The sequence below is a fragment of the Citrobacter sp. CtB7.12 genome (genome assembly GCF_001297795.1).
GTDB classification, from domain to species: Bacteria; Pseudomonadota; Gammaproteobacteria; order Enterobacterales; family Enterobacteriaceae; genus Citrobacter_A; species Citrobacter_A amalonaticus.
This window is the reverse complement of the sequence record NZ_LIFT01000007.1, coordinates 1-55,975: the sequence shown is the minus strand read 5'-3', so window position 1 is coordinate 55,975 and position 55,975 is coordinate 1. Positions and strand designations below refer to the sequence as shown.

The 55,975-nt window shown below is 53.7% G+C and carries 61 protein-coding genes (1 of these 61 cut by a window edge); 24 read left to right on the top strand and 37 right to left on the bottom strand.

The genetic code is table 11. From position 1 onward, the window contains the following. The 6 genes from fabG to yceD form a co-directional block, all read right to left on the bottom strand. Positions 1–693, bottom strand: the 5' portion of a protein-coding gene (gene fabG, locus AOY24_RS10575; RefSeq protein ID WP_042319622.1) for a 3-oxoacyl-ACP reductase FabG. 42 nt of this gene lie to the left of the window's left edge; 693 of the gene's 735 nt are visible here — the first part of the coding sequence; it begins with the start codon at positions 691–693; the stop codon falls past the left edge of the window. Positions 694–705: 12 nt separating this feature from the next. Continuing rightward, positions 706–1,635: an ACP S-malonyltransferase gene (fabD, locus tag AOY24_RS10570; protein WP_043000984.1), complete on the bottom strand. Its 930-nt coding sequence runs from the start codon at positions 1,633–1,635 to the stop codon at positions 706–708. Positions 1,636–1,650: 15 nt separating this feature from the next. Beyond that, entirely contained in the window at positions 1,651–2,604 is a 954-nt protein-coding gene (gene fabH / locus AOY24_RS10565) for a beta-ketoacyl-ACP synthase III (RefSeq protein WP_043000985.1), read from the bottom strand. 77 nt (positions 2,605–2,681) lie between these two features. Next, positions 2,682–3,758, bottom strand: coding sequence for a phosphate acyltransferase PlsX (gene plsX, locus AOY24_RS10560; protein ID WP_046402096.1), 1,077 nt, complete (start codon positions 3,756–3,758; stop codon positions 2,682–2,684). 146 nt (positions 3,759–3,904) lie between these two features. Next, positions 3,905–4,078: a 50S ribosomal protein L32 gene (gene rpmF / locus AOY24_RS10555; protein WP_000290727.1), complete on the bottom strand. Its 174-nt coding sequence runs from the start codon at positions 4,076–4,078 to the stop codon at positions 3,905–3,907. 16 nt (positions 4,079–4,094) lie between these two features. Continuing rightward, a complete protein-coding gene (gene yceD / locus AOY24_RS10550) occupies positions 4,095–4,616 on the bottom strand; it encodes a 23S rRNA accumulation protein YceD (RefSeq protein WP_043000987.1) in 522 nt (173 codons plus the stop codon). Between the two features lie 197 nt (positions 4,617–4,813). Between yceD and AOY24_RS10545 the strand changes: the two genes are divergently transcribed. Beyond that, entirely contained in the window at positions 4,814–5,398 is a 585-nt protein-coding gene (locus tag AOY24_RS10545) for a nucleoside triphosphate pyrophosphatase (RefSeq protein ID WP_054176599.1), read from the top strand. A gap of 91 nt (positions 5,399–5,489) precedes the next feature. Here the strand turns inward: AOY24_RS10545 and rluC are convergent, their stop codons facing one another. After that, complete coding sequence (gene rluC / locus AOY24_RS10540; RefSeq protein ID WP_054176598.1) at positions 5,490–6,443, bottom strand: 23S rRNA pseudouridine(955/2504/2580) synthase RluC; 954 nt, start codon at positions 6,441–6,443, stop codon at positions 5,490–5,492. Between the two features lie 573 nt (positions 6,444–7,016). On the opposite strand from rluC, the gene rne reads away from it, so the two are divergent. Continuing rightward, entirely contained in the window at positions 7,017–10,307 is a 3,291-nt protein-coding gene (rne, locus tag AOY24_RS10535) for a ribonuclease E (protein ID WP_054176597.1), read from the top strand. 39 nt (positions 10,308–10,346) lie between these two features. Here the strand turns inward: rne and AOY24_RS10530 are convergent, their stop codons facing one another. Continuing rightward, positions 10,347–11,282 (bottom strand): LysR family transcriptional regulator, encoded by a 936-nt coding sequence (locus tag AOY24_RS10530; RefSeq protein ID WP_054176596.1) that lies wholly within the window; start codon positions 11,280–11,282, stop codon positions 10,347–10,349. 110 nt (positions 11,283–11,392) lie between these two features. Here AOY24_RS10530 and AOY24_RS10525 point away from each other — a divergent pair, with 110 nt between their 5' ends. After that, positions 11,393–12,586 carry an MFS transporter gene (locus AOY24_RS10525; RefSeq protein ID WP_054176595.1) on the top strand — a complete coding sequence of 398 codons (1,194 nt, stop codon included), beginning with the start codon at positions 11,393–11,395 and terminating at the stop codon, positions 12,584–12,586. Positions 12,587–12,669: 83 nt separating this feature from the next. Here AOY24_RS10525 and flgL read toward each other — a convergent pair whose 3' ends face one another. The 11 genes from flgL to flgB all read right to left on the bottom strand — a co-directional run bounded on the left by flgL (position 12,670) and on the right by flgB (position 22,567). Next, positions 12,670–13,623 (bottom strand): flagellar hook-associated protein FlgL, encoded by a 954-nt coding sequence (flgL, locus tag AOY24_RS10520; protein ID WP_043000994.1) that lies wholly within the window; start codon positions 13,621–13,623, stop codon positions 12,670–12,672. Positions 13,624–13,637: 14 nt separating this feature from the next. Continuing rightward, complete coding sequence (gene flgK / locus AOY24_RS10515) at positions 13,638–15,272, bottom strand: flagellar hook-associated protein FlgK (RefSeq protein ID WP_044258013.1); 1,635 nt, start codon at positions 15,270–15,272, stop codon at positions 13,638–13,640. A gap of 65 nt (positions 15,273–15,337) precedes the next feature. Further along, positions 15,338–16,288, bottom strand: coding sequence for a flagellar assembly peptidoglycan hydrolase FlgJ (gene flgJ, locus AOY24_RS10510; protein WP_044258015.1), 951 nt, complete (start codon positions 16,286–16,288; stop codon positions 15,338–15,340). Beyond that, positions 16,288–17,385, bottom strand: coding sequence for a flagellar basal body P-ring protein FlgI (locus AOY24_RS10505; protein ID WP_043000997.1), 1,098 nt, complete (start codon positions 17,383–17,385; stop codon positions 16,288–16,290). The genes flgJ and AOY24_RS10505 overlap by 1 nt, the downstream gene beginning before the upstream one ends. A 12-nt stretch (positions 17,386–17,397) precedes the next feature. After that, positions 17,398–18,096 carry a flagellar basal body L-ring protein FlgH gene (gene flgH, locus AOY24_RS10500; RefSeq protein ID WP_042319652.1) on the bottom strand — a complete coding sequence of 233 codons (699 nt, stop codon included), beginning with the start codon at positions 18,094–18,096 and terminating at the stop codon, positions 17,398–17,400. A gap of 57 nt (positions 18,097–18,153) precedes the next feature. After that, a complete protein-coding gene (gene flgG / locus AOY24_RS10495) occupies positions 18,154–18,936 on the bottom strand; it encodes a flagellar basal-body rod protein FlgG (RefSeq protein WP_042319653.1) in 783 nt (260 codons plus the stop codon). Positions 18,937–18,949: 13 nt separating this feature from the next. After that, a complete protein-coding gene (flgF, locus tag AOY24_RS10490) occupies positions 18,950–19,705 on the bottom strand; it encodes a flagellar basal-body rod protein FlgF (protein WP_044258017.1) in 756 nt (251 codons plus the stop codon). 20 nt (positions 19,706–19,725) lie between these two features. Further along, entirely contained in the window at positions 19,726–21,006 is a 1,281-nt protein-coding gene (gene flgE / locus AOY24_RS10485; RefSeq protein ID WP_044258019.1) for a flagellar hook protein FlgE, read from the bottom strand. Between the two features lie 25 nt (positions 21,007–21,031). Continuing rightward, positions 21,032–21,730, bottom strand: a complete 699-nt coding sequence (gene flgD, locus AOY24_RS10480; RefSeq protein WP_043001000.1) for a flagellar hook assembly protein FlgD — start codon at positions 21,728–21,730, stop codon at positions 21,032–21,034. Positions 21,731–21,742: 12 nt separating this feature from the next. Continuing rightward, positions 21,743–22,147 carry a flagellar basal body rod protein FlgC gene (gene flgC, locus AOY24_RS10475; protein ID WP_043001001.1) on the bottom strand — a complete coding sequence of 135 codons (405 nt, stop codon included), beginning with the start codon at positions 22,145–22,147 and terminating at the stop codon, positions 21,743–21,745. Between the two features lie 3 nt (positions 22,148–22,150). Continuing rightward, entirely contained in the window at positions 22,151–22,567 is a 417-nt protein-coding gene (flgB, locus tag AOY24_RS10470; protein WP_042319669.1) for a flagellar basal body rod protein FlgB, read from the bottom strand. A 156-nt stretch (positions 22,568–22,723) separates the two neighbouring features. Here flgB and flgA point away from each other — a divergent pair, with 156 nt between their 5' ends. The 3 genes from flgA (at position 22,724) to flgN (ending at position 24,198) form a co-directional block, all read left to right on the top strand. Further along, positions 22,724–23,380: a flagellar basal body P-ring formation chaperone FlgA gene (flgA, locus tag AOY24_RS10465; protein WP_043001002.1), complete on the top strand. Its 657-nt coding sequence runs from the start codon at positions 22,724–22,726 to the stop codon at positions 23,378–23,380. A 93-nt stretch (positions 23,381–23,473) separates the two neighbouring features. Next, positions 23,474–23,767 carry a flagellar biosynthesis anti-sigma factor FlgM gene (gene flgM / locus AOY24_RS10460; RefSeq protein WP_043001003.1) on the top strand — a complete coding sequence of 98 codons (294 nt, stop codon included), beginning with the start codon at positions 23,474–23,476 and terminating at the stop codon, positions 23,765–23,767. 8 nt (positions 23,768–23,775) lie between these two features. Next, entirely contained in the window at positions 23,776–24,198 is a 423-nt protein-coding gene (flgN, locus tag AOY24_RS10455) for a flagella biosynthesis chaperone FlgN (RefSeq protein ID WP_043001004.1), read from the top strand. 84 nt (positions 24,199–24,282) lie between these two features. Here the strand turns inward: flgN and murJ are convergent, their stop codons facing one another. The 4 genes from murJ to rimJ all read right to left on the bottom strand — a co-directional run bounded on the left by murJ (position 24,283) and on the right by rimJ (position 28,095). Continuing rightward, positions 24,283–25,818: a murein biosynthesis integral membrane protein MurJ gene (gene murJ, locus AOY24_RS10450; RefSeq protein WP_109740170.1), complete on the bottom strand. Its 1,536-nt coding sequence runs from the start codon at positions 25,816–25,818 to the stop codon at positions 24,283–24,285. A gap of 110 nt (positions 25,819–25,928) precedes the next feature. Continuing rightward, positions 25,929–26,852 (bottom strand): Gfo/Idh/MocA family protein, encoded by a 924-nt coding sequence (locus tag AOY24_RS10445; protein WP_043001006.1) that lies wholly within the window; start codon positions 26,850–26,852, stop codon positions 25,929–25,931. Position 26,853: 1 nt separating this feature from the next. Beyond that, complete coding sequence (locus tag AOY24_RS10440; protein ID WP_044266033.1) at positions 26,854–27,501, bottom strand: YceH family protein; 648 nt, start codon at positions 27,499–27,501, stop codon at positions 26,854–26,856. 9 nt (positions 27,502–27,510) lie between these two features. Then, positions 27,511–28,095: a ribosomal protein S5-alanine N-acetyltransferase gene (rimJ, locus tag AOY24_RS10435; RefSeq protein WP_043001008.1), complete on the bottom strand. Its 585-nt coding sequence runs from the start codon at positions 28,093–28,095 to the stop codon at positions 27,511–27,513. 292 nt (positions 28,096–28,387) lie between these two features. Here rimJ and mdtH point away from each other — a divergent pair, with 292 nt between their 5' ends. The 10 genes from mdtH (at position 28,388) to AOY24_RS10390 (ending at position 35,861) form a co-directional block, all read left to right on the top strand. Then, complete coding sequence (gene mdtH / locus AOY24_RS10430) at positions 28,388–29,596, top strand: multidrug efflux MFS transporter MdtH (RefSeq protein WP_044258032.1); 1,209 nt, start codon at positions 28,388–28,390, stop codon at positions 29,594–29,596. A 62-nt stretch (positions 29,597–29,658) separates the two neighbouring features. Beyond that, on the top strand, positions 29,659–30,306 hold the full coding sequence (gene grxB / locus AOY24_RS10425; protein ID WP_043001010.1) for a glutaredoxin 2: 648 nt from the start codon (positions 29,659–29,661) through the stop codon (positions 30,304–30,306). A gap of 130 nt (positions 30,307–30,436) precedes the next feature. Continuing rightward, positions 30,437–30,997, top strand: a complete 561-nt coding sequence (locus AOY24_RS10420; RefSeq protein WP_043001011.1) for a lipoprotein — start codon at positions 30,437–30,439, stop codon at positions 30,995–30,997. Positions 30,998–31,099: 102 nt separating this feature from the next. Then, positions 31,100–32,146 (top strand): dihydroorotase, encoded by a 1,047-nt coding sequence (gene pyrC, locus AOY24_RS10415; RefSeq protein ID WP_043001012.1) that lies wholly within the window; start codon positions 31,100–31,102, stop codon positions 32,144–32,146. 76 nt (positions 32,147–32,222) lie between these two features. Beyond that, positions 32,223–32,468: a DNA damage-inducible protein I gene (gene dinI, locus AOY24_RS10410; protein WP_054176593.1), complete on the top strand. Its 246-nt coding sequence runs from the start codon at positions 32,223–32,225 to the stop codon at positions 32,466–32,468. A 333-nt stretch (positions 32,469–32,801) separates the two neighbouring features. Beyond that, positions 32,802–33,056 carry a biofilm formation regulator BssS gene (bssS, locus tag AOY24_RS10405; protein WP_043001951.1) on the top strand — a complete coding sequence of 85 codons (255 nt, stop codon included), beginning with the start codon at positions 32,802–32,804 and terminating at the stop codon, positions 33,054–33,056. Positions 33,057–33,171: 115 nt separating this feature from the next. Beyond that, positions 33,172–34,293, top strand: a complete 1,122-nt coding sequence (solA, locus tag AOY24_RS10400; RefSeq protein WP_054176592.1) for an N-methyl-L-tryptophan oxidase — start codon at positions 33,172–33,174, stop codon at positions 34,291–34,293. A 46-nt stretch (positions 34,294–34,339) separates the two neighbouring features. Beyond that, positions 34,340–34,453, top strand: coding sequence for a YceO family protein (locus AOY24_RS23780; RefSeq protein WP_044258036.1), 114 nt, complete (start codon positions 34,340–34,342; stop codon positions 34,451–34,453). Positions 34,454–34,716: 263 nt separating this feature from the next. Then, on the top strand, positions 34,717–35,289 hold the full coding sequence (locus AOY24_RS10395; protein WP_044258037.1) for a cytochrome b: 573 nt from the start codon (positions 34,717–34,719) through the stop codon (positions 35,287–35,289). Beyond that, on the top strand, positions 35,286–35,861 hold the full coding sequence (locus AOY24_RS10390) for a YceI family protein (RefSeq protein ID WP_043001016.1): 576 nt from the start codon (positions 35,286–35,288) through the stop codon (positions 35,859–35,861). Before AOY24_RS10395 ends, AOY24_RS10390 begins: the two co-directional genes overlap by 4 nt. A 51-nt stretch (positions 35,862–35,912) precedes the next feature. On the opposite strand, the gene AOY24_RS10385 is transcribed toward AOY24_RS10390, so the two are convergent. Then, positions 35,913–36,965, bottom strand: a complete 1,053-nt coding sequence (locus AOY24_RS10385; RefSeq protein WP_044258040.1) for a rhodanese-related sulfurtransferase — start codon at positions 36,963–36,965, stop codon at positions 35,913–35,915. A 223-nt stretch (positions 36,966–37,188) separates the two neighbouring features. On the opposite strand from AOY24_RS10385, the gene AOY24_RS10380 reads away from it, so the two are divergent. The 3 genes from AOY24_RS10380 (at position 37,189) to AOY24_RS10370 (ending at position 39,945) form a co-directional block, all read left to right on the top strand. Then, entirely contained in the window at positions 37,189–38,109 is a 921-nt protein-coding gene (locus AOY24_RS10380; protein ID WP_043001018.1) for a Kdo(2)-lipid IV(A) acyltransferase, read from the top strand. A 159-nt stretch (positions 38,110–38,268) separates the two neighbouring features. Beyond that, positions 38,269–39,489, top strand: coding sequence for a multidrug efflux MFS transporter MdtG (gene mdtG, locus AOY24_RS10375; protein ID WP_043001019.1), 1,221 nt, complete (start codon positions 38,269–38,271; stop codon positions 39,487–39,489). Between the two features lie 81 nt (positions 39,490–39,570). After that, on the top strand, positions 39,571–39,945 hold the full coding sequence (locus tag AOY24_RS10370) for a MysB family protein (RefSeq protein WP_043001020.1): 375 nt from the start codon (positions 39,571–39,573) through the stop codon (positions 39,943–39,945). Here AOY24_RS10370 and AOY24_RS10365 read toward each other — a convergent pair whose 3' ends face one another. The 3 genes from AOY24_RS10365 to mdoG form a co-directional block, all read right to left on the bottom strand. Next, entirely contained in the window at positions 39,946–40,185 is a 240-nt protein-coding gene (locus tag AOY24_RS10365; RefSeq protein ID WP_192927005.1) for a YceK/YidQ family lipoprotein, read from the bottom strand. A 72-nt stretch (positions 40,186–40,257) separates the two neighbouring features. Continuing rightward, on the bottom strand, positions 40,258–42,786 hold the full coding sequence (gene mdoH, locus AOY24_RS10360; RefSeq protein WP_043001021.1) for a glucans biosynthesis glucosyltransferase MdoH: 2,529 nt from the start codon (positions 42,784–42,786) through the stop codon (positions 40,258–40,260). Beyond that, positions 42,779–44,314 (bottom strand): glucans biosynthesis protein MdoG, encoded by a 1,536-nt coding sequence (gene mdoG / locus AOY24_RS10355; protein WP_080343312.1) that lies wholly within the window; start codon positions 44,312–44,314, stop codon positions 42,779–42,781. The genes mdoH and mdoG overlap by 8 nt, the downstream gene beginning before the upstream one ends. Positions 44,315–44,594: 280 nt before the next feature. On the opposite strand from mdoG, the gene mdoC reads away from it, so the two are divergent. Continuing rightward, positions 44,595–45,755, top strand: a complete 1,161-nt coding sequence (gene mdoC, locus AOY24_RS10350; RefSeq protein WP_054176591.1) for a glucans biosynthesis protein MdoC — start codon at positions 44,595–44,597, stop codon at positions 45,753–45,755. 14 nt (positions 45,756–45,769) lie between these two features. Here the strand turns inward: mdoC and AOY24_RS10345 are convergent, their stop codons facing one another. From AOY24_RS10345 to csgB, 6 genes are all read right to left on the bottom strand, one after another. Beyond that, entirely contained in the window at positions 45,770–47,251 is a 1,482-nt protein-coding gene (locus AOY24_RS10345; RefSeq protein WP_044266054.1) for a phospholipase D family protein, read from the bottom strand. Then, complete coding sequence (ymdB, locus tag AOY24_RS10340; RefSeq protein WP_044258045.1) at positions 47,193–47,726, bottom strand: O-acetyl-ADP-ribose deacetylase; 534 nt, start codon at positions 47,724–47,726, stop codon at positions 47,193–47,195. The genes AOY24_RS10345 and ymdB overlap by 59 nt, the downstream gene beginning before the upstream one ends. An 89-nt stretch (positions 47,727–47,815) precedes the next feature. After that, a complete protein-coding gene (locus tag AOY24_RS10335) occupies positions 47,816–48,139 on the bottom strand; it encodes a type 1 fimbrial protein (protein ID WP_054176590.1) in 324 nt (107 codons plus the stop codon). 145 nt (positions 48,140–48,284) lie between these two features. Continuing rightward, complete coding sequence (gene csgC / locus AOY24_RS10330; protein ID WP_043001026.1) at positions 48,285–48,617, bottom strand: curli assembly chaperone CsgC; 333 nt, start codon at positions 48,615–48,617, stop codon at positions 48,285–48,287. A gap of 60 nt (positions 48,618–48,677) precedes the next feature. Further along, the gene (csgA, locus tag AOY24_RS10325; RefSeq protein WP_044258048.1) at positions 48,678–49,130 is read right to left on the bottom strand and encodes a curli major subunit CsgA; all 453 of its coding nucleotides are present in this window, start codon (positions 49,128–49,130) and stop codon (positions 48,678–48,680) included. A 40-nt stretch (positions 49,131–49,170) separates the two neighbouring features. Continuing rightward, positions 49,171–49,626, bottom strand: a complete 456-nt coding sequence (gene csgB, locus AOY24_RS10320; protein ID WP_043001954.1) for a curli minor subunit CsgB — start codon at positions 49,624–49,626, stop codon at positions 49,171–49,173. A 762-nt stretch (positions 49,627–50,388) separates the two neighbouring features. Here csgB and csgD point away from each other — a divergent pair. The 4 genes from csgD to csgG are packed head-to-tail and all read left to right on the top strand — an operon-like array spanning position 50,389 to position 52,735. Beyond that, positions 50,389–51,039, top strand: coding sequence for a biofilm master transcriptional regulator CsgD (csgD, locus tag AOY24_RS10315; RefSeq protein WP_043001028.1), 651 nt, complete (start codon positions 50,389–50,391; stop codon positions 51,037–51,039). Positions 51,040–51,043: 4 nt separating this feature from the next. Beyond that, positions 51,044–51,433, top strand: a complete 390-nt coding sequence (gene csgE / locus AOY24_RS10310; protein ID WP_043001029.1) for a curli production assembly/transport protein CsgE — start codon at positions 51,044–51,046, stop codon at positions 51,431–51,433. A 26-nt stretch (positions 51,434–51,459) separates the two neighbouring features. After that, positions 51,460–51,876, top strand: a complete 417-nt coding sequence (gene csgF, locus AOY24_RS10305) for a curli production assembly/transport protein CsgF (protein WP_043001030.1) — start codon at positions 51,460–51,462, stop codon at positions 51,874–51,876. Between the two features lie 25 nt (positions 51,877–51,901). Next, positions 51,902–52,735: a curli production assembly/transport protein CsgG gene (gene csgG, locus AOY24_RS10300; protein WP_044258051.1), complete on the top strand. Its 834-nt coding sequence runs from the start codon at positions 51,902–51,904 to the stop codon at positions 52,733–52,735. A 32-nt stretch (positions 52,736–52,767) separates the two neighbouring features. Here the strand turns inward: csgG and AOY24_RS10295 are convergent, their stop codons facing one another. From AOY24_RS10295 to ghrA, 4 genes are all read right to left on the bottom strand, one after another. Beyond that, positions 52,768–53,259 (bottom strand): DUF1097 domain-containing protein, encoded by a 492-nt coding sequence (locus AOY24_RS10295; RefSeq protein WP_043001032.1) that lies wholly within the window; start codon positions 53,257–53,259, stop codon positions 52,768–52,770. A 100-nt stretch (positions 53,260–53,359) separates the two neighbouring features. Continuing rightward, positions 53,360–53,914, bottom strand: a complete 555-nt coding sequence (locus AOY24_RS10290) for a molecular chaperone (RefSeq protein WP_043001033.1) — start codon at positions 53,912–53,914, stop codon at positions 53,360–53,362. A 23-nt stretch (positions 53,915–53,937) separates the two neighbouring features. Beyond that, the gene (locus AOY24_RS10285) at positions 53,938–54,675 is read right to left on the bottom strand and encodes a phosphatase (RefSeq protein ID WP_043001034.1); all 738 of its coding nucleotides are present in this window, start codon (positions 54,673–54,675) and stop codon (positions 53,938–53,940) included. A gap of 86 nt (positions 54,676–54,761) precedes the next feature. After that, positions 54,762–55,700 carry a glyoxylate/hydroxypyruvate reductase GhrA gene (gene ghrA, locus AOY24_RS10280; protein WP_044268767.1) on the bottom strand — a complete coding sequence of 313 codons (939 nt, stop codon included), beginning with the start codon at positions 55,698–55,700 and terminating at the stop codon, positions 54,762–54,764. Positions 55,701–55,975 lie beyond the last annotated feature (275 nt).

Here is a 55,975-nt window from a genome sequence, read left to right as displayed (position 1 = left end):
CGTGATGTAACCTGCTTCGTCAGAGGCTAAAAATGCAACCGCACTGGCGATCTCTTTCGGATCGCCAAGACGACCTGCAGGAACTGCCGCCAACGTACCCGCACGCTGCTCATCAGTCAGCGCACGCGTCATGTCCGTTTCAATAAAGCCCGGAGCAACAACGTTCACTGTAATACCGCGGGACGCAACTTCGCGTGCCAGCGATTTACTGAAGCCGATCAGACCCGCTTTCGCCGCAGCGTAGTTTGTCTGACCCGCATTTCCCATGGTACCAACCACAGAACCGACAGTGATAATACGTCCATGACGCTTTTTCATCATAGCGCGCATTACCGCTTTTGACAGGCGGAAAACAGATGAAAGATTGGTTTCGAGAATATCGTTCCACTCATCATCTTTCATTCGCATCAGCAGGTTATCACGTGTGATACCGGCATTATTGACCAGGATATCCACTTCACCAAATTCTGCGCGAATTTTTTCCAGAACAGATTCGATAGATGCTGGATCAGTCACATTCAACATCAGACCTTTACCTTTAGCACCTAAGTAATCGCTGATGGCCTGAGCGCCACTTTCGCTGGTCGCGGTACCGATAACGGTCGCGCCACGGGCAACAAGCGTCTCTGCAATTGCGCGGCCAATGCCACGACTTGCACCGGTAACCAGCGCGATTTTTCCTTCAAAACTCATGGTGTTCCTCTTTTATTGCGCAAGTGCCGCCGACATTGCCGCCGGTTCGTTCAGAGCCGAGGCAGTCAGGGTATCAACAATACGTTTCGTCAGGCCCGTAAGCACTTTACCTGGTCCCACTTCATACAGGTGCTCGACCCCCTGAGACGCCATTAATTCAACGCTCTTCGTCCACTGTACCGGACTGTACAACTGGCGCACCAACGCATCGCGAATGGCGTCTGCGTCAGTTTCACATTTCACGTCCACGTTGTTGATAACCGGTACAGATGGCGCGTTAAAGGTAATTTTCGCTAATTCTGCTGCCAGTTTTTCCGCTGCTGGCTTCATCAGCGCACAGTGAGACGGTACGCTCACCGGTAACGGCAGCGCACGTTTTGCACCGGCGGCTTTACAGGCGGCACCAGCACGCTCAACGGCTTCTTTATGCCCGGCGATAACGACCTGTCCCGGTGAGTTATAGTTCACCGGCGAGACCACCTGGCCTTCTGCGGCTTCTTCGCACGCTTTTGCAATGGACGCATCATCGAGACCGATGATAGCAGACATACCGCCTGTGCCTTCCGGAACGGCTTCCTGCATGAATTTACCACGCAGCTCAACCAGACGCACTGCGTCAGCAAAATTAATGACACCGGCGCAAACCAGCGCAGAGTATTCACCAAGGCTATGACCCGCCATCAGCACAGGCGCTTTACCGCCCTGCTGTTGCCAGACGCGATACAGCGCAACGGACGCGGCTAACAGCGCAGGCTGCGTCTGCCAGGTCTTGTTCAGTTCTTCAGCCGGCCCCTGTTGAGTCAGCGCCCACAGGTCATAGCCCAGCGCCGCAGAAGCGTCGGCAAACGTCTCTTCGACGATGGGATAGCTTGCCGCCATATCGGCTAACATCCCAACGGTCTGGGAACCCTGTCCAGGGAACACAAATGCGAATTGCGTCATGTTTAAATCCTTATACTAGAAACGAACCAGCGCGGAGCCCCAGGTGAATCCACCGCCAAAGGCTTCAAGCAACACAAGCTGACCTTCTTTGATACGTCCGTCACGCACGGCTTCATCCAGCGCGCAAGGAACGGAGGCCGCAGACGTGTTGCCGTGTCTGTCCAGAGTCACCACCACATTGTCCATCGACATGCCCAGTTTTTTGGCCGTCGCGCTGATGATACGTAGGTTAGCCTGATGCGGAACCAGCCAGTCAAGTTCTGAACGATCCAGGTTATTGGCCGCCAGTGTCTCGTCGACAATGTGTGCAAGTTCGGTAACAGCCACTTTGAACACTTCGTTGCCAGCCATCGTCAAATGAATCGAATTTTCCGGATTCACGCGATCGGCATTCGGCAGCGTCAGCAGTTCGCCATAGCGGCCATCAGCATGCAGATGGGTAGAGATGATGCCCGGCTTGTCAGAGGCGCTCAGTACCACGGCACCGGCACCATCGCCAAAAATAATGATTGTGCCACGATCGGTTGGATCGCAGGTGCGGGCCAGAACATCGGAACCAACCACCAGCGCGTATTTGACCGCACCCGTTTTAACGTACATGTCGGCGACGCTTAATGCGTAAGTAAAGCCGGCACAGGCTGCGGCGACGTCAAACGCCGGGCAGCCTTTGATGCCCAGCATGTTCTGAATCTGGCATGCTGCGCTGGGGAATGCATGTGTCGCTGAGGTGGTCGCTACCACAATCAAGCCAATCTGTTCTTTATCAATGCCCGCCATTTCCAGCGCGCGTTGAGCCGCCGTAAAACCCATCGTTGAGACGGTTTCATTCGGCGCAGCAATATGGCGTTCACGAATACCTGTACGGGTGACAATCCACTCGTCAGACGTATCGACCATTTTTTCCAGATCGGCGTTAGTCCGCACCTGTTCAGGCAGATAGCTGCCAGTACCAATAATCTTTGTATACATGTACGCTCAGTCACTTTTTGGTTATATACCGCGCATCACAACGGCTAAGATGCTGGGGCTCTCACGCCACACCGTAATCAGTGTGGCTGCGATGTGTCGCCATTACCAGCATCCAGCATTGTAAATCCAGCTGGGTATACAGATTCCAGGCGAGCGGCAATTCGCTGAGGAACTTGTCGCTGCACCGCCTGCACTGCCTGTTCAATCGCGACGGTAAACGCTCGCTGATTGGCCGCACCATGACTTTTTATCACCGTGCCGCGCAATCCTAACAGACAGGCGCCATTATACTGGTCGGGGTTGAGGTGACTGAATCGCCTCGCCAGGCTTTTTTGTAACCAACGTTTTAATATCAGCAGCCACCACGACCGTTTTTTACCCTCACCCTGAGATTTCAGCAGTGAAAGGAACATTCTGACAACACCTTCCATCGTCTTTAATGTGACATTGCCTGTAAAACCGTCACATACCAGCACATCCGTTTTCCCCGTCAATAACTCATTGGCTTCAAGATAGCCGATGTAATTGATGGAAGGGATCGTTTTTAGCACCACAGAGGCATCCCGAATGCTGTCGAGCCCCTTGGTTTCTTCTTCACCAATGTTGAGCAAGGCCACACGAGGGTTGTTAATACCGACCACTTCTTCCGCAAGCACCGAGCCCATAATGGCAAATTGCACCAGCATCTTGCTGTCGCAATCGACGTTCGCCCCCAGATCGAGGACCACCGTCTTCCCTTTCTGCTGATGCGGCAAAACCGTCACCAGCGCAGGACGCTCAATACCGTCGAGCGGTTTGAGCAATAATTTTGCAAGTCCCATCAGCGCACCGGTATTTCCAGCGCTGATGCAGGCTTGTGCTCGCCCTTCCTTCACGAGTTCCAGCGCCACACGCATTGAGCTCCCGCGACTGGCGCGGATTGCCTGCGAAGGCCGGGCATCACTGGCGATAACTGACTGTGCAGGGATAATCTGCAGACGCGAACGTTGTTCAAAGTCAGCTTTAGCAAGTAATGGCGTGATAGTATCGGGATCCCCGACTAAAAGAAGTGTGAGTTGTGAATTAGAATTCAGTGCCTGCAATGCTGCAGGCACTGTCACGGAAGGGCCAAAATCACCCCCCATGACATCTAACGCCAGGGTTAGACGTGTCAAAGTCGTTTCGCCGCCTGGTTTGGTATTTCCCCGCAGCAACGGGGAATGTCCTCACTAAGCTTCATCACACGGTTTCTCTTCGTTTCTTACGCGAAAGAGGCATTAACAGCCTGCCTGCTACGTAAAATTCGTTGAGTAACGCGTGATTACTTAGCGATTACCTTGCGGCCACGGTAGTAACCGTCGGCGGTGATGTGGTGACGCAGGTGTTTTTCACCAGAAGTTTTGTCTACAGACAGGCTGGTGACTGCGGTCAGAGCGTCATGAGAACGACGCATGCCACGTTTGGAACGGGTTGGTTTATTCTGTTGTACGGCCATGGACCTTACTCCTCAATTACTTACGCTTTAAGCTGGCTAATACGGCAAATGGGTTTGGTTTTTGCGCTTCATCAGGCAGTTCACCAAAGACCATGTCCGCCTCGGACACTTCACAGTGTTCAGAATCATGCACCGGAACTACCGGCAAGGAGAGGATAATTTCATCTTCCACCATTGCAAGCAGATCGATTTCACCGAATTCGTTAACCTCAATCGGCTCATACGCTTCCGGGAGTGCTTCAGCCTGTTCGTCGGAACGAACCGGACTGAAACAATACGTTGTGTGAACATGATGAGGAAACGGCTTCCCGCAACGCTGACATGCGAGCGTTACCGAAACCTTCGCATCACCGGTAATCACGGCAAGACGTTGGTTATCGATAGCAAACGACATGGCGCATTCCACATCACTGTCCACACTGACTACAGAATCGGCGACGCGCTCTACCAGATCAGAAGTATAGATACCTTCATAATCGAGGCGTTTTTGAGCCGTACGAACCGGATCAAGAGTCAGGGGTAATTTTACCTTTTGCATAGGGCGCGCATATTAACTTTGTAACGTCATATAGTCAAAGAAAAAGGCAGCCTGCGGTTGCCTTTTGCCAATAATTCGCACACATTGCGGTTTACAGACTTATTTTCGCTCAGGAGACGCCACAACGGCACGCCTGAAGGACGAAGAGCATAGTTTAAAATGGCTCTCATCAATACGCTATATCTGGTGGAAAAAATATGCCTAATCTCATTCTTGCCTCCACATCTTCCTGGCGCCGCGCCCTGCTGGAAAAACTGGCGATGCCCTTTGAATGCGCGGCCCCTGAGGTTGACGAAACGCCGATGCCCGGAGAGAGTCCTCGCCACTTAGTCAACCGACTGGCGCAAGAGAAAGCGCAATCGCTGGCTCACCGCTTTCCGTCTCATCTTATTATTGGTTCCGATCAGGTATGCGTACTGGATGGCGAAATCGCCGGTAAGCCCTTAACAGAAGAGAAAGCCTGCCAACAGTTAGCCAAAGCCAGCGGCAATATCATTACGTTCTATACCGGTCTGGCGCTGTATAACTCCGCGACGGGACATTTACAGACCGAGGTGGAACCCTTTGACGTTCACTTCCGCCATCTCAGTGAAGCGGAAATTGAAGACTACGTGCGTAAAGAACGCCCGCTGCACTGCGCAGGGAGTTTTAAAAGCGAAGGTCTGGGGATTGCGCTCTTTGAGCGCTTAGAGGGGCGAGACCCAAACACGCTGATTGGTTTACCGCTGATCGCACTGTGCCAGATGTTACGTCGGGAAGAGATGAACCCGCTGAAAACCTGATTAATAGCACTATCCAGTAGGCGGGAGAATGAGACCTGCCGGATGGCGACGTAGACGTCTTATCCGGCAGGTTTAGCGCGATAAATGCGCATCAGGCCGGCTTACGTAACACCTGTAAACAGCGTTTCAGTTGGTCGTCCATCGGCGCTTCAATGCGCAGCACCTCACCCGTACCCGGGTGGGTAAATTTCAATGCTGCTGCATGCAGGAACAGACGCGACAATCCGGTCCCTGCCAGTTGCTTATCGAACTCGCGGTCACCGTAGCGATCGTCAAAAGCAATCGGATGACCCGCGTACTGAGTGTGCACGCGAATCTGGTGTGTGCGGCCCGTCACCGGGCTACAGCGAACCAGCGTGGCGAACGCGTAACGTTCTTCCACCTTAAAACGCGTTTCCGACGGTTTGCCTTCCTGATTCACCCGCACAATACGCTCGCCGCTTTGCAGAATGTTCTTCAATAACGGTGCCTGTACCGTTTTGACATGCGACTGCCATTGCCCGCGCACCAGGGCGAGATAATCTTTTTGCATCCCCTTCTCGCGCAGTTGCTCATGTAGCGAACGCAGTGCTGAACGTTTCTTCGCGACCAACAGCACGCCCGACGTATCGCGGTCAAGACGGTGTACCAGCTCAAGAAAACGCGCCTCAGGACGCAGCGCACGTAACCCTTCAATCACGCCAAAGCTTAACCCGCTGCCGCCATGCACCGCGGTTCCCGACGGCTTGTTCAGCACCAGAATATGGTCGTCTTCATAAAGGATAACGTCCGCCAGCGCCGCCACTTTTTGCAGATGCGGCGAAACGGCCTCTTCTTCACGCTCCGCCACGCGAACCGGCGGAATGCGCACTTCATCACCCGCTTCCAGTTTGTATTCGGGTTTGATGCGTTTTTTATTCACCCGCACTTCGCCTTTACGCAAAATGCGATAAATCATACTTTTCGGCACACCTTTGAGCTGTGTGCGCAAAAAATTATCAATGCGTTGCCCCGCTTCGTCAGCAGTAATAGCAACAATTCTTACGGATGGAGTCTCTGTTTTCATGGGGGCCGATTCTAAATAGCCACAAGGATTAGCGCCACTCATTTTTCTATGCTTATATTTATCTTTATCCTTCGTCACTCACGTGTTTCATGACTGATTTGGTGGTTATTAAACCAATCACCGCGCATAAGTGAAAAAACTGTGAGTAAGCGGGTGATAAATGGTAAAAGTCATCTTGCTATAACAAGGTTAGCAGTGGAATAATGTCACCGCTTCCGTGCTGAATCTTGTTAAAACAAGGAATTTTACGGAAAGACCCAATTTTGTCCGGACGATCATCCACGCAGCAATGGCGTAAGACGTATTGATCTTTCAGACAGTTAGCGGGCTGCGGGTTGCAGTCCTTACCGGTAGATCGGATCTTCTCTGGAGAGTAATACCCAGGCGGTTCCCCTGATAATTGCGCTGCGTTTCCGTATGAAATGCAGGCAACCGACACTCTGCGCCTCTTTGAGCTGACGATAACCGTGAGGTTGGCGACGCGAATAGACACGAGGCCATCGGTTCACACCCGGAAAGGCAATACTCTGCCCGCAGCTTAGTCGTCAATGTAAGAATAATGAGTAAGTTACGATGAAAAGAATGTTAATCAACGCAACTCAGCAGGAAGAGTTGCGTGTTGCCCTTGTAGATGGGCAGCGTCTGTACGACCTGGATATTGAAAGTCCTGGACATGAACAGAAAAAAGCGAACATCTATAAAGGCAAAATTACCCGTATTGAACCGAGTCTGGAAGCGGCTTTTGTTGATTACGGCGCTGAACGTCACGGTTTCCTCCCGTTAAAAGAAATTGCCCGCGAATATTTCCCCGCTAATTACAACGCTCATGGTCGTCCAAACATCAAAGATGTGCTGCGCGAAGGCCAGGAAGTTATTGTTCAGATTGATAAAGAAGAACGTGGCAACAAAGGCGCTGCCCTGACCACTTTTATCAGCCTGGCGGGCAGCTATCTGGTTCTGATGCCAAACAACCCGCGTGCGGGGGGTATCTCTCGTCGCATCGAAGGCGACGACCGTACCGAGCTGAAAGAAGCGCTGGCAAGCCTTGAACTGCCTGATGGCATGGGTCTTATTGTACGTACTGCGGGCGTAGGCAAATCTGCCGAAGCGCTGCAGTGGGACTTAAGCTTCCGTCTGAAACACTGGGAAGCCATTCAGAAAGCCGCGGAAAGCCGCCCTGCTCCGTTCCTGATCCATCAGGAGAGCAACGTGATTGTTCGCGCCTTCCGCGACTATCTGCGTCAGGATATCGGTGAAATCCTTATCGATAACCCGAAAGTGCTCGAACTGGCGCGCCAGCATATTGCGGCGTTAGGTCGTCCGGATTTCAGCAGCAAAATCAAACTTTACACCGGTGAAATCCCGCTGTTCAGCCACTATCAGATCGAGTCGCAGATTGAATCCGCGTTCCAGCGTGAAGTGCGTCTGCCTTCCGGCGGCTCTATCGTTATCGACAGCACCGAAGCGTTAACCGCCATCGACATTAACTCCGCTCGCGCAACCCGCGGCGGCGATATTGAAGAAACGGCGTTCAACACTAACCTGGAAGCGGCCGATGAGATCGCCCGTCAGTTGCGCCTGCGTGACCTCGGCGGCCTGATCGTTATCGACTTCATTGATATGACCCCGGTACGCCATCAGCGTGCGGTGGAAAACCGTCTGCGTGAAGCGGTCCGCCAGGATCGTGCGCGTATCCAGATCAGCCATATTTCACGCTTCGGCCTGCTGGAAATGTCCCGTCAGCGCCTGAGCCCGTCGCTGGGCGAGTCCAGCCATCACGTCTGCCCACGCTGTAGCGGTACCGGCACCGTGCGTGATAACGAGTCGCTGTCCCTGTCTATTCTGCGTCTGATTGAAGAAGAAGCGCTGAAAGAGAATACTCAGGAAGTCCACGCGATTGTCCCAGTGCCAATTGCCTCCTATCTGCTCAACGAAAAACGTACTGCCGTTAATGCGATTGAAACCCGACAGGATGGCGTGCGTTGCGTGATCGTACCTAACGATCAAATGGAGACACCGCACTACTCCGTACTGCGCGTGCGTAAAGGTGAAGAGACGCCGACTCTGAGCTACATGCTGCCGAAGCTACATGAAGAAGCGATGGCGTTACCGTCTGAAGAAGAGTTCGCCGAGCGTAAACGTCCTGAGCAGCCCGCTCTTGCCACCTTCGCCATGCCAGAAGTTCCGCCTGCGCCAACGCCTGCCGAACCGCCAGTGAAAGCCGCTGCGCCGAAGGCCGCCGTTGCGCCAGCCGCTCCGGCAGAGCCGGGGCTGCTGAGCCGTTTCTTTGGCGCACTGAAATCGCTGTTCAGCGGTAGTGAAGAAGTGAAACCTGCCGAGCAGCCTGCGCCGAAAGCCGCGGAGAAGCCAGAGCGTCAGCAGGATCGCCGTAAACGCCAGAACAACCGTCGTGACCGTAACGATCGCAACGAACGTCGTGACAACCGCGATAACCGTGGCGAACGTTCAGAAAATGGCGAGAACCGCGACGAGAATCGCCGTAACCGCCGTAATGCGCAGCAGAATGCCGAAAACCGTGATAACCGTCAGCAAGCGACCGACGTAGCGGATAAAGCAAAGTCTGGTGATGAGCAGCAGCAGCCACGTCGCGAACGTAACCGCCGTCGCAGTGATGATAAACGTCAGGCTCAGCAGGAAGTAAAAGCGCTGAATCTTGATGAGCAGCAGACTCCAGAGACCGAACAGGAAGAGCGCGTTCGTCAGGCTCAGCCGCGCCGTAAACAGCGTCAGCTGAACCAGAAAGTTCGTTACCACGACCAGGCCTCAGAAGTGGCAGAGGTAGAAACCGCCACCACGGAAGAGAACGTTGTCGCACCAGTTGCAGCACAGGCTGCGCCAGCGCAAAGCACTGAACTGGTGAAAGTGCCGCTGCCTGTCGTGACAGAAGCAACCCCAGAGCAGGATGACAATGGTGAAGCACGTGATAACGCCGGTATGCCGCGTCGTTCGCGTCGTTCCCCACGTCATCTGCGTGTGAGCGGCCAGCGTCGTCGTCGTTATCGTGACGAACGTTACCCACTGCAGTCGCCGATGCCGCTGACTGTCGCCTGCGCCTCGCCAGAAATGGCGTCCGGCAAAGTGTGGATCCGCTACCCGGTAGCCCGTCCTCAGGATGCGCAGCCAGAAGCACAGGAAATCGAACAGGTACAGGCCCAGCCTGTTGTGACCGAACCGCAAGCCGTGGCAGCCGCCGTTGAAGCTGTTGCCGCAGTTGAACCCGCCGTTGAAACTGTCGTTGAAACGGTAGCAGAAGCGCCGGTTCAGGCTGAGGCCGTGGTTGAAACGACGCATCCGGAAGTTATTGCCGCCCCGGTGGTTGAACAGCCGCAGGTGATTGCCGACGCCGATGTGCCGGTCGCCGAAGAGGTTGCCGCTCAGGCAGAACCTGTCGCTGAAACGCAGGAAACTGCTCCGGTCGTTGAAGAGACACCAGACGTGGTTACGGTCGAGCCTGAAACAGTGACTGCCGTGCCTGACGTGGTTGCGGCTGAACCTGTCGCCGTTGAGCCTGAAGTGGTTGCGGAGCCTGAAGTCATTGCAGAACCGGTTGCAGCGCCAGTGATCGTTGAAGCACCCACAGCGCCTGCGCCAGTATCCGAACCCGTTGTCGTTGCACCGATCGCAGAAGTCGCAGCGCCAGTCGTGGCAGAATCAGTTGCTGAGCACAGCCACGCAACCGCACCGATGACCCGTGCGCCAGCGCCGGAATATGTGCCTGAAGCGCCACGCCACAGTGACTGGCAGCGCCCTGCTTTCGCCTTTGATGGCAAAGGCGCCGCAGGTGGTCACACTGCCTCGCACAGTGCCTCTGCTGGACCGACTCGTCCTCAGCCTGTCGAGTAAAATCGATAGCGTAAAAAGCCGACCTCAGGGTCGGCTTTTTTATTCCCCTTCAGGTCGGCGCATTCCCGCCAGTTCCGGCAACACCTTTTTCATCAATTCCAGAAACTTACGCAGGCGAGTGGGATAATAACGCGCCCAGGGATAGACCAGGTGTACTGGCAAAGGTGCGGCCTGCCAGTCAGGAACCAGCTCGACGAGTCGTCCTTGCGCGATATCCTCGGTCACCGTCCAGCTTGACACCACCACCACGCCTAACCCCGCCAGCGCTGCATTGCGCGCTACGTAGATACTGTCGGTACTCAGTCGCGGCGTGATCGGAAAGGTCACCGGTTCCCGACTGTGCTGATGGCTAAGTGAGACGTTGTGTTGATAGAAGGTGTTGACGGCAATCCAGGGCAGCGACGATAGCTGTTCTGGCACCGCGATCGTTGCAAATTGCGCCAGCAGCGCCGGTGAAGCGACCACGCTACGCGGCACTTCCGCTAGCAGCACCGAAACCGTTGCCGGATCGACCTCCGCGCCCACGCGGATCGCGCAGTCGATATTGTCGCTGAGAAAATCGACCGTTTTATCGTTGAGCATCCACTCCACCGACAGATTGGGGTAGCGCGCTAAAAAGTGCAGTAACGGCGTGAGGAGCTGCTGCTGACCAAAAGCATGCGGAGCCCGCACCCGCAATGTCCCGACGGGCTCATCTTCCGTGACGTTGAGTCCGTCCTCCAGTGCCAGCCAGGCGTCAATGATATGTTTGGCGTGCTGGTATCCGCGCTCGCCGTCGTCCGTTAGCTTCATGGCGTGCGTGGTACGTAAGACCAGTTTTACCCCCAGCATCGCCTCCAGCGACTGCAACCGCCGACTGATTGTCGCCTGGGTCGTGTTCAACTGACGAGCGGCAGCTGACAACGATCCGGCCTCCACGATGCGCACAAACGTTCGCATCAGTTCCACCCTGTCTATACGCTCATTCTTTTTCATTCATTCGATGCTCATACGCTTTACGTATAATCGTTTTACCACATCGCTGACTACCAGACCACCGCCATTCAGAGAAAAATAGCCTCACACCTGTGATTGAGGATTTTGAAATGCACACACCGTCTCGTTGGCTGATCTTTGTTCTGGCGCTGGGCGCAGGCTTCAGCGTTGCCGCCATCTACTATGCACAACCGTTGTTACCGCTAATGGGGGCCGATTTGGCGCTCAGCATCACCGGCATGGGACTGGTGCCCACGTTAACGCAGGCCGGTTATGCGTTGGGGATCCTGTTCTTATTGCCGCTCGGCGACCGTTACGATCGGCGCTGGCTCATTCTGATGAAAAGCGCCGCGCTCGCCCTGTTGCTGCTGGCCTGTAGCGTCACAGGCCAGGTGCATTCTCTACTGACCGTAAGTCTGTTGCTGGGGATGGCGGCGACGATGGCGCAGGATATCGTCCCGGCGGCGGCGATTCTCGCCCCAGAGGGCAAACAGGGAAAAACGGTCGGGACAGTGATGACCGGCCTGCTGCTGGGCATTTTATTGTCACGCACCGTGAGTGGTCTGGTCGGAGAAGCCTTTGGCTGGCGGGAAATGTATCAACTCGCCGCGCTCAGTATTGCCCTTGTCGGCGTATTGTTGTGGAAAGTCCTGCCCGCATTTACAGCCCATTCCACGCTGAGTTATCCCGCACTGATGGTGAGCCTGGCGCAGTTATGGTGTCGCTACCCGGCACTACGTTGTGCCGCCCTGGCGCAAGGTTTTCTGTCCGTCGCGTTCAGTGCGTTCTGGTCAACGCTGGCCGTGATGCTGGCAGAAAACTATCAGATGGGCAGCGCCGCCGCGGGGGCATTTGGTATCGCCGGGGCTGCCGGAGCGCTGGCTGCACCGTTGGCCGGTCATCTGGCAGATAAGATAGGCGCAGAAAAAGTGACGCAACTGGGGGCATTGCTGGTGACCGTTTCTTTTGCGCTGATGTTCCTGTTACCCGCGTTGCCCGTGCACGCGCAGTGGTTGCTGATTGCGCTCTCCGCCGTCGGCTTTGACCTGGGACTGCAATCGAGCCTGGTGGCGCACCAGAATCTGGTCTATAGCCTCGAACCGCAGGCCAGGGGGCGTCTGAATGCACTACTGTTCAGCGTCATATTCATTGGCATGGCGCTGGGCTCGGTGCTCGGCAGTCAGGTGTATGCGCTGGCAAACTGGCAAGGCGTCGTCACGCTGGCCACCCTCAGTGGCACCCTTGCGCTGATCATCAGACTGGCGGGAAAGCGTTCCTCTGCCCCTCTGAGGGTTAGCGTGTAACCGACAAAAAAATGCCCGCTCCGGGGTGAGAGGGAGCGGGCAGATAAAACATACCCAGTTTCATGATATGTTTCAAATCGGTATTAGCGGTTGAGCTGGAATAGCGACATCCCCTGCATATCGGTAAAGGCTTTATAAGAGGCCTGGAGCGCCGCCTGCTGCATGACGTACGATGAAATGGCCGCGTTCCAGTCCACATCCACCAGATTACTCATCTGCTGCGTTTGTCCTAGTGCGCGATCGGTGCCCAGCGAGTCCAGACTCTCCAGTTCCTTCAGTTGCGTCCCCAGTTCCGCACGCACACTCAGTACATTATTAAGCGAGTTTTTCAGACCACGGTTGGTTTTATCAATCACCGCTTTTGCCTGTTCTTTCAACGTCGCATCGTCACCCACAGGGGAATTCAATGAGGCAATCGCCGAATCCAGCATTTTGAACAGGTTGGTTTCGGACGTCCCGTTGTTCGGTTCCGGAACCGCATTACTGGTGATCTTGTCGAAAATTTTGTTGCCGGTGTGGCCGATGGTCATCGAACGGGAGGCATCCACCTGCTGAGTGATGTTCTCCGTACCGCCGTTGTAAGTACCGTCAGCCTGAGCAAACGGAGCCGTTTCCGTTTTATAACCGGCAAAAATATAGCGACCGTTACCGTCGGTACTGTTTGCCAGGTTCATCAACTGATCGCGGATACCCTGTAAGTCCGTCGCCAGCGAGGCGCGGTCATCATCACTCAGCGTTCCGTTACCGGCGCTGACGATTTTTTCTTGTGCGCTTTGTATCGCCGTCGTCACCTGGTTTAACACGTTCTCTTCCAGCGAAACCTTCTGCGTGGCGAAAGTCCTCGCCAGGGCGAACTGGCTGTTCTCCGACTGCGCCTGTGACAACACCACGGCCTGGGATGCGGCGATAGGATCGTCAGACGGATTGATTACCCGCTTCCCTGTCGACATCTGCTCACCGTATTTCATCCACTCCGCCTGGGAATTGGTGATACCGCGCATGTTCTGCTGGTACATCATTTGGGTACTGATACGCATCGTTTCCTGCTCCCTTAGCGAATACTCAGCAGTGCATCAAACAGAGAGTTGGCGGTTTGCAACACCTGGGCATTGGCCAGGTAATACTGCTGGAAGCGTTGCAGGTTGCCGTACTCTTCGTCAAGGTTAACGCCGGAAATGGACTGTTGCTGATTGCTCAACTGCGTCACCACGTTGCCCTGGGTGGTGCTGCTGGTTTTCAGCGTTGCGGTTTTGCTGCCCACGTTGCTGACCAGCGTAGCGTAGGCGTCGTTAAACGATTTTGAACCACCTACCGTTGTGCTGTCCTTTTGCAAATCCAGCAATGCCTGACCATTACGGTTGTCGCTTTCACCGGCCGTTGCGTCCTTCGCCATCGCAATTTGCGATTCGTTGGTCACCAGAACGCCCATATTGATGATGGCGTCGCTGACCGGCTTGACGATGAAGCTGTCATTTTTAGCAGGGCCAACATCGATGTTAATCTCCAGGCCATCAAAGGTCAGTTTGCCCGCGTTTTCGGTCGCTTCAAAAGAGGTGTTATCCGCAAGACGCGTCACCTGCCATTTCGCTCCGTCATAAACCACTTTATAGTCAGTCGCCTGAACCTCTGAGGCGGTTTTAACGGTCGCGCTGATGCTGCCGGTATTCTTGCTATTTCCATACACAGCCGGGTCGCCGATGCTAAAGAAATCGACATTATTTTTGCCGTTCGCATCATACCCTTCGCGGTGCTGCTGGTTAAACGCATCGGCGAACGCCAGCGCCAGTTGTCCCAGCGTGTTGCGCGTCTGATCCAGATCCTGGGAACGGAAGGTCAGCAGACCACCGAGCGAACCGGTCGTGATCAGTTTTTCCGGAATTTCGATGTTTCCCGCGATGGAATCGACATAGGCAACGGTGATTCGTGAAGGGTCGGACTGCGACTGTACCGCCGCTAGCTGACGGGCATTACTTCCCTGCACCAGTGAATAGCCGTTCGCCATCGTGATGTTATAGGTGCCGCCGTCCTGAACGCTGACTTCCACGCCGACAATTTTGTTCAGCTCACTGACCAACTGGTCGCGCTGATCAAGCAGGTTATTCGGCGATGCCCCGGCACCTACACCGGTCAGACGCGAGATCTGGTCGTTCAGGCTGGCAATCTGCTTACTGTAGTTGTTGATCTGATCGACGCTGGAACCAATCGCGATATTGACCTGCTTGTCCTGATCGCGCAGATACTGGTCGGTCGTTTTGAACTGGTTAACCAGCCCATTGGCTTTGCCTATCAGCGTCTGGCGCGCCGCCGGGTCTTCGGCGTTACTCACCAGCGTTTGCAGGCTGGTGAAAAAATCCTGCATGGACGAGGAGACAGAGCTGGTTTTGCTGGCCAGCAGGTTGTCGATTTTGGACATCTGCTCATAACGGGTCGTCAACCCGCTACTCTGGTTCTGCGCCGCGCGCAGTTGATTGGTGATGAACGAATCATATTCGCGCTGTACACCGGAAACATAAACACCATTGCCCACCCAACCGCCGGCACCCAGCGTGCTATTGGCTTGCGCCATAATGGTCGTCTGACGGGTATAGCCCGCAACGTTATAGCTGGAAATGTTGTTACTGGCAGTATTCAGCGCCGCCTGAGCCGCGCTCAGCCCGCTCATGGCGTTATTAATCAAGCTGGACATGGAAGTTCCTTTTAATCCTTCAGTTACAGATTATTATCGGCAGCAGGTCACAGGACTTGAGCCATTTAGAAGAGATTGTCGAGATTCGTGTTGTAGGCGTTGCTCACCTTCTCGCTCATCGACTTCAGCTGTTGGATCATACTGGTCAATTTACGCGCATAGTTCGGGTCGGTGGCATAACCGGCGCTTTGCAGTGCCTGCGCGCCCTGTTCCGCGGTAACCGCCGTGGTCACCGCCGCATAGCGTGGATTGCGGGTCAGCAGACCGACGTAATCTGACAACGCTTCAAGGTACGAGCTGTACACGCGGAATTTGGCCTTCACCTTTTTCGCTTCGCCGTTTTCATATTCGGTCGTGGTGATTTCCGTCACCGGCCCCTTCCAGTTACCCGAGGCCTTCACGCCAAACAGGTTGAAACTCGGCTCGCCGTTTTCCCGGCGAATCTGCCGCTGCCCCCAGCCGGACTCCAGCGCCGCCTGCGCCAGAATCAGGTGATGCGGCACGCCGCTCTGCTCACTGGCCAGACGGGCCGGCAGCGACAGTTGCGCCAGGAAGTCTTTGCTGTCGCCGGAGAGCGGTTCGTCATTGCTCTGCGGTGTTTTCGGCATCGCTTTACGCACCAGTTGCGTCAGCGCCTGGTTCTGGTAACTGGTCACCGTTTCCAGCGGGAACTTCATCGGCACCTGCGGCGTTTCTTCCGTAGGCTGCGCCTGCCCCTGCGTCATCTGTTTGACCATCATTTCCGCCAGCCCCAGACCTTTTCCGGCGGTCATCTGCTGCGCAATCTGCTGGTCATACATGCTGGTATACAGACGCGTTTGATCGCTGCTGAAGACGCCATCTTTTGGCAGCGCTTCACGCATGCTTTTCAGCATCATCTGGACGAACATGCCTTCCACCTGGCGGGCCACCGGGCGGATATTCGCCGCCGGATCCTGACCGGCTTTCGCCTTCAATTCATTCAGCGATTGCGCATCCCAGGCGGCGCTGGCCATCAGTTTGCTGTCGCTAATCATCAGATGATTTCCAGTTTCGCGCGTAAGCAACCGGCGCTCTGCATCGACTGCAGAATTGACATCAGATCCATCGGCGTCGCCCCCAGCGCATTCAGCGCACGGACCACGTTGTTCAGATTGGCGCTGGAACGAACGCTTTGCAGCGAACCGCCGCTCTGACGCAGATCGATTTGCGTTTGCGGTGTTACTACCGTCTGCCCCCCGCCAAACGGCGTATCCGGTTGACTGACATTAGCCTGACGGTTAACGGTCACGGAGAGATTCCCCTGCGCTACAGCACAGCTATCCAGCGTCACTTCGCGGTTCATCACCACCGAACCGGTACGTGAGTTGATCACCACTTTTGCATCCTGTGGCGTCACGTTCACTTCCATGTTCTGAATATCCGCCAGGAAGCGCACCTGAGAGCTGTTGCCGCTCGGTACGCGGACCTGAATCGTGCGCGCATCCAGTGCGGTGGCGCTGCCAAAGCCGCGTGACCGGTTGATGGTGTCAGCAATCTGCTGCGCCATGGTGAAGTCTTCATTATTCAGTTGCAGGTTTAGCGTATTACCCGCGCCGAACTGGCTGGGCAACTCGCGCTCGATTGTCGCCCCGTTGGTGATCCGTCCGCCGTTAAGCTGGTTCACCTGCACGCTGCTGCCGCCCGCAGACGCCCCGGCGCCGCCAACTAAAATGTTGCCCTGCGCCAGCGCATACACCTGGCTGTCGACCCCTTTCAACGGCGTCATCAGCAGCGTCCCCCCGCGCAGACTTTTCGCGTTCCCCAGCGAAGACACCACTACGTCAATGGTTTGTCCCTGACGACCAAAGGCCGGGAAGGAGGCGGTTACCATGACCGCCGCGACGTTTTTCAACTGCATGTTCGTCCCGGTCGGTACGGTAATACCCAACTGCGAGAGCATGTTGTTCAGGGTCTGGGTGGTAAATGGCGTCTGGGTGGTCTGGTCACCGGTCCCGTCCAGCCCCACCACCAGGCCGTAGCCAATGAGCGAGTTTTCGCGCACGCCCTGCACGCTGGTCAGATCGCGGATACGATCGGCATGCGCCAGCGTGGCGACGAGGACCAGAACCAGTCCAACTACAGATTTCAACATGGGAGACCTCGCTTACATCGGCGACAGGTTAAGGAAGAAACGCTGGAGCCAGCCCATATTTTGCGCTTCGTTGATGTAGCCGTTTCCGACATATTCAATACGTGCATCCGCCACCTGAGTTGACGGAACGGAGTTGCTGCCGCTGATGGTGCGCGGATTCACAACCCCGGAGAAGCGGATGAACTCAGTGCCCTGGTTGATGGCGATCTGTTTCTCACCCACAACATGTAAATTGCCGTTAACCAGCACCTGATCGACGGTCACGGTCAGCGTGCCGCTAAAGGTATTGCTGGCGTTGGCCCCGCCCTTACCGTTAAAGGTATTACCGCCGGACGCCTCGACGTCCGCTCGCGCATTGCCGAATAATCCTTGCAGATAGCGCGGTACGGTATCAAAGCCAAAGTTGGTTTTGCCGTCACGGCTGGCGTTGGCAGAAGAGCTTTTACTGGCGCTGACGTTTTCCTGCAGCACAATGGTCAGCGTATCGCCGATGTTGCGCGGACGACGGTCTTCAAACAGTGGCTGATAGCCATAGTTGATTGGCTGCGCGGACTGAAAAATCGAACCATTTGCCACCGGCGTCGGGCCAGGAACAGGCTGTGCCGTGGTCGCGCCCTGGACGAGCGGAGTGGAAGGAATCCAGGCACATCCTGACAGTGAAACCACCAGCAGGGCCATGATCGGGTAAGCGTGCGCAGCGTTTTTTTGCATTGCCTTTATCTTCTGAATCAGGGTGCCGGTGAGACAAATGCCTCACCGGACAACACCTTAGAGTTGCGTCAGTTTTTGCAGCATCTGATCGGTCGTTGAGACCGCTTTGCTGTTGATTTCGTAAGCGCGTTGAACCTGAATCATATTGACCAGCTCTTCCGCGACGTTGACGTTTGAGGTCTCGACATAGCCCTGGTACAACAGGCCCGCCCCGTTCAGACCCGGCGTGCTTTCATTCGGCGCACCGGAAGACTGGGTCTCGGTGTACAGGTTTTCACCAATGCTCTCCAGACCGGTATCGTTCATGAACGTGGTCAGATTAAGCTGCCCCACCTGCACGGGGGCCGCCTGTCCCTGTTGGGTCACGCTCACCACGCCGTCACGCCCGATGGTGATGCTCAGGGCGTTAGCCGGAATGGTAATCGCTGGCTGAACCTGGAAGCCGCCAGCCGTCACCAGTTGACCATTTTGATCGACCTGGAATGATCCATCGCGGGTATACGCAGAAGTACCATCCGGCAGCAGAACCTGGAAGAACCCCTGACCTTTAATGGCGACATCTTTACTGTTGTTGGTTTGCGACAGGTTGCCCTGGCTGTGCAGACGCTCGGTCGCCACCGGACGCACACCGGTACCGATTTGCAGACCGGACGGCAGCGTGGTCTGCTCAGAAGACTGAGCGCCAGGCTGACGAATGGTCTGATAAAGCAGATCTTCAAACACCGCGCGCTGACGCTTAAAACCATTGGTGCTGACGTTTGCCAGGTTGTTGGCAATCACATCCATGTTGGTTTGCTGCGCGTCCAGGCCGGTTTTGGCGATCCATAATGAACTGATCATAAAGTGTCCTGTATTAAGTCATCGACAGCAGTTGGTTAGCGCGACCAGCGTTGTCATCCACGCTGCTGATAACCTTCATCTGCATTTCAAAACGGCGGGCGCTGGCAATCATGTCGCTCATCGCTGACACCGCATTGACGTTGCTCCCCTCCAGTACTCCCGACATCACGCGAATGGTCGGATCGGCCTGCAGCACCGGGCCACGGGTTGCCTGTGCGGCGGCGGTCAGACGGAACATCCCGTCGTCACCACGCTGTACTTCATTCCCTTCAGCCTTCACCAGTTTCAGACGTCCCACCGGCGCGATGGTGTTCGCCGGATCGCCGGGATTCAGCGCTGAGATGGTGCCGTCCGCCGCGATGGTGATTTCCGACCCTTCCGGCACCGCAATCGGCCCGGCTTCACCAATCACCGGGTGACCCTGAATGGTCAACTGTCCGGTCGGATCCACCTGAATGCTGCCGTTACGGGTATAGCCTTCGCTGCCGTTCGCGGTCTGTACCGCCAGCCAGCCATCCTGCTGTAACGCCACGTCCAGCGGACGCGAGGTGTAATCCATCTGGCCAGGCGTCATATCAGCCCCCGGCGTGGACGCCGTGACCAGCGTACGCGTCGGCAATGACAGCCCTTCGACGGGGACGGCGCGCAGCGCATTGAGCTGTGCACGGAATCCCGGCGTCGAGGCGTTGGCCAGGTTGCTGGCCGTCACCGCCTGTTGGTTCAGCGTCTGACTGGCCGCCCCCATCGCGGTATAGATTGCGTGATCCATTACGTTATCCCGTCAGGCGCTTAGCGCAGGTTAACCAGCGTGTTGAGGATCTGGTCCTGGGTCTTGATGGTCTGCGCGTTCGACTGATAGTTACGCTGGGCGACGATCATGTTCACCAGTTCTTTACTCAGATCCACGTTCGAAGACTCCAGCGCACCGTTGGTCAGCTTACCGAAGTTACCCGTTCCCGCCGTTCCCAGCAGTTCCACACCGGACGCCTGCGTGGCGGCCCAGACGTTATCGCCCTGAGAGGACAGACCTTCGTTGTTAGCGAAGTTCGCCAGCACGATCTGCCCCAGCACCTGCTTCTGTTCGTTGGAATAGTTTCCGACGACGGTGCCATCGTCGTTAATCTGATAGCTAACCAAATCGCCCGGCTTGTAGCCGTTCTGCGTGGTGGCGATAACGGCGTTAGTCCCGGTGTTCTGCTGCATGGAGTTTTGCAGGCTGAGGGTGAAGGTCGCAGGAACCGCGCCATTGACTGTACCGGTAGTAATGGAGAATGACGGTGTGGCATTTGCCGCGCCAAGCGTCCAGGTTGGTTCAGTGGCAGGTGGAACAGGCGCAACTTCAGTATATTCTTTTACGTTATCCAGACCGCCGTTCTTGTCGAATGTCATCTGCGCGGACTTCACCAACGGCGAGTTGGCGACGCTGGAATCCTGCGTCCAGATATCCCATGTGTTATCACCCGTTTTAACGTAAAACAGGTTGATGTCATGTTGATTACCCTGGCTGTCGAACACCGTCACGGGTGCACGTTTGTTGTAGCTGTCAGCATCGGTTGGTTTGAAAGGCGTGTTCGCCGGAATCTTGTCCGTCGAGTTCAGGTTGATCTGCATTGCCGCCGTGTCGGTGCTTTTCGCCCCCATCAGGGTATTCGGGATGGTGATCGGACCCGGGTTTGCCCCTTGCTGAATGGTCGGCGGCGTACCCGTTGCCGGATAGCCGGTCAGTTGCATGCCCTGCATGTTGACCAGGTTACGGTTTTCATCCAGTTTGAACTGGCCGTTACGGCTGTAGAAAACTGAGCCATTGCTGTCGACCAGACGGAAAAAACCGTTCTGGCTGATAGCGACATCCAGACCGCGACCGGTGTTGGTGGTCGTACCATCAGTAAAGTCCTGAGTAATGCCAGCGACTTTTACGCCCAGACCGACTTTAGAACCGGCAAACATATCCGCAAAAGACGCCGCACCGGATTTAAAACCATAGGTCGCGGAGTTGGCGATGTTGTTACCAATGACATCGAGGTTGGTGGCTGCGGCATTCAGGCCGCTAACCGCTTGTGAAAAAGCCATGATGACTCCTGATTAGTGTAAAGGCTTAGATTATCTGCCGTACTTCGTCGAGGGTGGTGGTTCCGTAAGTGCCCAGATCCAGGGTGTTACCGCCATTGCTGCGAATCACCCCTTGTACCAGCGCAAACTGCAAGGGCTGCGCCACCAGTTGCGTCGAGCCGTTGCTGGCGTGAATCGCCACGTTATACGAGCCGTTCACCGCCGTGGTGCCATCCGTCAGAGTGCCGTCCCAGGTAAAGGTATGAACACCCGCCTTCAGCGCGCCAATCTCAATTGTGCGCACCACTTTGCCGTCTTTGTCGGTAATGGTGGCGGTGACTTTGTCAGCCGGCTGTTGCAGCTCAACGCCAAACGGCGTGGTGGTGGTGGTGGCTCCCTCTTCGGTGCCTTTGCCCGCCAGAACGGTGGTACCCGGGATCATCACGCCATGACCAATCAGCGTACTGGCCTGTAGTGACTGGTTGTTGTCGATCTGTCCGGAGATCGACCCCAGGGTCGTATTCAGTTTCTCAATACCGCTGACGGTACTGATCTGCGCGAGCTGTGTGGTCAGCTCGTTGTTCTGCATCGGGTTGGTCGGGTCCTGGTTTTTCAGTTGCGCCACCAGCAGCGTCAGAAAGCTGCTTTGCAGATCGGCGGCATTGCTGCCCGACAGGGAACTCCCGTTGCTGCTGCTTTTCACACCGGTGTTTGTCGGATCGTTAACGTTTACCGCAATTGACATGGCTGCCTCCTTTTACTGGCCCAGTGTCAGCGTCTTAAGCATCATGCTTTTAACGGTGTTGAGGACTTCGACGTTCGCCTGATAGCTGCGGGAAGCTGACATGGTATTAACCATCTCACCGACCACATCGACGTTAGGCATCTTCACGTAGCCATTGGCATCGGCCAGCGGGTTACCGGGTTCATAGACCAGTTTGTCCGGCGCCTGGCTCTCAATGACGTCCGACACTTTCACGCCCCCCGTTACTGCACCGGGAGCGGCATCCACCTGGAAGACAACCTGCTTTGCGCGATACGGTTGACCATCCGGTCCCGTGACGCTGTCGGCGTTGGCCAGATTACTGGCGGCCACGTTAAGGCGCTTGGACTGCGCCGTTAATGCCGAACCGGCAATATCAAAAATATTCAGCAGCGCCACGGATTAGTTCCCCCCCTGTAGCACGTTCATCATGCCTTTAATCTGCCCACTCAAGGCAGTCAGGCTCATCTGGTACTTCAGGCTGTTATCCGCAAACTGCGTGCGCTCCCGGTCCATATCGACGGTATTGCCGTCGAGTGAAGGCTGGTCGGGAATGCGGTAGAGCAAATCCGTAGACGGTGCGGTGATGGCCTGGGCGGGAATATGCTGTGCGGAGGTTAATGCCAGCGACACACCGCTGGTTTCTTGCCGTCCGCGCACCATGACTTTTTTTAACTCACTGGCAAAATCCATGTCGCGCGCCTGATACCCCGGCGTATCGGCGTTCGCAATGTTAGCGGCCAACACCTCTTGCCGTTGGGCGCGCAGATTCAGCGCTTCCTGTTGAAAACGTAAGGCGGCGTCGAGCTTATCGAGCATATCTCCTCCGCAGATGACAAAATTCAGCCGACAGCTTAAATCCCATTACGCGCGCGTTATCGCTGGAATAAACGCAAAATGGGTCGCTATTTATTGCGTTGATGGTTGCGTCACACGGGTAGAATCCTGTCATTGCGAAAACGGCGGGAGGTGACGATGCAAACGTTAAAACGTGGATTAGCCATGCTGGCGCTGCTGTTCAGTCCCCTGACGCTGGCCCAGGATTTGAATGCGCAGTTGAACGACTGGTTCGGACAGCGTCTGGCCGGATTCAGCGATGATGTGGTCGTGACCGTGCGAACGCCCCCCAACCTGTTGCCGCATTGCGACACACCGGCGTTCAGCATGACCGGGGCAAAACTGTGGGGAAACGTGAATGTGCTGGCACGTTGCGCCAATGAAAAACGTTATCTGCAGGTCAACGTGCAGGCGACGGGAAACTACGTAGTCGCAGCCGCGTCCGTTGCGCGTGGCGGCACGCTTGGCCCGGCCAGCGTCACACTAAAACGCGGACGCCTTGATCAGCTCCCCCCCCGTACCGTGCTGGATATCAGCCAGGTTCAGGATGCGGTGAGCCTGCGCGATCTCGCGCCGGGACAGGCCATCCAGCTCAATATGTTGCGCCAGGCGTGGCGCATTAAAGCCGGACAGCGCGTGCAGGTCGTTGCCAATGGCGATGGATTTAGCGTCAATGCGGAAGGTAAAGCGCTGAACAATGCGGCGGTCGCGCAGAACGCACGAGTGAGAATGTTATCGGGTCAGATTGTCAGTGGCATAGTCGATCCTGATGGGAATATTCTTATTAACCTATAATGAGTTAAAGATTTTGTTGCGGCTGCCGATAGTGATTACACATTCGATGATAGCTGGCCGCTACAGCATAACCCCTCGATGAGGATGATAAAAATGAGCATTGACCGTACCTCACCTTTGAAACCCGTTAGCACCGTTCAGGCGCGTGAAAATACGGATACACCGGTCCTCAAAGCGCGTCAGGAAAAAACCTCGACGGCAACCAGCACCAGCGTGACGTTAAGCGATGCTCAGGCAAAACTGATGCAGCCCGGCGTGAACGATATCAATATGGAACGTGTTGAAGCACTGAAAACCGCTATTCGTAACGGTGAGCTGAAGATGGACACGGGGAAAATCGCCGACTCGCTGATCCGCGAGACGCAGAGCTATCTCCAGAGTGAGTAACTGACCGTATGACGCGCTTGTCAGAAATACTCGATCAGATGACGGCTGTCCTGAATGACCTGAAAACGGTAATGGATGCCGAACAGCAACAACTTTCCGTTGGCCACATTAACGGTAGCCAGCTGCAGCGTATTACAGAAGAAAAGAGTTCTCTGCTGGCGACCCTGGATTATCTGGAACAGCAGCGACGGCTGGAACAAGACCCGCAGCATAGCGCGAATGATGACGTCGCCGAGCGCTGGAAAGCGATTACCGATAAAACGCAGCACTTACGCGATCTGAACCAGCACAACGGCTGGCTGCTGGAAGATCAGATTCAGCGCAATCAACAGGCGCTTGAGGTTTTAAAGCCCTATCAGGAACCGTCGCTGTACGGCGCGAACGGTCAACCCTCTTCTGCCTCTCGCGGCGGGAAAAAATTTTCTATTTGATGATTACCGGATGGTGGCGTTTCGCCTTATTCAGCCTACAGCGTTCTGTAGGCCGAATAAGCAAAGCGCCATCAGGCATCGTGATTACACCGTCCGGCGCGCAAACTCTTTCACTTTAAAGCCCATCACCGCCAGTGCGGCAAAGTAGGCGGCAATGCCGGCCGCAACCACCGCCATCAGGCGAAGCAGACGCCACGGCATGGTCCCCAACGACCACTCCGGCATAATATGCAACATGCCAACCAGCACGGCTGACATCACCAGTACGGCGATAACGAGGCGAATCAGAAACCCCATCCAACCCGGCTGTGGGGTGAAAATGTTCTGCTTACGCAGTTGCCAGTACAGCAGTCCCGCGTTCAGACAGGCGGCAAGACCAATCGACAGCGACAGCCCGGCGTGCTTCAACGGTCCAATAAACGCAAGGTTCATCAACTGGGTCATGATAAGCGTCACAATGGCGATCTTAACCGGCGTTTTGATGTTCTGCCGCGAATAAAAGCCCGGTGCCAGCACTTTCACCACAATCAGCCCCATCAGCCCTACGGAATAAGCAATCAACGCACGCTGCGTCATCAGCGCATCGAAGGCCGTGAATTTACCGTACTGGAATAATGACGTAATCAAGGGGCCAGACAGGATCCCAATCGCCACCGCACTCGGCAGCGCCAGCAAAAAGCACAGACGCAATCCCCAGTCCATCAGGCGGCAATATTCGTCATGGTCGCCTTTTGCAAAGCTCTTCGACAGTGAAGGCAGCAGAATGGTCCCCAGCGCCACGCCCAGTACCCCCGACGGAAACTCCATCAGGCGATCCGCATAGTACATCCACGAAACGGAACCAGACGCGAGAAAAGAGGCGAAAATGGTGTTAATGATCAGTGAGATCTGGCTGACGGAGACGCCGAGTATCGCCGGGCCCATTTGCTTCACAACCCGCATCGCCCCCGCATCGCGGAAGTTAATCCGCGGCAGCACCAGCATGCCGATTTTCTTCAGATGCGGAAGCTGATACACCAGTTGCAGCACGCCGCCAACGGTTACCGCCCATGCCAGCGCCAGCACCGGTGGATTAAAATACGGCGCGGCGAACAGCGCGAAACCGATCATGCTGATGTTCAAAAACGTGGGGGCAAACGCCGGAATGGAGAAGCGGTTCCAGGTATTGAGGATCGCTCCGACCAGCGACGCCAGCGAGATCAGTAAGATGTACGGAAAGGTGATTTGCAGCAGTTTGGTGGTTAACGCGAATTTATCGGCGGTGTCGGCAAACCCCGGCGCCGTCACCATAATCACCCACGGGGCGGCCAGCATCCCGGCAACGGTGACCACAGCAAGCGCCAGCGTCAGCAGTCCCGACACGTAAGAGACAAACACGCGAGTGGCGTCTTCGCCCTGCTTGCTTTTATATTCCGCCAGAATAGGGACAAAGGCCTGAGAAAAAGCGCCCTCCGCAAATATGCGGCGTAGCAGGTTAGGTAATTTGAATGCCACAAAAAAGGCATCGGTTGCCATCCCGGCACCAAAGATTCTGGCGACAATCGCATCACGTGCAAAACCCAGCACACGTGAAAACATCGTCATTGAGCTGACGGCGGCCAGCGATTTTAATAGGTTCATTGCTTTTTTATTCCAGACCCTACGGCAAAACGCCTGCAGTGCAGGCGTTGGAAGAGGCGCTTAGTCTACCTGGATTACGGTGAATTACTACCGCCAGATGTTACAGGCGATTATTCGCTCATCGCCTCGCGCCACAGCTTTTCCACCACGCGCTGGGCAAGGATCGCCTGCTCGCCCGCGGTTTCCGGAACCGTCTGATTTTGTACACATTCCACAAAATGGCGTGCGCACCCCACGAATCCACGCTGTTCAAGCGTGGTTTGCCAGCCAGGAACCGGTTTGTGCAAGACACCCTGCCCGCGCTCTTCACGCCACTCGCGCATATCCGTCACGTCAATCAGCCCGCCATCGGTCACCGCCTGTACGCTCTCTCGCTGACTGCCCGCCCGGCGATGCATACTGGTGGTGATTTGCAACTGACTGGTCGCGAAATGGTGCTCTGCATACAGCATCTCGCCCGCGTCGTTGGTTTGTAGCGTCCCGCTGCTGAGCTGGGCGTTGCCGCCCGCCAGCCACAGTGCGGTGTCAACGACATGCAAATAATCATCCAGCAGCGTGAACCGCAGATCGTGAGGCCCCACGCTGTCGCTACGGTGTTTATCCATCCGCAGAGACGCCGCCGTCCCCAGTTCCGTCTTCAGCTCTCGGTACCGTGGCGCAAAGCGACGATTGAAACCGACCATCAGCGTCAGATTTTTCTTCGCCGCTAACGCCACCAGCCGCTCAGCATCACGTAAATTTTCCGCCAGCGGCTTATCAACGCAGACATGAACGCCGGCATTGAGTAGTTCACTGACGACGGCGTAATGGGTTGCCGTGCTGGAGTGGACAAACACCGCGTCGCAGCCCGCGGCAAGATCGGTCAGCGAACCGGCATACGGAATGCGCCAGGCTGCGCAGATTTTCTCCGCTTTTTCACGCGACGGCGACCAGGCGGCCTGTAGCGTCCAGTCGCTGGCGGCGCCAAGCACGGGTAACCAGGCCTTCTGGGCGATGCCCCCAAGCCCCACCACCCCGATACGTAATGTTGTCACGTTATTCTCCCAGATGTTCCAGTAGCGACTCGAGGCGCTGTTTCAGCGCGGCGACTTCGCTTTCCAGCACCTCGACGCGGGCCTGTAGATCTCCCGTCACCGCCTGTGGCTCATCGGCCAGGGCAACCGGCTCCTGCACGGCGCCACAGAACAGATGCATATAACGGCTTTCACGCTTACCCGGTTCGCGCGCCAGACGGACGACATAAGGGCCGTCTTCCCGCGTTGCCAGGCGTTCCAGCGTTGCCTCGACTTCCGCCATATCGCTGAACTCATACATTCGCGAGGCGCGACTGCGCAATTCGCCCGGCGTCTGCGCACCGCGTAGCAGCAGTGTCGTCACCAGCGCCACCTCCGCGGAGCTCAATTTCAGGTTGCCAAACTCCGAGTTACAGAAACGCTGCTCATACTTGGTGACGCGGCTACCAAAGCCGCTGACCGTGCGCAGAAAATGGCGCTTCACCAGATTGTCGAGGTGCTCCTGCACCTCGTGCTCCGCCATATTCATCACCGGTTCACGGTTGGTTTTCTGATTGCAGGCGGTGACCACGCCATTTACGGAGAGCGGATATTGCTCAGGCGTCGTGACCTGTTTTTCGAGCAGACAGCCAATCACACGGGCTTCAGCGGCAGTTAATTCATATTTCATAGGGTGTCCTCACCGACCTGCGGTCCATTCTGATGTCGTTAACGCCGTCAGCACGTGGTCGCGCCATTGCCCGTCAATCAACAGATAATCTTTTGCGTAGCCTTCTTTTTCAAAGCCAAGTCGCGCCAGTAAATCACCGCTGCGTTTATTGTGCGGCATGTAATTCGCCATAATGCGATGAATATGTTGCGTGCGTTGCATATAACGAATCGCGGCGGTCAGCGCTTCAAACATCAGCCCCTGCCCCTGCCATTTCTGCGCAATGGAATACCCCAGATAGCAGGCATGGAAAGACCCCCGCACCACGTTAGAAAAATTCGCTACCCCAATGACCTCTTTTTCATCCGGGTCCAGCAGCGCAAAGTAATAGGCGGAACCTTGCTTATGAAATTCGGCAATCATGCTCAGCCGCGCCTGCCAGCCGGAGGGATAGCAGTGGCTTTCATCACGAATCGGTTCCCAGGGTTTTAAGAAATGACGATTTTCCGCGTAATAATCTGCCAGACGCCAGGCATCACGCTCATGCACTAAACGCACGACCAGGCGGTCGGTGGTTAAGCGCACTTTTGGCACGTTACTGCGATAGCCAAACATATTTATTCCTACTCCTTCCCGAATCGCCGTTACACCCTGATTGACTTACTATACCTGTGCAAAACCACCCTGTGAAAAGTGCAATTTGCCATTTTTTGAATTATTCCGCCATTTTGATGAAAACTCTCTATCAAGATGGACTTTTGATAAAAAAATATTGTCCCGGCGAGGGTGGGCAAAAAGGCAGCAAAGCCGCAGAATAGGAGATACTTCGCTTTATCTACTCTCAATCATTCGAATGCCGCAAATTCCGCGCAACTCGAAGAGTGACGAGTGTTTCCCGGGAGGGGAAATGTCGCGTGTCTCGCAGGCCAGGAACCTGGGTAAAACTTTCCTGCTCATCGATAATATGCTGGTCGTATTGGGCTTTTTCGTCGTGTTCCCGCTGATCTCAATTCGCTTCGTCGACCAAATGGGCTGGGCCGCCGTTATGGTCGGCATTGCGCTGGGTCTGCGTCAGTTTATTCAACAGGGACTGGGCATTTTTGGCGGCGCGATTGCCGACCGTTTTGGCGCGAAACCGATGATCGTCACCGGCATGCTGATGCGCGCCGCCGGGTTTGCCACCATGGGGATCGCCCATGAACCCTGGCTTTTGTGGTTCTCCTGTTTCCTGTCCGGTCTCGGCGGCACGCTGTTCGATCCGCCGCGCTCGGCATTGGTGGTGAAGCTGATTCGCCCGCATCAGCGGGGTCGCTTCTTCTCAATATTGATGATGCAGGACAGCGCAGGGGCGGTTATCGGCGCGCTGTTAGGCAGTTGGTTGTTGCAGTATGACTTCCGTCTGGTTTGCGCGACCGGGGCAATATTGTTCGTGCTCTGCGCAGCCTTTAACGCCTGGCTGCTGCCCGCGTGGAAACTCTCTACTGTGCGTATTCCGGTACGGGAAGGAATGAGTCGGGTGCTCAGTGATAAACGCTTCGTCACCTATGTGCTGACGCTGGCGGGCTATTACATGCTGGCGGTGCAGGTCATGCTGATGCTACCCATTATGGTCAATGACATCGCCGGTTCACCTTCCGCGGTGAAATGGATGTATGCCATTGAAGCCTGCCTTTCGCTGACGCTGCTCTACCCCATTGCGCGCTGGAGTGAGAAACGGTTTCGTCTTGAACATCGCCTGATGGCGGGCCTGCTGCTGATGTCACTGAGCATGTTACCCGTGGGGTTGGTGAGTGACTTGCAGCAGTTGTTCACGCTGATTTGCACTTTCTATATCGGTTCGATTATTGCTGAACCCGCCCGTGAAACGCTCAGCGCCTCGCTGTCGGATGCCCGTGCGCGCGGTAGCTATATGGGCTTTAGCCGTCTGGGGTTAGCCATAGGTGGTGCCATCGGGTATATCGGCGGCGGCTGGCTGTTTGATATGGGGAAACTGCTCCAGCAACCCGAGTTACCCTGGATGATGCTGGGGATCATTGGCTTCATCACTTTCCTGGCGCTGGGCTGGCAGTTTAGCCATAAACGCACGCCGCGCGGCATGCTGGAACCCGGCGCCTGATTTGATACCTGTGCGTGTCTCCTCCATACTGAAAGGGAACTGACAGTCAATGGAGGAGAAACGTGAAGCTTTATATTTACGATCACTGCCCTTTCTGCATCAAAGCCCGCATGATTTTTGGCCTCAAAAACATCCCCGTCGAACTGATTGTCCTGGCCAACGACGATGACGAAACCCCAACCCGAATGATTGGCCAGAAAATGGTGCCCATTCTGCAAAAAGACGACAGCCGCTATCTACCGGAAAGCATGGACATCGTCCATTACGTCGATCAACTGGATGGCAAACCGCTGCTCACCGGCAAGAAAAATCCTGCTATTGACGAGTGGCTGCGCAAAGTGAACAGCTACGCCAATCACCTGCTGCTGCCGCGTTTTGCAAAATCTGCGTTTGATGAGTTTTCCACCCCTTCGGCACGCAAATACTTTACTGAGAAAAAAGAGGCGATGATTGGCAGTTTTGCCGACCATCTTGCCCATTCCGCTGGCCTGACCAAAAAAATCAGTGAGGATTTGCGCACACTGGATAAGCGCATTGTGCAACCCAATGGTGTAAACGGTGAGCTTTCCGAAGACGACATCCAGTTATTTCCCCTGTTGCGTAATCTGACACTGGTGGCCGGTATCAACTGGCCGACACGGGTTGCTGACTATCGCGACAATATGGCGAAACAGACGCAGATCAATCTGTTATCATCAATGGCGATTTAACGTTTACCGGCGGTGGCTGAGTCATACAGGCTGCCGCTTTTTTCAGTTTTTTCTACTGGCGAAGTTCGCGCTGGTGACACATGCTGCGTTATGTCAGGATTAAGACGATCGCATCGTGTAGAGGAACCCCATGAAGAAGATTTTTTTTGCTGCCGCGTTGATAGTTGGCGGCCTGTTGACCGGCTGTAATCAGCTCACACAGTACACCGTAAGCGAACAAGAAATTAATCAGGCGCTCGAAAAACGCAACAACTTTGCCAAAGATATCGGGCTTCCGGGCGTTGCCGATGCGCATATCGTCCTCAATAACCTCTCCAGCCAGATCGGTCGTGAAGAACCGAACAAAGTGACGCTGACCGGCGATGCAAAGCTGGATATGAATTCGCTGTTTGGCAGTCAGAAAGCAACCATTAAGCTAAAACTGAAAGCGCTGCCAGTCTTTAATAAAGAAAAGGGGGCCATCTTCCTGCAGGAAATGGAAGTGGTGGATGCCACCGTGACGCCGGAAAAAATGCAGTCAGTGCTGCAAACCCTGATGCCTTATCTCAATCAATCACTGCGTAATTACTTTAACCAGCAGCCAGCGTATGTCCTGCGCGAAGACAGCAGCAAAGGCGAAGCGCTGGCGAAAAAGTACGCCAAAGGCATTGAGGTGAAGCCGGGCGAAATCATCATCCCGTTCACCGATTAAATGACAAAGGCGCTGCGGCGCCTTTTTATACGTGCAAACGAAAACGTTTCCCCTTATCCTTTGTTTCCGGCAAAAATGACATCCCCCAGCCGGAGCATATTGATGACAGCACCCTCCCAGGTTTTAAAGATCCGCCGCCCAGATGACTGGCACCTTCACCTTCGCGACGGCGAAATGTTAAAAACGGTCGTGCCGTATACCAGCGATGTTTATGCACGTGCGATTGTGATGCCTAACCTGGCGCCGCCGATCACTACGGTAGATGCGGCAATTGCCTACCGCCAGCGCATCCTTGATGCGGTCCCTGCCGGACATTCCTTCACGCCGCTGATGACCTGCTATTTAACGGACACGTTGGATCCCGCTGAACTGGAACGCGGCTTTCGCGAAGGCGTGTTCACCGCTGCCAAACTCTATCCGGCAAACGCCACTACCAACTCCAGTCACGGGGTCACCTCCATTGATGCGATCATGCCAGTACTTGAACGCATGGAAAAACTCGGGATGCCGCTGCTGGTGCATGGCGAAGTCACCCACGCCGATATCGATATTTTTGACCGTGAAGCGCGCTTTATTGAGACGGTGATGGAGCCTCTGCGCCAGCGCCTGCCTGGGTTGAAAGTGGTCTTTGAGCACATCACTACCAAAGATGCGGCGGAGTATGTCCGTGACGGTAATGAATTATTGGCTGCGACGATTACACCGCAGCACCTGATGTTTAACCGTAACCATATGCTGGTTGGCGGTATTCGCCCACACCTCTACTGCCTGCCAATTCTGAAACGCAATGTCCACCAGCACGCTCTGCGTGAGCTGGTTGCCAGTGGCTTTGAGCGTGCCTTCCTCGGCACCGATTCGGCCCCACATGCCCGTCATCGTAAGGAATCGAGCTGTGGCTGCGCGGGATGTTTTAACGCGCCAACGGCACTGGCGAGTTACGCGAGCGTGTTTGAAGAGATGAATGCCCTGGCGCACTTTGAAGCGTTTTGTTCACTGAACGGTCCGCGATTCTACGGCCTGCCGGTCAATGACACTTTCGTTGAACTGGTACGTGAAGAGCAGCAGGTACCGGAGAGCATCGCGCTGACCGACGATACGCTGGTGCCGTTCCTCGGGGGCGAAACGGTACGCTGGACGATTAAAAAGTAAAAAAAATCGATGCCGCCTGTTGTAACCTGGCCAGGATAACTGTATAAATAACCAGTATATTCAACAGGGGGCCATTATGCGTATTGAAGTCACCATTGCTAAAACTTCACCTTTACCTGCCGGTGCTATTGACGCCCTGGCAGGTGAACTCTCCCGCCGTATTACTCACCACTTTCCCGATAACGGCGGTAACGTGACCGTTCGTTATGCCGCTGCGAATAATTTGTCCGTGATTGGCGCGACGAAAGAAGATAAAGAACGGATCAGCGAAATTCTTCAGGAAACCTGGGAAAGCGCTGACGACTGGTTCATTAAAGAATAAAAATGCTATGCCGTAGTCTCTTTGCCGGGTCGCCCCGGCTTTTTTCTCTCATCTTTAAGGCAATCTTTTTTGCGGCATCATTTAGTATTCTCCGTTGCCTTCGGAATTGATTATATTTTCACCAGTCACTCAAAATTATTGCACAACATACTTAAAAAGAATGAACAAGATGGTGATTAATTACTCACAAATTCTTAATTTGCAGAAATTTATGCTCCCCCCTCTTTAAAATCTCAGTGAATACCCTTATTTATTGATATACTGAAGTTGCTTCAGATAAAAACGCATTGAACCTCGAAAACCGTTGTCTTGTAACACGAATTAGGGGGCATGATGGAAAAGAATAATGAAGTCATTCAGACTCATCCGCTTGTGGGATGGGACATCAGCACCGTAGATAGCTATGACGCGCTGATGCTGCGTTTGCACTACCAGACTCCAAATCGTCCCGAAACCGATGGTACAGAGGTCGGTCAAACGCTCTGGTTAACCACCGATGTTGCCAGACAATTTATTTCGATATTAGAAGCCGGCATAGCCAAAATCGAATCCGGCGATTACCAGGCCAACGAATACCGTCGGCATTAACGAGACGGACATTCTCACTTAAAAAGGCACCTTCGGGGTGCCTTTGCTATTTCTGGGTTGTATTACGCATTTCACTTATTTACTCTGCATCAAACGCGACAGCAGAGAGAAACTGATGAAATACGACTTAATCATTATAGGCAGCGGGTCCGTTGGGGCAGCCGCAGGTTATTATGCCACTCGCGCCGGGTTAAACGTTCTGATGACCGACGCGCATATGCCACCGCATCAACAGGGTAGTCATCACGGCGACACCCGGTTGATCCGCCACGCCTATGGCGAAGGTGAAAAATACGTTCCGCTGGTGCTGCGTGCGCAGGCGCTATGGGACGAACTCTCCACGCAAAATGAAGAGCCGATTTTCGTCCGCTCCGGCGTTATCAATCTTGGCCCCGCCGGTTCGCCCTTCCTGGCAAACGTCGCGCACAGCGCAAAACAGTGGCAACTGAACGTTGAACAACTGGATGCCGCCGCCATCATGGCGCGCTGGCCCGAAATCCGCGTACCTGCAGACTACACCGGCCTGTTCGAAGCTGATTCCGGTTTTTTACGCAGTGAACTGGCGATCAAAACCTGGATCCGTCTGGCAGAAGAAGCAGGATGCGCTCAACTCTTCAACTGCCCGGTCACAGCCATTCACCATGATGATGACGGCGGGGTCACTGTGGAAACCGCTGACGGCGATTACAGCGCGAAGAAAGCGCTGGTGAGCGCCGGTACCTGGGTTCAGGCTTTGTTCCCCGAGCTTCCCATCCAGCCGGTACGAAAAGTGTTTGCCTGGTACCAGGCCGATGGCCGCTATAGCATCAAGAATAAGTTTCCTGCCTTCACCGGTGAGTTGCCCAACGGCGATCAATACTACGGCTTCCCGGCGGAGAACGACGAACTGAAAATCGGTAAGCACAACGGCGGGCAACTTATCCACGCCGAAGCTGAACGCAAACCGTTTGCCAGCGTCGCCAGCGATGGATCTGAAGCATTCCCGTTCCTGCGCAATATCCTTCCGGGAGTGGGTTGCTGTCTGCACGGTGCGGCCTGCACCTACGACAACTCGCCGGATGAAGATTTTATCATCGACACGCTGCCCGGCCATGACAACACGCTGATCGTGACCGGGCTGAGTGGTCACGGCTTTAAATTTGCCTCCGTATTGGGTGAAATTGCCGCTGACTTTGCCCAGGAAAAGCCATCCGCTTTTGACCTGACGCCGTTCAGACTCTCCCGATTTACGGCATAATCGTTAAATGGCCTCGTAATGAGGCCTTTTTAATGGTGATTACAATATGCGTCGTCTGTTTCTTTATCTGGTCAACAATATTCGCGAGCATTTTATGCTCTACGTTATTTTATGGTCGCTGCTGGCGATTCTTGATGTTATTTATATCCTGTGTTACTGAGCCATCGGCATTGACAAATACTGACAAAAACTGAAAGTTATCTAATTTTTGTTTTGTTTTTTTGAATGACAAAACCCATCCCCTACCCCCCCACAAACCGTCATAAATCGGTCATTTCTGACGAATCCGTTGAATCAAAATCTACACTTAATACAAAATTATTGAATCAACGTTAAATCTCTCTCCCGGTGTTATTTTTTAGTTGCATTTATGTCTCTGTCAGGCCATTTTCATTCAATCCTGAAATATGAAATGGAATTTTTATGCAATTTTCAAATACGCCTCAACGGTATGGTTTTATTTCCGCCATGCTTCACTGGCTAACCGCGTTGGTGGTCTACGGGATGTTTGCACTCGGTCTCTGGATGGTGACGTTGAGCTATTACGACGGCTGGTATCACCAGGGACCGGAATTGCACAAAAGCATCGGGATCCTGCTGATGATGGGCCTGGTCGTTCGGGTCATCTGGCGTCTGATCTCGCCACCGCCGAAAGCGCTGAAAAGCTATTCGGCCCTGACCCGTGCTGGCGCAGCGTTGGGCCATCTCGCGCTATATCTGCTGCTGTTTAGCATTGTCATCAGCGGTTATCTGATCTCGACGGCGGACGGTAAACCGATCAGCGTTTTCGGCTGGTTTGATGTCCCGGCCACCTTCGCGGATGCTGGCGTTCAGGCCGATCTCGCCGGAAGCGTACACCTGTGGCTGGCCTGGACCGTCGTTATTCTTTCCATTCTGCATGGCCTGATGGCCTTTAAACACCACTTTATCGATAAAGACGACACCCTGAATCGCATGTTGGGTAAGTCGTCATCTGACTATGGAGCTCAAAAATGAAAAAAAGCCTGCTGGGTTTAACTCTCGCCTCTCTGCTGTTCACCACCGGTTCTGCCATCGCGGCGGATTATAAAATTGACAAAGAAGGACAACATGCCTTTGTTAATTTCCGTATTCAGCACCTGGGATACAGCTGGTTGTACGGCACGTTCAAAGACTTCGACGGAACCTTTACCTTTGATGAAAAGGATCCCGCCGCCGATAAAGTGAATGTGACGATCAACACCAACAGCGTGGATACCAATCACGCCGAGCGTGATAAACACCTTCGCAGCGCTGATTTCCTCAATGTCGCGAAATTCCCGCAGGCGACCTTCACCTCCACCAGCGTGAAAAAAGACGGTGACGAACTGGATATCACCGGGAATCTGACGCTAAACGGCGTAACAAAGCCGGTGACGCTGGAAGCGAAGATGATCGGTCAGGGTGACGATCCGTGGGGGGGTAAACGCGCAGGCTTCGAAGCCGAAGGTAAAATCAAGCTGAAGGATTTCAACATCACCACCGATCTGGGTCCTGCCTCGCAGGAAGTGGAGTTGATTATCTCAGTTGAAGGCGTACAGCAGAAGTAAACGAGGAATGATGCCGGATGGCGATGTTGTCGCCGCCATCCGGCCACACCATTACTCGGCAGGATCCGGAATACCCAGTTTCGTATTCAGTCGTCCACGCGACTTGTTGAAGATTTTATTGCCGTTCTCGCGTCCTGCGCGCAGGCGACGTTGCTCTTCTTCAGGTAATGCGCTCTCTTCGCAACAGATCTCGCTACAGCAGCCGTTGTACTTTTGCGCACATGCCGGGCACTGAATAAACAGCAGATGGCAGCCGTCATTTTTACAGTTGGTGTGGCTGTCGCACGGCGCGCCGCATTGATGACAATGCGCAATCACCTCATCTGAAATACGCTCACCCATGCGCTCATCAAACACAAAGTTTTTGCCGATGAAACGTACCGGTAACCCCTGCTCGCGGGCCTTGCGTGCATATTCAATGATACCGCCTTCAATGTGCCACACTTTACTGAAGCCATTGTGCTTCATCCAGGCGCTGGCTTTTTCGCAGCGAATACCGCCGGTACAGTACATCACAATCTTTTTATCTTTGTGTTCCTGCATCATTTCGACCGCTTTGGGTAACTGCTCGCGGAACGTGTCGGCCGGGATTTCCAGCGCGTTCTCAAAATGGCCCACTTCGTATTCGTAGTGGTTACGCATATCAATGAACAGCGCATCCGGGTCGTCGAGCATCGCGTTCACTTCCGCGGCCTTGAGATAGTCGCCGACATCGCTGGCATCAAAACTCGGGTCCTCAATGCCATCCGCCACAATCCGCTCACGCACTTTCATTCGCAGCACCCAGAAGGATTTCCCGTCATCTTCCAGCGCAATGTTCAGACGCACGCCGTCAAGTGCCGGATCAAAGGCGTACAGCTGCTGGCGGAACGTCTCTACCTGACTTTGCGGTACGCTGATTTGGGCGTTAATCCCTTCATGCGCCAGATAGATGCGACCGAAAACATTCAGCGCGGTTAACTTTTGATACAACGCATCGCGTGTGGCCTGCGGGTCTGCGATGGTAAAATATTTGTAGAACGAAATGGTCGTGCGCGGCTCAGTTTCAGCCAACATCCGGGCTTTGAGGGCATCATTGGAAATACGGTTATGTAACACTGGCATGGTGTACGGGTCCTGCGGCAGGTGAAATCAGAATCGGCGGCATCATATAGCAATCCGCGCCAATTTACATCCATACATTTTGCGCTACATTTCTTTCTTCAAACTAAAAAATTAACAACATTTGCTGAATTTATCGCCATTCCGGAGCCACAAATTTTTTCTGACGGCGAAAAAATGCAACAATACAGATAATTGCCCGTTTAAGGTATACAACAGGAAAGACATGACGAATTTACCTAAGTTCTCCGCAGCACTACTGCATCCACGGTATTGGTTAACCTGGCTCGGTATTGGCGCACTTTGGTTGGTCGTGCAGTTGCCCTATCCGATACTCTATCGCCTTGGTCATATGATCGGTCACCTGGCGTATCGTCTGATGAAGCGGCGGACGAAAATTGCATATCGTAACCTCGAGCTCTGTTTCCCTGAAATGAGTGAGCGTGACCGCCATGCGATGGTGGTTAAAAATTTTGAATCCGTCGGTATGGGCCTGCTGGAAACCGGGATGGCCTGGTTCTGGTCCGATCGTCGCATTGCCCGCTGGACCGAAGTGATCGGCATGGAGCATATTCGTGACGTTCAGGCTCAGCAGCGCGGTATTTTGCTGGTGGGGCTGCACTTTTTAACCCTGGAACTCGGTGCGCGTCAGTTCGGTTTGCAGGAACCTGGCATCGGCGTTTATCGCCCGAATGATAATCCCTTGATCGACTGGCTCCAGACCTGGGGTCGTATGCGCTCAAACAAATCCATGCTCGATCGCAAGGATCTGAAAGGGATGATTAAGGCGCTGAAGAAAGGCGAAGTGGTCTGGTATGCGCCGGACCACGATTATGGCCCGCGCGCCAGCGTGTTCGTCCCGCTTTTTGCCGTTGAACAAGCAGCCACCACCTCCGGCACCTGGATGTTGGCGCGAATGTCTAATGCCTGCCTGGTGCCGTTTGTACCGCGTCGCAAGCCCGATGGCAAAGGCTACCAGCTGATTATGTTACCGCCAGAATGTTCACCGCCGCTGGATGACGCAGAGACCACCGCCGCCTGGATGAACAAGATTGTTGAGAAGTGCATCATGATGGCGCCAGAACAGTACATGTGGCTACATCGCCGCTTCAAAACACGTCCTGCTGGCGTACCTACCCGTTATTAAATCCTGCATAGCAGCCCCTTTTGGGCTGCTTTCTCACCGTTTTTAGCGATAAAAGCTCCCCACATTGCGACCCTCTGCATCCAGGCGCATAATGAATATGCTTAATTTATATTCGTTTTTTGCCCGATCGCGCCAACAGCGCATCACACGCGGATCGCTATGTCACCCTCTGATACTCCCATAAACTGGAAACGTAATCTCACTGTCACCTGGCTCGGCTGTTTCTTAACCGGCGCCGCATTTAGCCTGGTGATGCCATTTTTACCACTTTATGTCGAACAACTCGGCGTAACGGGCCACAGTGCGCTCAACATGTGGTCCGGACTGGTCTTTAGTATTACGTTTCTTTTCTCTGCGATCGCCTCTCCCTTCTGGGGCGGGCTTGCCGACCGTAAAGGCAGAAAGATTATGCTGCTGCGCTCTGCGCTGGGGATGGCAATAGTGATGCTGCTAATGGGCCTTGCGCAGAATATCTGGCAGTTTCTGGTGCTGCGCGCGCTGCTCGGGTTGCTGGGCGGATTCATTCCCAACGCCAACGCCCTCATCGCCACCCAGGTCCCACGCAATAAAAGCGGTTGGGCGCTGGGAACGCTCTCTACCGGCGGCGTCAGCGGTGCATTACTCGGCCCGTTAGCGGGCGGCCTGCTTGCCGACCAGTACGGCCTGCGCCCGGTTTTCTTCATCACCGCGACGGTACTGCTGATCTGTTTCTTACTGACGCTGTTTTTTATTCGCGAAAACTTCAAACCCATCAGCAAGAAAGAGATGCTGCGCGTCCGGGAAGTGGTTGCTACGCTTAAAAACCCGAAACTGGTGCTGAGCCTGTTCGTCACCACGCTGATTATTCAGGTCGCGACCGGTTCCATTGCACCGATTTTGACCCTCTATGTGCGGGAGCTGGCGGGTAACGTCAGCAATATTGCGTTTATTAGCGGGATGATTGCCTCCGTACCTGGCGTCGCCGCATTGCTCAGTGCGCCAAGATTAGGCAAGCTGGGCGACCGTATCGGACCGGAGAAAATCCTCATTGTGGCGCTAATCTTCTCCGTTCTGCTGCTGATCCCGATGTCTTTTGTGCAGACCCCGTGGCAACTGGCGGTACTGCGCTTTTTACTGGGCGCTGCCGACGGCGCGCTGCTGCCGGCGGTACAAACGCTGCTGGTCTATAACTCCACAAACCAAATCGCCGGGCGCATCTTTAGTTATAACCAGTCGTTCCGCGATATCGGCAACGTCACCGGCCCGCTCATGGGAGCAGCGATTTCCGCTAACTACGGCTTCCGTGCCGTCTTCCTGGTCACTGCCGGGGTGGTATTGTTTAACGCCATTTATTCCTGGAACAGCCTGCGCCGTCGTGCTCTCACGCGAACAGCGGGATGATTTTTCAGCATTCATACTTGCATAACCGGAGAATCAGCTATTCTTTCCCTGATTACCTCATCAAATCAAAGGGAGACTCAGATGACCATGTATGCAACGCTGGAAGAAGCCATTGACTCAGCCCGTGAAGAATTTATGGCGGACCATCCTGAGCTTGAACAGGACGAAGCCAATGTACAGCAGTTCAACGTGCAGAAGTACGTGCTACAGGATGGCGACATCATGTGGCAGGTCGAGTTTTTTGCCGATGAAGGCGAAGAAGGCGAGTGCCTGCCGATGCTCAGTGGCGAGGCCGCGCAAAGTGTCTTTGACGGCGACTATGATGAGATAGAGATCCGCCAGGAGTGGCTGGAAGAGAATACACTGCATGAATGGGATGAAGGCGAATTTCAGCTTGAGCCCCCGCTGGATACCGAAGAGGGTCAAACCGCAGCCGATGAATGGGATGAACGGTAATTACTCGTAAGGACCGTGATGCATGTCCAGCGGCAACAGCAGCGTGTCAAACACCAGCGAGAACGGCAGATCGAGGATAGTGACATAACGCCATGCTGAATCCCGGACATCCCACTGCACTCCCGGATAGTACTGGTTGCCATGCCCCTGTCCGGGGATTGTCCGGCTGATAATGCTGCCGCACCCGCTTAACAGCATCACCATGATGCCCACCGCTACGATTCGCACGTGATACCTCATTAATCGTTTTCTTCAGTATAAAAAAATACCGGCGCAAGCCGGTATTTTTCAGATGATTTCGCCGGGTGGCGCTTACGGCGTCTTCAGCGTCTGTGGGTTCAGGGTGATACCCTGATAATAACTCACCCACGATGAATACTTCTCTGGCGAATTCCAGACACGATAGTGCAAACGCGCCATCGTCACCGGATCGCTTAGCAGTACCAGACGACGGTCGCGATTCAGTTTTTCCGGGGTCTCGTTCAGCGCCTGCTCAACGTGACGATCGCGGGCAATCTCCAGTACCTGGCTTGCACGGTGACGTGCCGTCGCCATCGCAGTGGCCAGCGCGTTAAACGATGGGTTAAACACCGCGTGCATGAAGCCATCGTCAAGCGAGCGGTTGCGGTTCATCACCAGATACTTGTCGGTATCCACCAGCACCTGCGGCGGCGAATATTCTTCCGGGATCAGGAACAGCTTCCAGCGTTTGGTACGCAAACCGACCGTTGAACGGCTGGAGATCACCGAAACAAACGGTGACAGGATCAGCGAGAAGACAATCGGTGCCAGCCAGAACAGGAAACGCAGATCCAGCCACGCCATACCGACCGCCCATACCAGACCCAGCAGCAGTTGCGAACCATGACGCATAAACGCTTCGCCCCACGGCGTAGAGTCATCGTCACGCTGCGGCGAGTTCCACACCACTTCCCAGCCTAGGAAGGCGCTCACCACGAAGACGGTGTGGAACAACATACGCACCGGCGCCAGCAAGACGGAGAACAACACCTCCAGCAGCAGCGACAGCGTTACGCGAATAAAACCACCGTACTCTTTGGTGCCTTTACACCAGATGAGCAGAATACTCAGCAACTTCGGCAGGAACAGCAGCACCATTGTCGAGGCAAACAGGGCTATCGCCAGTTCAGGACGCCACTGCGGCCAGACCGGGAACAGCTGGCGCGGTTGCAGGAAGTATTGCGGCTCGGTAAGCGCATGGACTACCTGCAGCGCGGTCGACAGCGCGAGGAACATAAACCACAGCGGCGCGGAGAGATAAGACATCACCCCGGTCAGGAACACGGCGCGGTGAACCGGATGCATCCCTTTTACAAGGAACAGACGGAAGTTCATCAGGTTGCCATGACACCAGCGCCGGTCACGCTTCAGCTCATCCAGCAGGTTCGGCGGAAGTTCTTCATAGGAACCGGGCAGATCGTAAGCAATCCACACGCCCCACCCGGCTCGACGCATTAATGCCGCTTCCACGAAGTCGTGCGACAGGATGGAACCGGCGAAAGAGCCTTCACCCGGCAGCGGCGCCAGCGCACAGTGTTCGATAAACGGCTTCACGCGGATGATGGCGTTGTGCCCCCAGTAATGGGACTCACCCAACTGCCAGAAGTGCAAACCCGCGGTGAACAGCGGTCCGTATACGCGCGTCGCAAACTGCTGACAGCGCGCATACAAGGTGTCCATGCCGGACGCCTTCGGCGATGACTGAATGATCCCGGCGTTCGGGTTCGCTTCCATCAGACGCACCAGACCACTCAGACACTCACCGGTCATCACCGAGTCAGCATCCAGCACCACCATGTAACTGTACTGGCTGCCCCAGCGACGGCAGAAGTCATCAATGTTACCGCTTTTACGCTTCACACGACGGCGACGACGGCGATAGAAAATCTGTCCTTCGCCCTGCACTTCTGCAATCAGCTCCATCCACGCCTTTTGTTCAGCAACGCAGATATCGGGGTTGTAGCTGTCGCTAAGAATATAGACATCGAAATGTTCGCCGTTGCCGGTCGCTTTTACTGATTCCCATGTCGCGCGCAGGCCAGCAAAAACACGATCAACGTCTTCATTACAGATAGGCATAATCAGCGCGGTACGGTGCTGCGGATTCAGCGGTTCGTCACCGACCGTTGACGCCGAAATACTGTACTTATCGCGACCAATCAGCAGTTGCAGGAAGCCCATCAACGCGGTCCAGAACCCGGCGGAAACCCAGCAGAACAGCACCGCAAAGAGGATTAAAATACCGGTTTGCAGCATGTACGGCAGCAACTGCATGAAGGAGACCCACAGGTCCTGCCCAACCATATCCGCCGGATTGATCAGCGCCCAGCCCTGATACGGCAGAATCGTCTTCATGTACCAGGTCGCGACGACCGTCTGCGCCAGCGTCAGCAGCAGCAGCGTATAGCGACGAAGGGTGCCAACGGTACGCCACTTCTGCTCGCTTTCCTGTTCTTCTTTCGTCAGACGCGCGAGATAGCGCGGCGTAACGTCACGTCCACGCAGACGATCCCAGAAACGCCCAACCGGGTTGGTGCGCCAGGGATCGGGAAACATCGAAGAACGTTTGGCTTTAGGCATTGCCTGAAGCTGATCGCGCCCTTCGTCATCTTTGATCAACTGCCCTTCGCCCAGCGAGTCTGGCCAGGCTTGTTGCAGACGCGCTTTGACAGAACCCTGCGGTGAATCGTCTTCTCGCGAGTAACGGCGATGCTCGGCATCCAGCGCTTCATGCACTGCGCGGATGTCAGTTGTCGGCAATGCCGCTTTCTCGATCTCCGAGAGCGGCATGGCGTCAATGTACTCAGTTGTCTTATTCATTGGCAGGTAACTGGTAGCTCCAGGTTTCACTCAACGTCTGATCGGCATTGACTAATGCCGCACGCATTTCAGTGGTTTTCTTCACATCTTTCACTTTCACGCGCATCGTCATACGCCAACCTTTGGTGATCGGGTTGTAACGGACTGTTGTTTCCACGATCTCGCCGTTGTCGCCAATGCTGGTTTGCGCGGTGACCGGGGTATCCTGCGGCAGTTTTTTCATGTCCGTGCCGGTGAAGTCCACCACGAAGGCGATCGTGCCGTCAGGCTGGCGAATGAGATTAGACTGTTTGACATCGCCGGTTGAACGACGCGTCTGCTGCACCCAGGCGTTATCTGGCGCATGAAGTTTGTCTTCATCGCGGCTGAACGTCAGGGTGTATTTAAAGTTCATCTCTTTGCCAGGCTCAGGCAGTTGATCCGGCGTCCAGTAAGCGACGATGTTATCGTTGGTTTCGTCATTGGTCGGGATTTCAACCAGTTCAATCTTACCCTTGCCCCACTCGCCTTTCGGTGTAATCCAGGCGCTTGGGCGCAGATCGTAACGGTCGTCGAGATCTTCAAAGCGAGAGAACTGACGGCCGCGCTGGAGCAGACCAAACCCTTGCGGGTTTTCCATCGCAAAACTGCTCACCGCGAGGTGTTTCGGGTTATTCAGCGGACGCCAGATCCATTCACCGTTGCCGGCATGAATCGACAAACCGTTGGAGTCATGCAGTTCCGGACGATAGTTCGTCGCCGGTGAAGGCTGGTTTGGCCCATACAGGAACATACTGGTTAACGGCGCCACGCCCAGTTTACCCACCTTATCGCGCAGGTAGACTTTCGACTGCACGTCGACAACGGTGTCACGCCCAGGGATTATCACAAAACGATAGGCCCCGGTCGCACGCGGAGAGTCCAGTAAGGCATAAATCGTCAGGCGCTTGTCAGTTGGTTTTGGACGTTCGATCCAGAACTCACGGAAGCGGGGAAATTCTTCACCTGAAGGCAGCGCGGTATCAATAGCCAGACCGCGCGCAGAAAGGCCATACACCTGACCGGCCCCCAGGACGCGGAAGTAGCTTGCGCCAAGCATGCTGACGATTTCATCGTTTTTGTCTTTGCTGTTGATCGGGTACAACACTTTGAAACCCGCAAAGCCGAGATCTTTTACCGTGTCTTTATCATGCTGAACGTCGCCGAAATTGAAGTAGTCCGGGCTGTATTTGATTCTTTTAACCGTAGTTGCCGTGACTTCATTGATTTTGACCGGCGTGTCGAAGTACATACCCTGGTGGTAGAACTCGAGCTTGAATGGGGTCTTAAGATTACTCCAGTATGCTTTGTCGCGATTAAACTGGATCTGCTGATAGTCCGCATATTTCATGTCGCGGAAAACGGAGGGCAAGTTACTTTTTGGCGCCTCATAGCCTTTACCGGCTAAGGATTGAGCTTGCTTTGCAACATCATCGATGGAGAAGGCCCAGGCCGACGACGTGTACAGCGTTAACATAACTGCCGCACCCAACCAACGCATTTTCATCATTTGTGGTTTATGTTTCATAATTAGTAAGCACTTCCCCCTTTGTGTGCTTATATCGATCCGATCTATTTTAATGGATAATCAGGCATTAGGACAACTGAATCCCTGCATTGTTCAGCACGCTGGCTCATGGTTTAGACGCCTCGCCGGGCCCTTTTTCACTTTGCGTGCTTATCCTGGAGACAGGTCGTTGTACTTGGTGTAGGGTTGCCACCGACTGTAACGAGTAAACGCCTTACCGATAAGACGATTAGTCTGAGAATCTGAGAATACGAAAACCTTTATGAATCCCGTACCCGCACAGCGTGAATATTTTCTTGACTCCATCCGCGCCTGGCTGATGTTGTTGGGTATTCCCTTCCATATCTCATTGATCTATTCCGGCCATACCTGGCATGTGAACAGCGCCGAGCCCTCATGGTGGCTGACTCTGTTTAACGATTTTATCCATTCATTCCGGATGCAGGTCTTTTTCGTTATTTCCGGTTATTTTTCGTACATGTTATTCCTGCGTTATCCATTGAAACGCTGGTGGAAAGTACGCGTTGAGCGCGTAGGCATTCCGATGCTTACGGCTATTCCCCTGCTGACATTGCCGCAATTTATTATGCTGCAATACGTCAAAGGAAAAGCCGACAGTTGGCAAACGCTCTCACTGTATGAAAAATACAACACGCTGGCCTGGGAATTAATTTCTCATCTGTGGTTTTTACTGGTTCTGGTGGTATTAACAACCGTCAGTCTGTGGATATTTACCCGGATGCGAAAAAACCTGGTGAAAGCGGAAAAAAAACGGCTGGCCGCCGTGTCGATGGGCAAACTGACGCTCATCTTCTTCTTACTGGGTATTGGTTATGCGGTGATACGGCGGACGCTGTTCATTGTTTACCCACCCATTCTTAGCGACGGCTTGTTTAATTTCGTGGTGATGCAAACGCTTTTTTATGTGCCTTTCTTTATGCTGGGTGCGCTGGCCTTTATCTCACCTGAGCTTAAAGCGCTTTTCACCACCCCTTCCCGGGGATGTACGCTGGCGGCGGCTTTCGCTTTCATCGCCTATTTGCTGAATCAGCGCTACGGCAGTGGCGATGCATGGATGTACGAAACGGAATATGTCATCACCATGGTGCTAGGATTATGGATGGTCAATGTGGTGTTTTCTCTCGGCCACCGTTTACTCAATTTCCAGTCAGCCCGCGTCACCTATTTTGTGAATGCGTCACTGTTTATTTATCTGGTACACCATCCGTTAACACTGTTTTTCGGCGCCTATATTACGCCACATATTACCTCGAATCTGTTGGGCTTTATCTGCGGGCTGATCTTTGTGGTTGGCATCGCACTGGTATTGTATGAGATTCATTTGCGCATTCCGCTGCTTAAATTCCTGTTCTCCGGCAAACCGCCGGTCAGACAGGAACAAAGCAAAAAAGTGACCGGCTAATACCTGCGACCACGTTAAAGCAGCCACTCGACAGGCAATAGCGTCGCCAGTCGCACCAGAACCCGCTTCCAGAATCCTGTGGCGGGTTCTTTTTTTAACACCAGTTCTTCGTCCTGCTGCCGATCCACCCAGTTAATTCGCCCCCAGCGATCGAGGCGTAATTGCCAGGCCGCATCGCGTTGACTCTCAATGAACCGGTTATGGATAAGCGTCGCCAGCGTCTCGCTTTCAATCACAAATCCCATTTCCGTGTTCAGCAACGTGGAACGGGGATCAAAATTCAGTGAACCAATAAACACCTTACGCCCGTCAATACTGAACGTTTTGGCATGCAGGCTGGAACCGGAGTTCCCCGTAAGCCCCCTGTCGTGCAGTACCACCTGACGTTCACGCGTCGGCTTCAGTTCATAGAGCTCGACACCATAACGCAGTAGTTTCTTCCGCCAGCGCGCATATCCGGCATGTACCACCGCGACATCATTGGCGGCTAATGAATTGGTGAGAATCGCAATTTTGACGCCTTTACGCACCAGTTTCAGCAACTGCGCGACGCCTGCACGGGTCGGGACAAAATAGGCAGAAATAATGTCAATCCGCTCCGTCGGCGAACCCATCACGTCAAACAGTCGTTGTGGCAGTAAAGAGTGGCGCTGCGCTTTCCCCTGGCCTTTTAAGGGATCGTCACTTAACAGCCGGGTCTTCGCCCAGATAAGCGGTAGCGTTCCGCGATCGAGATGGGTCATAAACGGGCTGGTTTTCAGTTTATGCTGATATCGACGGGTGATGGGATCGTTGTACCAGGCGTCGGGTAGCTCAATGCGTTCGGTGATCTCTTGCTCGGAAAGTGCCAGTACCGATTTCAACGTCGAAACCGACGCGCAATGCCAGTAGCGTTCAAAATCCTCAGCAACCTCCCTGACGACGGGTCCGATGGCCATCACGTCCAGATCGGAGAACAGCGGCTCCTCGCCCGCGCCAAAATAGGCATCGCCAATGTTTCGCCCGCCCACCAGGGTGACAACACCGTCTGCGGTATAGCTTTTGTTATGCATCCGTCGGTTTAGCCTGGCGAAATCGGTCAGATAACCCAGCATCCGTAGCATGCGAAAAGAGAAAGGATTAAACAGGCGAACTTCAATGTTGGGATGGGCATCGAGCAGTTGCAGAGTGTCATCCAGCCCTGGCGTGTTGTTGTCATCAAGCAACAGGCGCACATGGACACCACGTTTCGCCGCCGCCAGAAGAACAGCGAACAGCAGTCGCCCGGACATGTCGTCTTCCCAGATATAGTACTGAACATCCAGCGTGCGCTCCGCCATTTCCGCCAGCCGGTAACGGGCGGCAAAGGCGTCCAGACTGTTATCGAGCGCAAGAATGCCGCACTCTCCGGGGTGATTGTCGCACAGAGGACGCGTGGCGCGGGCGAGGCGAGTCAGCTCATTCATCGCCTTGTTGGGTAAGTAGACGCTGGTAGAGTCGGGTTGTTTCGTCATCATAACAGACAAAGTATATCTGCTCAGGCAAAGCGCGGCGGGTAATAAATTCCGAAACGGTTTTCAGCGCAATTTCAGCGGCGGCGGCTCGTGGATAGCCGTAAACTCCGGTACTGATTGCCGGAAAGGCAATGGACGTGTAGCCATTGGCCAGCGCCAGATTCAGGCTATTAACGTACGCATCCTGTAGCAGTTGCGCTTCGTTATGCTCGCCGCCACGCCAGACCGGGCCGACGGTATGAATGACCGCTTTAGCGGGGAGGTTTCCGGCAAGCGTGATCACCGCATGGCCCGTCGGGCACTCGCCCTGCTGCTGTCTGACTTTCATGCAGGCTTCCAGTAAGGCGGGGCCCGCAGCGCGATGGATTGCCCCATCAACACCTCCGCCCCCCATCAGCGAGGCGTTAGCGGCATTGACGATGACATCAACCGCGACCGTGGTGATATCCCCCTGGATAACATGAATACGCGATTCCATAGAACCTCCTTGCGTCACTCTATTCTGTAAGTGTACAGCAGGGGATACCCTGAAATCGCTTTTTTCGTCTGTTTGTCTGAATGACCTGTTTAGCGGTAGCTGATGTCCATCACCGCCAGTTTTTTCTTCTCATCCAGATAGTGCAAGTTAACTGCGGCGATCTGCTTGAAGTGTTGTGGTGCTTTTAGCAGTTCCTGGGGTGAGTAATAGCGGGTTTGCGTGCGCCCCGTGTTATAGCACGACATTGCAAGGCGCTGTTGCTCCAGACTCACATTGCAGGGCGGTTCTACAATTTGACCGGTGAAATGAATCACCCCGCCCTGTCCTCCCGCATCCGCCATTACGGTAAAAGAAAACAGGGCAAGAAGCGCGAGCAGCGGAAGGCTTGTTTTACGCGTGACAGGTAACAGCATGATGCTTTCCTCAATGAGTATTCATCCTTGAGGGGTGATGTATTCCCTGACGGCGACAGGCCCGGGAGTCACGCATTCCGCGTCACTCTATTCATAGTTCAGCCACCTCGCTTCTGCCAGCATCGACGCATTAATTGTCAGTCAGTTATGACGATTTCACAGAGGGCGGCCACTGTTGCGATAAATGCAGAGACTGGCCGTCAGAAACCGTAACCACGATTTTGACGGTGTCTTGTGCAGAGATATTTAAACTGAGTCTGGTCAAATCAATGGCCTGATTAGCGGGTAGAGACAGGGTCTTTTTCTGTCGTGACTGACTTTGCCCCGCCACACCGTCACGAAGGGCTAAAATCTGCACCTGGCACACACAGGGTTGTGTCAGGGTGACCTGCGGCGTAATCGTGTAAATGTCGCCTTGCTGGGTGGTTGCAAACGTTATCTGATTAGAGAGCGCCGCAAGGAGTAATAAGGTGTTCATGATGTCCTCCCGAAAAAAAACAGGGCTTTCGCCCTGTTTATCGTCAGCACATAAACTGAATTAGTACTGATTAGCGGTGGCGTTGTTGCCAAAACCAACCTGATGCACCAGAACGCTGGAATCGGACGCAGTCTGGTTCACCAGCGCGGCGTTATGTCCACCATACTGGCTCACAGTAATGTCCGAATTTTTGCCGTTCCACTGATCGATGGTGGCGTTGTTTTTGAAGCCGTTTTGAGTCAGATCGATGGTGCTGTTATCTGAGCCCTGGCCCACGTCGGCGCCGTTACCAAAGCCATTCTGATGAATGGTCGTATCAGATTTACGAGCGTCGCTTTGCAGCGCAAGCGCGGCGTTGTTGACCCCTGACTGATAAATGCTCAGGGTCGATTCCGGGCCGGAACTGCTCCCGCCGCCGCCACCGCCGCCGCCGCCCCATTGCGGAACAGAACCAGCCAGAGCACTGCCAGAAACCACGATTGCTGCAAATGCTGCCACTTGTAAAAGTTTCATGGTAAACCCCCATCGGATTGATTTAAGCGTCGTCAATGGATTAGCGTTGAATAACGCGAATTGCCATTTGCGACTGTCTCTGCACTACAACTGCTGTTTTTTGCGTACCATACTGAGTAATATTTGCTTTATTTCCAGAACCTTTCTGGATAATCATCGCAGTATTACCGTAATTACTTTGCGATATACTGGCATCATTGGAATGACCCGACTGAGCAACATACGCAAAATTATAAGCTCCTGATTGGTCAACTTTGGCCCGGTTACTTCCACCTTCTTGTGAAACTACCGACAAAAGTTTAGAGCCCTCCTGGCGTATCTTTGCACTATTATTCGTGCCCACTTGACCAATAATGGCTGCCTGATTAAATGAAGACTTACTTAATTCATTTACCGCAAAGTTATATTCGGAATGCGCTAAATCATAACTTGTTGCGGAAGCAATTCCAGGCGCACCCAGTACTGTTAACATCATAAATAACAATTTGTTTTTCATGTTGTCACCCTGGACCTGGTCGCACATCGAGAAAATAACGTTCTCATCAATTTACCTGTTAACGCTAAACGTAATTTGTTAACGTCGCGTTACGATGAAGAGTATGTCTGCGGAAACATTTTAAATAACTCACCCGCCAGTGGTATTTTTATATTTTCGCTCACACCAAAGTACTAAACAGGGCAGGAATAGCCTGTTATTTGCGCTTATTTTATTTTCTTCACAATTATCGGTCGTGCTTTTTCTCGCCGTCAGTCAGCAGGCTGTAAAGTGGACTTTCCAGGCTATGTTGTACGTTCAAAGAAGAGAGAGATGAGCAAGTCGTGACAAGCCTCGTTTTTTTCGTCATCAAAATGCGCGACGCCGGCGAATGTCATCACTGAGCAATTCCCACACCGATGAAGTACCAGAGCGAATTGTGTTTATTACTTTAAATTCAATTAATTAATATAATTTGTATGATTTTTTAAATCTGTGCAATAACGGCTGGATGTACAACTTTACTATCAAATCTAAACTTAAAAAAAGCCTTAAGATAACAAATTAATATATATTTTTACATTCTGTTACATGTTTAACACTTGCTTTAAGATTTGTAATGGCTAGATTGAAATCAGTTGTAGTTCATTTGTATTAATATTTGCCCCGTTCGGGCTGATTCTTATTTTACTACACACAGCAGTGCAACATCTGTCAGTACTTCTGGTGCCTCATTTCTGCAGGCAACTGTCAGATGTGCGACTAAAAAAGTGGGGTTTCATCATGTTTAATGAATTCCATAGTATTCATGGTCATACATTATTGTTGATCACCAAACCATCCCTGCAAGCTACAGCATTATTGCAGCATTTAAAACAATCTCTGGCCCTCTCCGGAAAACTGCATAATATTCAGCGTTCTCTGGATGATATCTCCTCCAGCTGCATTGTTTTAGTCGATATGATGGAAGCGGATAAAAAGCTCATCCATTACTGGCAGGATAACTTAAGTAGGAAAAACAATAATTTAAAGACGTTATTGTTGAACACGCCCGATGATTATCCCTACCGGGATATTGAAAACTGGCCGCATATCAATGGCGTTTTTTACGTAGCGGATGACGAAGAGCGTGTCGTAAACGGTTTGCAAGGGATCCTTCGGGGAGAATGTTACTTCTCACAGAAACTGGCCAGTTATCTGATCACTCACTCAGGTAATTATCGCTACAACAGCAGTGAGTCAGCCCTCCTGACTCATCGCGAAAAAGAGATCCTGAATAAGCTGCGTATCGGCGCCTCCAATATCGAAATCGCACGTTCGCTGTTTATCAGTGAAAACACGGTCAAAACGCATCTTTATAATCTTTTCAAAAAGATAGCTGTCAAAAACCGTACCCAGGCGGTTTCGTGGGCAAATGATAACCTCAGGCGATAACGCCATGAAACGCTATTTAACCTGGCTTGCAGCGGCGCAGTTGCTGTTCGCTGCCAGCACGACGCAGGCTGTAGAAGTTGAAGTTCCTGGGCTCTTAACTGACCACACGGTTTCGTCTATTGGCCACGATTTTTATCGTGCGTTTAGCGACAAATGGGAAAGTGATTATCCAGGCAATTTGACCATCAATGAGCGACCCAGTGCACGTTGGGGAAGTTGGATCACAATAACGGTTAATCAGGACGTTATATTCCAGACTTTTTTATTTCCAACGAAAAGAGACTTCGAAAAAACTGTTGTCTTCGCGCTGGCACAAACTGAGGATGCCTTAAACCGACGGCAAATAGATAAAACACTATTGAGCACCGGCGATTTAACGCATGACGAATTCTAAAAAGTGATTTTTGTCCGGAGGCTGTAATGCGTGTCAAACATGCAGTAGTAGTACTCATGCTTATTTCGCCATTAAGTTGGGCCGGAAATATGACCTTCCAGTTCCGTAACCCTAACTTTGGTGGAAATCCCAATAACGGTTCTTTTTTACTGAATAGCGCACAGGCGCAAAACTCTTATAAAGATCCCAGTTATAACGACGATTACGGAATTGAAACTCCCTCCGCGTTGGATAACTTCACTCAGGCCATTCAGTCACAAATATTAGGTGGGCTGTTGACCAATATTAACACGGGGAAACCCGGCAGGATGGTGACCAATGATTTCATTGTGGACATTACTAACCGGGATGGTCAGTTGCAGCTAAACGTCACGGACAGGAAAACGGGCAAAACATCGACGATCGAAGTGTCGGGTTTACAGTCGCAATCTACCGATTTCTAAGTACCGCCACGTAAGGACAATCATCATGCAGCGCTTACTTGTATTCGTCGCCGTCATTTTACTGAGCGGATGCTTAACCGCCCCGCCAAAAGAAGCCGCTAAACCGACCTTAATGCCCCGTGCGCAAAGTTATAAGGATTTAACGCATTTACCGATTCCAACGGGCAAAATTTTTGTCTCGGTGTATAACATTCAGGATGAAACCGGGCAGTTTAAACCCTACCCGGCCAGTAACTTCTCAACAGCCGTCCCACAAAGCGCCACTGCGATGCTGGTCACCGCGCTGAAAGATTCCCGCTGGTTTGTTCCACTGGAGCGCCAGGGACTGCAAAACTTGCTGAATGAACGTAAGATCATTCGTGCCGCTCAGGAAAACGGGACTGTCGCCATCAACAACCGAATCCCGCTACAGTCGCTGACGGCGGCAAACATCATGGTTGAAGGGTCGATTATCGGCTACGAAAGTAACGTGAAATCCGGCGGCGTCGGTGCGCGTTACTTCGGTATCGGCGCAGACACGCAGTACCAGCTTGACCAGATTGCGGTGAACCTGCGCGTAGTCAACGTCAGCACCGGTGAGATCCTCTCCTCGGTCAACACCAGTAAAACCATTCTGTCTTATGAAGTGCAGGCTGGGGTGTTCCGCTTTATCGATTATCAGAGACTGTTGGAAGGTGAAATTGGCTACACTTCCAACGAACCGGTGATGTTGTGCCTGATGTCCGCCATTGAGACGGGCGTCATCTTCCTCATCAACGATGGTATCGATCGTGGGTTGTGGGATTTGCAGAATAAAGCCGATCGCCAGAACGACATTCTGGTGAAATATCGTCATATGTCGGTACCGCCGGAATCCTGATGATCAGGATAAAAAAAAGCGTGAGGATTTCCTCACGCTTTTTTATTTTCCGCAACGGTTCGCGTACTGTGTCTTTCTCGCCGGGCCGCCAGCCACAGTCCACTATTTTTCATGGCATAGCCAAAGAGCAAACCGACCGCCAGTGAAGGCAAGACCAGCTTCCAGTCCCCCTGCCCGGCAAACGTGGCGCATGCACCGATAAATGTGCCTGGCACAAATGACAGTAAAACTTGCTTTGCCTGGATACACATCAGGAAGGCCACCACGCCGGTAATCACATAACCCACCAGTTCGAGATGCGGCGTCAACGCGCTACCGTAAATAATGACCAACGCCCACACCACGCCGCTCAACAGCGTGGAGGCCGAAATGGCCAACCCCTTTAACCCACCCTGCGGACAGGCGAAATAGGCGGTACAGCCTAAAAAGCCAGCCCAACTGAGTAAGCCAAGAGACACGGCCACCCATCCCCAGATACCGGAGAGAATGCCCGTTGTGATTGCAATGGAAAGAAGTATGTTCATGCCGCGCATGATAGCAGAAAACGACAATATGAATGAGATCACGCACACAATTTATGCAATGATTGAATCAAGTTGCATACAAAAGTGATGCGTATCACAATTATTCATCAGTCTCTTCTTCCAGTTCATCCCACATCGCGCCAATGGCATCGCGTGTTAACGGTGCCATCGTTCGCCAGAAAGGGGTTGCGGCGTGCGCTTCCACTTTACCGAGGAAGGTATCACACCACGGAATGATGTAGTCCGCGAACAGAGTTTCCTGCGCCTCGCTTTCATCCTCCGCAGACTGATCTTCCAGCCAGGAGGCGGCCAGCAGCAACGTACCAATATGATCGGCTGGCGTTTCGCCAAGCGGCATACCCCGTGCAGAAAGGAAGGAGCGCACTTCTGATTCTGTCGCCCCTTCCACCCACGCGCTGCGATACGGTGGCACCGCGCACTCCGCACCGACAAACAGCGCGTTGTAATCCGCCGCCAACGGGGTCATATCACAGCTTTTCTGCAGACGCGCTAACAGTTCATCTTGCTCAAGCGGCCAGCTCGCCTGGAGTTTACCCTCGCGAATCAGGGTAAAAAGCGGAACCAGCAAAGGATCCTGCGGTTGACGGTAATACAGCGATCCCAGTACGCGGCACAGGATTGAAAACTCGTTCATCAAAATATTCCAGCTCGTGGTAGTTAAAGTTCAGCAAATTCAGGAATCGGCGCCATTCCGCGTGATTCCAGGAAATTGAGTAATCGTTTCGGGGTCACGTTCAAAATACGATCTTCCGGGAAATTCACCTCTTCGATAATTTTCAGACACTCACCGAAATCGCCCATTGTAAAGGCGGTATGAGAATCTGAACCCAACGCCACCCAGCCGCCAGCATCACGTACCGCTGCCGCTACCGCGCGACAGTTTGCTTCACTGCCTTTGCGTGAATGAAGGAAGGAAGAGTTGTTAATCTCCAGTGCAACATTGTATTTTGCCGCAGCCTCAGCAATTGCCGTGATATCAACGGGATACTTCGGGTTTCCAGGGTGGCTAATGATATGCACAACGCCGCTCGCCATGGTGGCGATCATCGCCTGCGTATTGGTGGCTTCATCGTGGGGGGCGAACACCGGCTCATGGAAGCCCGCGATGATCAGATCCAGTGAGGTGAGCATCGGCCCGGTGCAGTCGATTTCACCTTCGATATTTTTGATATTTGCCTCAATGCCTCGCAGGATCCCGACCCCATCCACCACGCGCGGCCAGATACGCATATTGATGAAATGCCAGTGGTGTGGAGCATCCGCCATGTCCGGACCGTGATCGGTAATTGCGAACAGTTTCAGTCCCTGACGCTTCGCCTGGGCGATGTAATCGCTCAGAGTACTATAAGCATGGGTGCTGGCGACGGTATGCATATGCAGGTCAACGGGATACATGTCTCTCTCCTGTGGTCATTTTTCGACAAGGATAGCAGGAATCGCCTGCGTTTATTAGTCGAAACCCGGCAGATGCCGGGTTTCCCTTAGTAACCGCGCTGACGGTCGACCTGCCCGGTCACCGCTTCGCCGTTTTCCAGATGCGAAATCGTGCGGGAAATATAGGCGACGGCTTCAGCAGGACGCGTGACTGCCGCAATGTGCGGCGTCATCGCCACACGCGGATGTTTCCACAGCGGACTATCTGCAGGCAGCGGTTCACGGCTGAAGACATCCAGCATCGCCCCTTTGAGTTTATTACTGTTCAGTGCGGCGAGCAGATCATCTTCATTAACGTGCACGCCACGCGCGAGATTCAGCAGATACGCCCCATCCTGCAGTTGGTCAAGCAGTTTGCCATTGATAATGCCGACCGTTTCCGCCGTATTGGGCAGCAGATTTATCAACACGCGAGTCTGGCTAAGGAATGCGCCTAACTCTTCAGTGCCTGCGAAACTCTCAACGCCAGGCCAGGTTTTACGACTGCGACTCCAGCAGCGCAGCGGGAAACCCCAGGCCTGCAAACTTTCAGCCACTTTCGCGCCCAGTACGCCAGCCCCCATAATTCCCACGGTAAACGCCTCGCGCGTATATTCCGGCAGCGGTCGCCATTGGCTCTCGTTTTTCAGCGCCTGGTAATCATCAAAACGGCGGAACCAGTGCAGCACCTGACTGACCGCGTATTCCTGCATCTGCAAGCCCATACCAGTATCTTCGAGACGAAAGAGAGGAATGGCGGGATCCAGCATCGTGGGATGGGCTTTCAATTTGCTCAGGATCGAATCTACACCCGCCCCAAGTGCGAACACCGCCTTAAGTTTACGCCCTTCCAACATTTCTACCGGTGGATGCCAGACCAGCGCATAATCTGCCGGATCGGTATCGCCCTGCTTCCACTCCCGGACTCTGGCACCCGGAATAGCCTTTTCCAGGGCAGCGATCCACCAGGGGGTATCAAACGTAGGGTGATAGAAAATGATATCCATATTGACTCCTGCGGGTTGTTGTGCGGAATTTTTCGCACTTATTATCATCGTTTTCAAAGGGATCATCAGCATAGCAAATTCGCTGGCGCTGGCAAAAAAAGCAGTTTTCGCCTAATTAACCTACAGGTTGCTTGAAGTTTGTATAAACGCACGATTTTTTGGAAAAGTTGATTGACGCAGGCGGCGTATTTCCCTAAATTAGCGCCCGTTCCAGTCGTTGAGGAACAACAATATGGTGAGGTGTCCGAGTGGCTGAAGGAGCACGCCTGGAAAGT

Bases quoted from the DNA above. Each gene is read 5' to 3' on its own strand.
- fabD (WP_043000984.1), bottom strand. From the start codon at position 1,635: ATGACGCAATTCGCATTTGTGTTCCCTGGACAGGGTTCCCAGACCGTT.
- fabH (WP_043000985.1), bottom strand. From the start codon at position 2,604: ATGTATACAAAGATTATTGGTACTGGCAGCTATCTGCCTGAACAGGTG.
- rpmF (WP_000290727.1), bottom strand. From the start codon at position 4,078: ATGGCCGTACAACAGAATAAACCAACCCGTTCCAAACGTGGCATGCGT.
- yceD (WP_043000987.1), bottom strand. From the start codon at position 4,616: ATGCAAAAGGTAAAATTACCCCTGACTCTTGATCCGGTTCGTACGGCT.
- AOY24_RS10545 (WP_054176599.1), top strand. From the start codon at position 4,814: ATGCCTAATCTCATTCTTGCCTCCACATCTTCCTGGCGCCGCGCCCTG.
- rluC (WP_054176598.1), bottom strand. From the start codon at position 6,443: ATGAAAACAGAGACTCCATCCGTAAGAATTGTTGCTATTACTGCTGAC.
- rne (WP_054176597.1), top strand. From the start codon at position 7,017: ATGAAAAGAATGTTAATCAACGCAACTCAGCAGGAAGAGTTGCGTGTT.
- AOY24_RS10530 (WP_054176596.1), bottom strand. From the start codon at position 11,282: ATGAAAAAGAATGAGCGTATAGACAGGGTGGAACTGATGCGAACGTTT.
- AOY24_RS10525 (WP_054176595.1), top strand. From the start codon at position 11,393: ATGCACACACCGTCTCGTTGGCTGATCTTTGTTCTGGCGCTGGGCGCA.
- flgL (WP_043000994.1), bottom strand. From the start codon at position 13,623: ATGCGTATCAGTACCCAAATGATGTACCAGCAGAACATGCGCGGTATC.
- flgK (WP_044258013.1), bottom strand. From the start codon at position 15,272: ATGTCCAGCTTGATTAATAACGCCATGAGCGGGCTGAGCGCGGCTCAG.
- flgJ (WP_044258015.1), bottom strand. From the start codon at position 16,288: ATGATTAGCGACAGCAAACTGATGGCCAGCGCCGCCTGGGATGCGCAA.
- AOY24_RS10505 (WP_043000997.1), bottom strand. From the start codon at position 17,385: ATGTTGAAATCTGTAGTTGGACTGGTTCTGGTCCTCGTCGCCACGCTG.
- flgH (WP_042319652.1), bottom strand. From the start codon at position 18,096: ATGCAAAAAAACGCTGCGCACGCTTACCCGATCATGGCCCTGCTGGTG.
- flgG (WP_042319653.1), bottom strand. From the start codon at position 18,936: ATGATCAGTTCATTATGGATCGCCAAAACCGGCCTGGACGCGCAGCAA.
- flgF (WP_044258017.1), bottom strand. From the start codon at position 19,705: ATGGATCACGCAATCTATACCGCGATGGGGGCGGCCAGTCAGACGCTG.
- flgE (WP_044258019.1), bottom strand. From the start codon at position 21,006: ATGGCTTTTTCACAAGCGGTTAGCGGCCTGAATGCCGCAGCCACCAAC.
- flgD (WP_043001000.1), bottom strand. From the start codon at position 21,730: ATGTCAATTGCGGTAAACGTTAACGATCCGACAAACACCGGTGTGAAA.
- flgB (WP_042319669.1), bottom strand. From the start codon at position 22,567: ATGCTCGATAAGCTCGACGCCGCCTTACGTTTTCAACAGGAAGCGCTG.
- flgA (WP_043001002.1), top strand. From the start codon at position 22,724: ATGCAAACGTTAAAACGTGGATTAGCCATGCTGGCGCTGCTGTTCAGT.
- flgM (WP_043001003.1), top strand. From the start codon at position 23,474: ATGAGCATTGACCGTACCTCACCTTTGAAACCCGTTAGCACCGTTCAG.
- flgN (WP_043001004.1), top strand. From the start codon at position 23,776: ATGACGCGCTTGTCAGAAATACTCGATCAGATGACGGCTGTCCTGAAT.
- murJ (WP_109740170.1), bottom strand. From the start codon at position 25,818: ATGAACCTATTAAAATCGCTGGCCGCCGTCAGCTCAATGACGATGTTT.
- AOY24_RS10440 (WP_044266033.1), bottom strand. From the start codon at position 27,501: ATGAAATATGAATTAACTGCCGCTGAAGCCCGTGTGATTGGCTGTCTG.
- rimJ (WP_043001008.1), bottom strand. From the start codon at position 28,095: ATGTTTGGCTATCGCAGTAACGTGCCAAAAGTGCGCTTAACCACCGAC.
- mdtH (WP_044258032.1), top strand. From the start codon at position 28,388: ATGTCGCGTGTCTCGCAGGCCAGGAACCTGGGTAAAACTTTCCTGCTC.
- AOY24_RS10420 (WP_043001011.1), top strand. From the start codon at position 30,437: ATGAAGAAGATTTTTTTTGCTGCCGCGTTGATAGTTGGCGGCCTGTTG.
- pyrC (WP_043001012.1), top strand. From the start codon at position 31,100: ATGACAGCACCCTCCCAGGTTTTAAAGATCCGCCGCCCAGATGACTGG.
- dinI (WP_054176593.1), top strand. From the start codon at position 32,223: ATGCGTATTGAAGTCACCATTGCTAAAACTTCACCTTTACCTGCCGGT.
- bssS (WP_043001951.1), top strand. From the start codon at position 32,802: ATGGAAAAGAATAATGAAGTCATTCAGACTCATCCGCTTGTGGGATGG.
- solA (WP_054176592.1), top strand. From the start codon at position 33,172: ATGAAATACGACTTAATCATTATAGGCAGCGGGTCCGTTGGGGCAGCC.
- AOY24_RS23780 (WP_044258036.1), top strand. From the start codon at position 34,340: ATGCGTCGTCTGTTTCTTTATCTGGTCAACAATATTCGCGAGCATTTT.
- AOY24_RS10395 (WP_044258037.1), top strand. From the start codon at position 34,717: ATGCAATTTTCAAATACGCCTCAACGGTATGGTTTTATTTCCGCCATG.
- AOY24_RS10390 (WP_043001016.1), top strand. From the start codon at position 35,286: ATGAAAAAAAGCCTGCTGGGTTTAACTCTCGCCTCTCTGCTGTTCACC.
- AOY24_RS10385 (WP_044258040.1), bottom strand. From the start codon at position 36,965: ATGCCAGTGTTACATAACCGTATTTCCAATGATGCCCTCAAAGCCCGG.
- AOY24_RS10380 (WP_043001018.1), top strand. From the start codon at position 37,189: ATGACGAATTTACCTAAGTTCTCCGCAGCACTACTGCATCCACGGTAT.
- mdtG (WP_043001019.1), top strand. From the start codon at position 38,269: ATGTCACCCTCTGATACTCCCATAAACTGGAAACGTAATCTCACTGTC.
- AOY24_RS10370 (WP_043001020.1), top strand. From the start codon at position 39,571: ATGACCATGTATGCAACGCTGGAAGAAGCCATTGACTCAGCCCGTGAA.
- AOY24_RS10365 (WP_192927005.1), bottom strand. From the start codon at position 40,185: ATGAGGTATCACGTGCGAATCGTAGCGGTGGGCATCATGGTGATGCTG.
- mdoH (WP_043001021.1), bottom strand. From the start codon at position 42,786: ATGAATAAGACAACTGAGTACATTGACGCCATGCCGCTCTCGGAGATC.
- mdoG (WP_080343312.1), bottom strand. From the start codon at position 44,314: ATGATGAAAATGCGTTGGTTGGGTGCGGCAGTTATGTTAACGCTGTAC.
- mdoC (WP_054176591.1), top strand. From the start codon at position 44,595: ATGAATCCCGTACCCGCACAGCGTGAATATTTTCTTGACTCCATCCGC.
- AOY24_RS10345 (WP_044266054.1), bottom strand. From the start codon at position 47,251: ATGATGACGAAACAACCCGACTCTACCAGCGTCTACTTACCCAACAAG.
- ymdB (WP_044258045.1), bottom strand. From the start codon at position 47,726: ATGGAATCGCGTATTCATGTTATCCAGGGGGATATCACCACGGTCGCG.
- AOY24_RS10335 (WP_054176590.1), bottom strand. From the start codon at position 48,139: ATGCTGTTACCTGTCACGCGTAAAACAAGCCTTCCGCTGCTCGCGCTT.
- csgC (WP_043001026.1), bottom strand. From the start codon at position 48,617: ATGAACACCTTATTACTCCTTGCGGCGCTCTCTAATCAGATAACGTTT.
- csgA (WP_044258048.1), bottom strand. From the start codon at position 49,130: ATGAAACTTTTACAAGTGGCAGCATTTGCAGCAATCGTGGTTTCTGGC.
- csgB (WP_043001954.1), bottom strand. From the start codon at position 49,626: ATGAAAAACAAATTGTTATTTATGATGTTAACAGTACTGGGTGCGCCT.
- csgD (WP_043001028.1), top strand. From the start codon at position 50,389: ATGTTTAATGAATTCCATAGTATTCATGGTCATACATTATTGTTGATC.
- csgE (WP_043001029.1), top strand. From the start codon at position 51,044: ATGAAACGCTATTTAACCTGGCTTGCAGCGGCGCAGTTGCTGTTCGCT.
- csgF (WP_043001030.1), top strand. From the start codon at position 51,460: ATGCGTGTCAAACATGCAGTAGTAGTACTCATGCTTATTTCGCCATTA.
- csgG (WP_044258051.1), top strand. From the start codon at position 51,902: ATGCAGCGCTTACTTGTATTCGTCGCCGTCATTTTACTGAGCGGATGC.
- AOY24_RS10295 (WP_043001032.1), bottom strand. From the start codon at position 53,259: ATGAACATACTTCTTTCCATTGCAATCACAACGGGCATTCTCTCCGGT.
- AOY24_RS10290 (WP_043001033.1), bottom strand. From the start codon at position 53,914: ATGAACGAGTTTTCAATCCTGTGCCGCGTACTGGGATCGCTGTATTAC.
- AOY24_RS10285 (WP_043001034.1), bottom strand. From the start codon at position 54,675: ATGTATCCCGTTGACCTGCATATGCATACCGTCGCCAGCACCCATGCT.
- ghrA (WP_044268767.1), bottom strand. From the start codon at position 55,700: ATGGATATCATTTTCTATCACCCTACGTTTGATACCCCCTGGTGGATC.